This is a genomic window from Pseudodesulfovibrio halophilus DSM 5663 (genome assembly GCF_059568665.1).
Map to the genome: position 1 here is coordinate 120,344 of NZ_JCANTV010000014.1, position 56,119 is coordinate 176,462.

Below are 56,119 nucleotides of genomic sequence, written 5' to 3' on the forward strand. Positions count from 1 at the left end.
CACAAGGTGCGCATCATCCCCAACGGCATCCCGTGGCCCGAGTCGCCGCCGGACAAACAGGCCGCCCGCGCTTCGCTGGGACTGCATCCCAACGCGCGGGCCGTGCTCTTCGCGGCGCACGGCGGCATGCGCGCGGCCTACAAGTCCGGCGAGGCATGGCCGGTGTACTGGCGGGAAATCAAGCGGCGGCAGCCCGGCGCGGTCGGATTCGCCGTGGGCGGCGACACTGCCGGGGAGCAGGACGGCCTGACGCTGTGGCCCTATGTGGACCGGGAAAAGCTCGGAACCCTCATGGACGCATGCGACTGCTTCGTCTACCCCACGCTGGCGGACAACCACTCCCTGCTGATTCTGGAAGCCATGTCCCACGGCCAGCCTGTCGTGGCCTCCCCTGTCGGCGGTGTTCCCGAACAGATCGAGGACGGCACCACCGGATTCCTGGTCAACGCGACCCCCGAAGATTTCGGCGAGGCGGTCTCTGACCTTCTTGAACACGCATCGCAGGCACGCAAGGTCGGGCACACCGCCTTCCTGAAAGGTGGCAAGCGCTTCGATGCCAAACGCATGGCCGCACAGTACGCGCCACTCTATAACAGGCAAGAATGATTGCAGGAGTCGCCGCAGCGCGATACAATGCCGCAACAATTCAAGGAGACATGCCCATGAAATACATCATCTTCGAAGACTTTTCCGGTGCGCCCATCCCGGTGATCTTTCCGGGCCGCATCAACCACGCGGACATGCGCGAGCAGATGCCGTACACCCGCGTCCTTTCCGCAGGCTATGTCCAGACCCGCGACAAGGAGTTCGTCTGCCACGGCGGTTCCAAGGGGCTGAACGCACAGGCACGTCCCGAGGATGCCGAGATCATCACGCAGCGATTTGAAAACCCCGACGCCTAGGCGCCGGGGTCCGTTTTATCCGAGATAGGGATTGAAGTAGCCGAACTTGATCCATGGCAACGCCTTGCGCAGTCTCTTGCGGAAGTTGTTGAAGCCCATGCTCGGCCCGTTCACAAAGGGTTTGGCAAGGTTCATGTACAGCTCCGGGTCCATGTTCAGGTTCCTGAGCTGAATGAAGTCGAACCGGGTCTCTTCGCCCAGCTCCACGATGGAGTCGAACTCCTCTTCGGTGTCCGTGACGCCGGGGAAAAACAGCAGGTTCAGCGAGACGAACATGCCCACCTCGTGCGCACGCCGTATGGTCTCGCGCACATCTTCCCACGAATAACTCACGGGGCGGTAGTAGGCCTCGTACAAATCCTTGCGCGTGCTGTTCAGGCTCACGCGAAGCGAATTGACGCCTGCCAGCTTGAGCGCGGGCAGGGTCTGGGGACGGGACCCGTTGGTGTTGATGTTGACCGTGCCGGTTCCGCCCTCGTCGCGATAGGCCTTCACCGCCTCGGCGAGGAGCTCCGCCTCCATGAGCGGTTCGCCCTCGCACCCCTGTCCGAAGGAGAATATGGGCCGTCTCTCGCGGGATTCATGACGCTGCATGATCTGCACGATCTCCTCCGGCGTGGGCCGGAATTTGATGCGACACTGCGGTGAAGGAAACCCGGAGTCCTCCGGTTGCTCGGAGATGCATCCGACGCAGCGGGCGTTGCAGGTCTGGGCGGTGGGCAGGGGACATTCGAAACGACCCAGCGCAAGGTTTTTGGCGGCGGGACAGCCGTGGGTCAGGGCGCAACCCGCCAGATGACTCACCAGCCGGTTGGCCGGGAAATCCTTCATGAGCTGGTGCGCGCCCGCCTCGACGCGGTCCGGGGCGATCTTCGAGAAGACCTGCCGCTGGTCCTCGTCCACCTTCTTGGCGCAAATCCAGAAACGGCCGTCGGCATAGCCGATGGCCGCATAGGAAAGCAGAGGCAGAGCCGGGGCATCCTCGTCGCTCTCGTACGCGCTGACGCCGGTGACGGTATGCGCGGGGCAGGCGAAGGCCGCCACGGCCAGATCCTCCATCACTTCCACTGACCCGCTCTCGGCGTTGTAGCCCATGGCGTGTCGGCCCGGCAGCATGAAAAATTCGCTTTCCTCGGGAAGTGGAATGATCTCGTCGGGTCTGGGCAGGCCGAACTCGTCGCCGCGCCTGCACAGCAGCAGAAGGTCTGGGTGATCGTATATCTGTCCGTCCTTGTCGGCGAACAGCATCCGCGGTTGTGGTTTCTTCTTGCTAGCCATGCCCTAGTGTATAGGTTCAGCGGCGTATGAATGCAAGGATTTCAGCCGATCAATAATCCTCGCCGCCGAAAACCGCGCCAAATCCGCCTCCCATGCGATACAGCCCTGACGGAAACAGCACCGCCGTCCTTCTTCATCTACGGTTTCACGCAGCGCTTCAATCTCGCACAGTTCATCTACATTCAATAAAACAAGCATTTTATGCTTGCTTCGTCCGACCGGATGACGCTATTGCCCTTCGGCTATGGAAACCTTGATCATCTACCTCGCGATTCTGGCCGCCATCGGTATCTACGATTGGCGCCGCTCCGGCAACTGGGACGACTACGTGCTCGCGGGCAGAAGCAAATCCGCGCCCGTGGTGACACTCTCCATACTGGCTTCCGTGGTGGGCGCCAGCTCAACCATGGGGGTCGTGGGCATGGCCTACGGCACCGGATTCCCGGCCTTCTGGTGGCTCGGCGTCGGCGCCGTGGGGCTGGTCATGCAGGGCTTTCTGCTCTCCGACAAGGTGCGCGCCCTGGGCACCAGCACTCTTCCCGACCTCGCCGAACGGGTGGCCGGACCGTGGATGCGCAAAGTGGCCGCCGTGGTCGTGGCCGCCGGCTGGACCGGCATCGTGGCCGCGCAGTTCGTGGCCGCCGCAAAGGTCGCCGGGACCATCTCGGGCTTCGACACACTCTCCATGACGCTCGCCACTGCGGCCGTCATCACCGGATACGCGGTGCTCGGCGGGCAGCACTCCGTCATCCGCACCGACGTTCTCCAGTTCGGCATCCTCGCGGGGGGTCTCGGCTGGCTCCTCTACATCCTGTACGGCGGCACGCCGGTCCCGGCACACGCGCTGGCACCTGTTGCCGTGAACGACGCGTTCTCCTCCTACGACCTCATGGAGTTCATGCTGCTGGTGGGCGGCTCCTATTTCATCTGCCCCATCATCTTCAGCCGTCTGTTCACGGCAAGGAGCAACCGGGCCGCGCGAGAGGCCTCCCTGACCGCGGGCGTGCTGATCATCCCGGTGAGCCTCGCCATAACCGCCGTGGGCCTGTGGGCCTCCCACGCCATGCCGGGCATCGAGGACGACGTGCTCACCACGGTCGCCGCGACGCACCTCGGGCCCGTGGCCTCCACCATTTTTCTGCTCGCCCTGCTCTCGGCCATCGTGTCCTCGGCGGACACCTGCCTGCTGGCGGTGGGTTCCATCGTGTCGCTGGACCTCATGCGCTGCAAGAGCGTGAAAAACGTCCGCGGCATCGTGGTGATCACCGGCGTCGCGGCCACGGCCATTGCTCTCAAGCGTCAGGATATCATCGGGATTCTTCTGGAAGCCTATTCGGTCTTCACGGCCGGGCTGGTTCCCCCGCTGGCGGCAGGATTGCTCGGCCGCGAACGCTTCGCCCCGGCACACGGGCCGTTGCTGGCCGCCGCCGTGGTCGGTGGCGGGATGGCCCTTGCCGCGAGCGCCACGGACACTTCATGGCTGTCGCTGGCGGGTCTCGGCGCATCCACGGTACTGAGCGTGGCCGCCTGTTTCATGCCTGCCACACAGTCGGCGTTTTCAACCAAATAACGCAGAGAAATCCACCGACACCGATTCAGGATGCCCGTCCTCGCCCGAAGCGAGGGCGGGCATCTTCACGATGCGTTCGGCGAACCCGTACCGCCGCAGCCCGCGCCCCACTGTCTCGAGAGCGTGGCTGCTCATGACCGCATCCACTTCCGGCAATTCGTTGAAAACTATCCCCTGCAACGGGATTTCCCTTCGCGACAGCACCTCCAACGAGAGCAGCGCATGGTTGAGACCGCCAAGCCGCGCGCTCGCCACGAGGATGACGGGCCAGCCGGTACGCTCCAGAAGGTCGAGAAACGTCTCCTCGGGCGTCAGGGGCACGGCCAGACCGCCCGCCCCTTCCACGAGCAGCGTTTCATATCGCCCGGCCGCACGGTCCACGGCTTCCGCCAGCGCGCCGGGGTCGACGCGCTGCCCCTCAAGCGAGGCGGCAAGATCGGGAGCCGCAGGGTAGTCAAACCTCGCCGGACACGGCGGAAAATCTCGCGAACCGGTCATGGAGGCGTAGACCGGGAGATCGCCTTCTTCGTCCGCCAGCCCCGTCTGTACGAGCTTGAATGCGGACGCCTTTTGCCCCTGCTCCAGCAAATACTTGAGCATGAGCCCTGTGGCGACCGTTTTGCCGACCCCGGTGTCGATGCCACTGACGAAATAAATCACGGCGCGTCCTGCCGGATGCCTTCGTCGCGCTCCACGATGTCTCGGATGGCGGCGGTCAGCGTGGAGAGGTCCTCCGGCTCCATGACGTACGGCGGCATGACATAGACCAGCCTGCCGAACGGTCGGACCCAGACGCCGCGCTCGACGAACTGTTTCTGAATTTCCGCCATGACCACGGGGCGGTCGAGTTCCACCACGCCGATGGCACCCAGCACGCGCACATCCGTCACGTGATCAAGCTCGGCACACGGGGCGAACTCCCGGCGCATCTGCTCTTCCAGTGCCTTGACACGCGGCCGCCACGGATCATTCTCCAGCAGGTCCAGCGCGGCGTTCGCCACTGCGCAGGCCAGCGGATTGCCCATGAATGTCGGCCCGTGCATGAACAGGCCCGGATCGGCGGAGCAGATGGTCTCGGCCACATGGTCTGTGGCGATGGTGGCGCCGAGGGTCATGTAGCCACCGGTGATGGCCTTGCCCACGCACATGATGTCCGGCGCGACCCCGGCATGGTCCGCGCCCCAGAATTCGCCGCTACGCCCGAAACCGGTGGCGATCTCGTCGAAGATCAGCAGTACGCCCTGCTCGTCGCAAAGCTCGCGCAGACGGCGCAGATATGTAGGATGGTAGAAGCGCATTCCGCCGGCGCCCTGCACCACGGGTTCAAGAATCACGGCGCAGATCTCGTCGCGGTTGGCCCGCAGAGTTTCGGCCAGCTCGGCAATGTCGGTTTCATCCCATTCACCGTCATACGGGATTTGCGGCTCCGGCGCGAAGAACTGCTGGGGCAGCGATCCGGAAAACAGCGAGTGCATCCCGTTGACCGGGTCGCAGACCGACATGGCATGGAAGGTATCCCCGTGATAGCCGCGTCGGACCGTGAGAAACCGGCAGCGGTCGGACTCGCCGCGCGCGGACATGTACTGCATCGCCATCTTCATGGCCACTTCTACCGAGACCGACCCGGAATCGCAGAGAAAGACGCGGTTCAGCTCGCCCGGTGAAAGATCCGCCAGACGCGCGCACAGCCCGGCGGCCGGGGAGTGGGTTATGCCGCCGAACATGACGTGGGACATGGCCCCGAGCTGTTCGGTGGCGGCCCGGTTCAGTTCCGGGTGGTTGTACCCGTGCACGGCGCACCACCAGGAGGCCATGCCGTCGATGAGTTCCGTCCCGTCGGCGAGGCGCATCCGTACGCCCGAGGCGGACTCCGCTTCGTATACCGGGAGCGGGTCCGTTACCGATGCATAGGGGTGCCACGCGTGCCGCTTGTCCATCGCGAGAATGTCGTTGGTATTCATGCCCCCTGAGGTACGAGAGAAACGGCCCTATGGCAAGGCCGCCACGTGAGCCTCTGGCGGCCGGTACCCTGTGAGTTCCATGGAGAAATGCCCCACGACCACGCTGGACTTCACTCGCACCGGGATGCGCCGCTCGTCCGCCGAGAACCAGACCGTGAGGCTTGCGTCGTCGCTCTTCCTGAACACGCCGCTCAGGTCGGCGGTATCCAACTCCACCCGGAAACAGTCGATCTCGCCCAAAGGGGTGTCCAGCACGTCTTTCCCCGCCACGAAGGCCTTGCCCTGCACCAGCACCTTGCCGTCCGTAACCGGGCCGGAAAAACGCATGGTCTTGTAGAGGATGTGCTTGCGGAAGTTGAAGAGCATCGCCAGCGGGTCGAAATACGGACCGTCCAGCTTCAGCTCGTCCCGCAACTCGTCTTTGACGTAGCGGCGGGTCATCATGGCCCCCCAGTCGAAAACAACGAGGGAGTCCTTCTTGTACGAGCCCTCCCGCTGATTCTTGCGGTGCCGATACGAGCGCGTCATGGCCGGGTCCGTCCACGAGTCAATGACGTCGCGAACCTTGTAGAAGGAGTCTATGAACGGGGTCGTTCGCGCCTTGGCGTGGATGTTCAGGGTCGGCTTCCCGTCGATCTCGCGTCCGTGGCGGACTTCAAGCGTTGCGCTGCCCGCCTTTACCACGGTCCAGTAGATGTCATAGGTGAACCGCTCGCCGGGGCCGAACGGAATCTTCACCCCGGCAAGGCAGGGGGTTGATAATAATAGCAGCGCCGCGAGGGCCAGTGTCATCCTGAGCATTCTTCTTCACAGCCCGAGTTCCGGGCCGATGTCAAGAATTCCCTGCCCCCAGCTGTAGACAACCGGCGCGATTGCCGCTATGGGCGGAGAAACGGCTATGATTTTTTCCAGTTTTCTTCAAGGAGTGTACGACCTATGATGCTCAGAAAGCGCGCCTGGGACATGATGCGCGACGAATTCCCCTCTGTTCAGGAAGACGCCAGCATGGCCGAATGCGTTCGCGTGCTGCGTGACGCCATCCGCGAGAATCCCGACAACTTCGTGGTCGTGGTCAAGACCAAGGGCGACAAGCTCGCCGGTGCTGTCAGCATCTGGAAGGCGCTCCGCGCACTCAAGGAGTCCGTCCTGCGAGACGAGAACATTCGCAGCGTGGAAAACATCGACTGGGATCAGGCCGTCAGGCACGCCTGCCTCACCTGCACACAGATGCGCATCGAGGAATTCATCGAGCCCGACGTCCCCACCGTCAGGCCCAACGACGCCGCGCTGGTACTGCACGACGTCATGGCACGCGCCCGCAAGAGCTGGTGCATCGTCACCGAGGGCGGCAAGGTCATGGGCGTGGTCTTCCTCTCGGACCTGTACCGCGAAATGACCCGCGACATGCTTCGCGTCTGCTAGCATCCCCGATTTCATCATTTCAAAGGCCCGCCGCTGCGTCCCAGCGACGGGCCTTTTGCCTGAGAAACCCCGCTCTAGAAAGAGCGGGGTTCATTATTGCTTCTCTTGGCCCGGCAGAAATCAGGGCTTCATCTTCATGTCGTTCATCAGCAGCATCTGAAGCGCGCCGGCCATTGTCTCGTCATAACCGGGGTTATTGCGCAGCTCTGATGCCGCGGCCACGAACTCCTTGCCTTCCCCGTAGGGACGCTTGGTGACCATGGCACAAAAGGAGTCCACCAGTCCGCAGAGCCTGCCGTGAAAGCTGATGGCGTCGCCCTTTTTCTTTTGCGGATATCCCGTGCCGTTGACGCGCTCGTGATGCTCGGCAACGCAGGCCTCCACCTCGGGAAACTTGAGGTCCAGCTTGGTGAGCATCTGGAACCCGAGGTTGGGGTGCTGGTTGATCTTGGTCCGCTCGTCGCCGGTGAGCGGCTTTTCCTTGGAGAGGATGAAGCTCGGGACCTTGCTCATGCCGATGTCGTGCAGGAACAGTCCTGCGGCCAGCCTGTCAAAGTTCTTGCGTACGATGCGCCGGGCCTCGAAGTCCTGCACCTGAAGCTTTCCGTACAGAGCAAGACCGGCGAAACCGCAGTTCACGGCATGGTTGGGCTGCGAATGTTCGCGGTGCAGCCTGCGCACCAGCGCCCGGGAGCGGTGGATGTCCTGCGAGAGGTACTCCGTGAGCACCATGAGGTCGCGCCAGAACTTGTCGAACACGGCGGGGACCGGTTGCTCGAACAGTTCCTCGGTGCGCCGCGTGAGGGCCTGCACGAATATGTCCGCGATCTCGGTTTCCTTGAGGTTCTTGTCCACAAGCACGAGGTCCAGCTGGTAGCTGATGTGCTTGACGTAGACCGGGTGGTCGTCGCGTGAGACGAAGACGACCCCCTGGTTGGCGAGGTCGGGGAGCTCCTCCACCTGCTCGGCGGTGAGGCGTCCCCCTTTACGGTAATATGGACTGACGCGGGCCACGCTTTCGTCCAGGACGAAGATGTCGAGCGGCGGACGGTACTTGTGGAAGCTTCCGAGGATGTCCGGCGTGATCTGGTAGTACTCTTCGTTGAGTCCGTCGGTGATTTCGTGCTTGATGGCCATTTTACTTCTCGAACAGCTTGACGACGTTGGTCTGGGTGCGATTCTGCTTCTTGTCGGGCTGACCCGCGGTGATCACGAGAATGTCGTCACTCTCGAATCCCTTGAACTGGCGTACGAATTCTTCGGCGCGCTGCTGGTGACCGTCCTGACCTTCGGGCGGTGCGTAAGGGATCACGCCCCAGGAAAGGTTGGTGAAGTGGCGCACGATGGTGTCTCGGCTCAGGGCGTAGATGGACTGGCGCGGACGGCAGGCCGAGAGGATTCTCGACGTTGCGCCCGAAGTGGAGTGACTGACGATGGCCCGGGCCTTGGTCTTGGCGGCGAGCATGGCCGCGGCGAAGGCAAGGAAAGTTGCGGGATGCTCCTCGTCCCCGGGCTGCATGGCGTCCGTGGTCCGCTGCTCGAAGTAGAACTCCTCGATCTCGTAGGCGATCTTGCGCATGAACCGTACCGCCTCGCCCGGATACTGGCCGATGGCCGTCTCCTCGGAGAGCATGATGCAGTCGGCGCCGTCGAGGATGGCGTTCGCCACATCCGTGGTCTCGGCGCGGGTGGCCATGGGCGCGTTGACCATGGAAAGCAGCATCTGGGTGGCCACGATAACCGGCTTGCCACGCTTGTTGCAGGCCTTGATGATTCGCTTCTGGGTGGCGGGCAGCTCGGAAAGCTCCATCTCCAGACCGAGGTCGCCGCGCGCCACCATGACGCCGTCGGCCTCGTCGAGGATGCGCTCGAGGTCGTTGACCGCCGCGGTGCGCTCCAGCTTGGCGATGATGGGCACGCGCCTGCCGTACTGAAGCATCTCGGCCCTGAGCTGGCAGATGTCCTCGGGCTTCTGCACGTAGCTCATGGCCACGCAGTCCACACCGAGCTCCATGCCCACGGTCAGGTCGCGCTTGTCCTTCTCGGTGAGCGCGGCCAGCGGCGTGGTCTTGCCGGGGAAGGTGATGCCCTTGCGGGGCGGGGCGATGCCCGAGTTGATGGCCTTGAGCCGAACCAGATGCTCACCCTCGCGGCGCACGGCGTAGAAGCGCAGCATGCCGTCGGAGAGCGCCACCGGGTCGCCTTCCTGAATGACCGGCAGCAGCTCGGGCATGTCCAGACAGATGAACGGCTCGTCCACCCCTTCGGCCATGTCCGGAGTGCCCAGCAGCACTTCGGTGCCTTTGGAAATCTCCAGAGTTCCCTGCCCGGCGTCGCAGGTGCGGACCTTGGGGCCGGACAGGTCCTGAAGGATGGTCAGCGTGTAGCCGGTCTCCTCCTCCAGCCCCCGGATTATGTTCACGAGCTTGGCGAAAAACTCCTTGTCGCCGTGGGAAAAGTTCAGGCGGAAGATGCGCGCCCCGGATTGAACCAGCTCGCGCACGGCCTCTTCGGACTGGGTCCCGGGTCCGAGGGTGGCGATTATCTTGATGTGTCTGTCCATGGTGCCCCCTTGGGGTGTTTTTGCCGGATTTTCGGGCCTGCCCGGCCACCCGCTCCCGCAATTCTTCGGGATGAATGATGAAAGCCGGACGGATAATATTCGCCCACGCTGCGAAGTGTAGGGCGATGACAGCGAAAAATCAACTGGACGCCGTTTTTTTCCCACATAAATCATCCCGGGGTGTTGACATTCTCCCGAGTTTCACTCAAAGGTGGGAAAAAGTGGTACCAAGTGATGATACAGGGGAACAAGGTGGAGCAAAGCACTCCACACGAGGAAGTCGATGCGATTCAGAGGTCACGCACACAGAAGCCTGGATGAAAAGGGACGGCTCATCCTTCCGTCCGATTTCCGGGACAAGCTGCTGGGGGACACCCCCGGCGGTCGTCTTGTGCTGACCATCTGGGAGAAACACGTCATCGGCATAACCCCCGAGCAGTGGGAGAAGCTGGAGCAGGAACTTGAAAAGATCAAGGCTCCCAGCCGTCAGATGCAAAACGTCATCAGGATTTTCTTTTCCGGCTACGAGGAGGTGGCTGTGGCCAAGAACGGTCGCATAGCCATCCCCGCGCATCTTCGCAAGAGCGGAAAGCTGGACAAGGACGTGGTGGTGATGGGCGCGGGCAGGCGTTTCGAGATCTGGCCGGCCGAAAGTTTCGAGTCACTGCTCGACGAAGATTACGACGTGTCGGAAGAGTTCGCCGACAACAGCGTCGCCCTGCCCTTCTGATGGAGAGGCGGATGAGCGACCCCGGCGACAGACACGCAACGGTACTGCTTCAGGAAACCATCGAGTGGCTCAGACCCCGTCCTCAGGGCAGATACATGGACGGAACGCTCGGAATGGGCGGACACTCGAAAGCCATTCTGGAAGCCGCGGCGGGCAAGGCCGAGCTTCTTGGGCTGGACCGGGACGAGGAAGCCCTCGACCTGGCCGCCGACAGATTGGCGGAGTTCTCTGACAAGACGCATCTGTACCACCTGCCCTTCAGCCGTTTCGAGGACGCCCTCGATGACCTCGGCTGGGACAGGCTGGACGGAGCGGTTCTCGACCTCGGAGTGTCGAGTCTCCAGCTCGACGAAGCTGATAGAGGATTCAGCTTCATCCGCGAAGGACCGCTGGATATGCGCATGGACACGGCGAGCGGCATGCCGCCCGCCAAAGCGCTGGTCAACACCATGAGCCACGGCGATCTCGCCCGGATCATCCGGCAGTACGGCGAAGACCCCATGGCAGGCAAGATTGCCAGCGCGATACTGAAAGAGAGGGAGAAGGAACCGATCGAGACCACGCTCAGGCTGGCCTCCATCGTGGAACGGGCCTACCCGCCCAAGATGCGGGCGACATCCCGGACCCATCCTGCCACCCGGACCTTTCAGGGACTGCGAATAGCGGTCAACAGGGAATTGGAGGAACTCTCCACGTTTTTGGAAACCATAGCCGCGCGCCTCAATCCCGGTGCCAGAGTGGCGATCATTTCGTTCCACTCCCTGGAAGACCGGGCAGTGAAGCGGGCCTTCCGGGAAGCCGCACGATCGTGCGTCTGCCCGAAGCATCAGCCCCTTTGCACCTGCGAGGGCGTGGCAAAGTTCCGGGTGCTGACCAGAAAACCCGTCCTCCCCACAGAAGAGGAGATGGCGGTAAACACGCGAAGCAGGAGCGCCAAGCTCCGGGTCGCGGAGAGGTTGGGGCCCGACGGGAAAACCGCATGAAGACCAGTGACGGCAGCCGCTTCAGCCTGATTCTCGCCCTGCTTGCAGGGGCGCTGATCTTCGGGCTCGTTTCGGTTTGGCTGAACATAGGTCGCATGGACATGGCCTACGACATCCGGAACATGGAAAAGGAGCTGGATCGTCGAAGGACGGTCACGGCCAAGCTCGAAGTGGAACGAAACAACCTTCTCTCGCCCTACAGGTTGGGCGAGCTGGCGAAGGAACTCGGACTTGTTGTCCCGAAACCGGGACAGATACGGCGCGTCACCGAACAGTGACCGCGACGGGAATTTTTGTATGACTGGACGCAACGGCGCGAAAAAAGAATTCAGCAAGCCGAAGATCATCATCGTCATGGTGCTCTTCGGCCTTGTGCTGTCCGCGCTTTGGGTCCGGGCCGGCTGGGTGCAGCTGCACGAGGGCGAGGCCCTCGAGCGCATGGCGTCCCGCCAGAGCCTCGCCTCCGAACTGGAATTCGGACGACGGGGGCGCATCTTCGACAGAAACGGCACCCTGCTGGCATCCAGCGCCGAGGCGCGCAGCGTCTTCGCCAACCCCCGCAAGGTGCGCGACCCGGAAAAGACCGCCCATCAGCTGAGACGGCTGCTCGGCGTGTCCTTCCCCAGAATCCACAAGCGCCTCGCCTCGGACCGGCAGTTCGTCTGGATCAAGCGGCAGGTCACGGATCGTCAGGCCGCTACCGTGCGCAAGGCCCGAATTCCCGGTGTCCGCATGGCCTCGGAGTTTACCCGGCTCTATCCCAACGGTCCGCTTGCCGGACAGGTGCTCGGATTCACCGGCATCGACGGAAAAGGACTGGAAGGCATTGAGAGCGAGTTCGAGAAACGCCTCGCTCCGGGCAAGGCCCGCTTCGTGGTACAGCGCGACGCATCGGGCCGCAGGCTCTACCTGAACGATCAGGGCGAAGTGGTGGACATCGACGGCCTTGATGTGACCCTGACCATCGACGCCCGCGTGCAGCACGCCGCCGAGGAAGCCCTCTACCGCGCCATTGAGAAGCACGAGGCCAAGGCCGGAATCGTCATCGCGGCCGACGTGAAGAGCGGCGAGATTCTCGCCATGGCAAACTATCCGTTCTTCAACCCGAATATTTACTCCCGCACCCGCCCCGCCGACAGGCGCAACCGCGCGGTGCTGGACCTGTACGAGCCGGGCTCCACCCTCAAGCCCATCCTCTTCGCCGCGGCCATCGAAGAAGGCGTCATCGAGCCCAACACGCTCATCGACTGCGAAAACGGCCGCTGGCGCGTAGGGCGCAAGGTCATCCGCGACCACCACTACGCCCGCTGGCTCCCGGCCCGCAAGGTGCTGCGCTACTCCAGCAACATCGGCTGCGCCAAGATCGGCCAGATGCTCGGCGCGGACGCCTATTACTCATACCTCGTGAAGCTCGGTTTTCTCGAACGGCCCGAAACGAGGCTCCCAGCCATGCGCTCGGGCATGCTGCGTCCACCGGAGAAGTGGACGGAAGTGGATCAGGCGGCCATCTCGTTCGGACAGGGCATCAGCTCGACGGCCCTGCAGCTCATGGAAGCGTACATGTGCATCGCCGCAGGCGGCGAGACCCGCTCCCTGCGTCTGGTGCAGACTCCCGACAGCCCGGCGGCGCGCTCGGGCGAACGCGTTTTCAGCCGCCAGACCGCCGCCACCGTGCTCAAGCTCATGGAAGAAGTGGTGGAAAAGGACGGCACCGGCCGCCGCGCCCGCATCCCCGGCATCGCCATGGCCGGCAAGACCGGAACGGCGCAGAAGGCCGTCCGCGGCGGGTACGGGGACAAGTACATGTCCTCATTTGTGGGCATGGTCCCTGCCGAGGACCCCGAGCTGCTCATCCTCTGCATGGTTGACGAGCCCGAAGGCATCGACTACGGCGGCATCGTGGCCGCGCCGGTGGTCCGCTCCGTGCTTGTGGAGACGCTGGCGCTTCGCGGCCAGCTTCCCGACGCCCACGCCGTCCGACTCGCCCGGAAGAACGCCCCCGGAACCGAGGTGGTCGAGCCTGCCTCGGAGTCCGTGCGCGCCGTGCTTCCGGCTCCCGTAACGCTTGCGCCCGGCACGCGCATCCCCGATGTGAAGGGCATGCCCCTGCGGCGCGCTCTGGAAGTATTTCTGAAAAAAGGCATCGTCCCCACCGTTCGCGGGGACGGCATGACTGTCACCGGCCAGACGCCCGCCCCCGGCGAGCCGTGGCCCGAACCCGAAGAGGAGGCTCGGGATGATGTTTTTGTTCTCCAGCTCTCCTAAACTCGCCAAGGAGCGAACCGGCCTCATGAATTTCGCACAGCTGGCCAAGCTGGTCCGCAAGGGCCTGCCCGTGCATACCGACTCCCGCAACGTCAAGGAAGGGGACTGCTTCGTCGCCATGCCCGGCACCGCCGTGCGCGGCATAGACTTCATACCCATGGCCCTTTACAACGGCGCAAGCTGCATCGTGGCGGCAGAAGCCGACCGCGACGTGGTCGGCCCCGAAGTGGAAGACAAGGCCGCCGTCTGCTACGTCCCCGACACCGCAGAAGCCCTCGGCGAGCTCGCGGCGGAAGCGTTCGGCACCAACGATATCCAGATGAAGACCGTGGGCATCACCGGCACCAACGGCAAGACTACCACCAGCTACATCGTGGAACACCTGCTGTCCGCGTCCGGGCTGATCCCCGGCGTGCTCGGCACGGTCTCCTACCGCTGGCCCGGCTTCTCCGTTGACGCCAAGCTCACCACGCCCGACTGCTGGGCCATCCACGAGCTCATGGCCAACATGGGCCAGGCCGACGTTGACGCCGTGGTCATGGAGGTCTCCTCCCACGCGCTCGAACAGAAGCGCGTAGCCGGCATCGACTTCGACGTGGCCGTGTTCACCAACCTCACGCAGGACCATCTGGACTACCACGGCAGCATGGAACGCTACTTCGAGTCCAAGGCGAAACTCTTCACCGAGCTGCCCGCCGAAGGCAAGTGCTGCGTCATCAACCATGACGATCATTACGGACGTCGCCTGCTGGGCATATGCGAGAACGCCGTGGGCTACGGCCTCGGCGAGCCCGTGCAGGACACTCCAAGCCTGTGCGGCCGCATCAAGGAGAGCACGGTCAAGGGGCTGGTGCTCGAATGTTCATGGAAAGGCAAGAGCTGGGAAATCCGCTCTCCCCTCGTGGGCGAACACAACGCGCTGAACCTGTTGGCGGCGCAGGCCGTGGGCCTCTGCCTCGGTCTCGGCTGCAGGGACTTTCGCAAACTCGACGACTTCAAGGGCGTCCCGGGACGGCTCGAGCGCGTGGAGAACGAACAGGACCTCGACATTTTCATCGACTACGCCCACACGCCCGACGCGCTGATAAACGTGCAGAAGACGCTCAAGGCGCTGGATTTCAGCCGCCTTGTCACGGTCTTCGGCTGCGGCGGCGACCGCGACAGGACCAAGCGCCCGCTCATGGCGGAAGCCGTGGCCCGCTTCGCCGACGTTGCCGTACTCACCTCCGACAACCCACGCACCGAAGACCCCGAAGCCATCATGCGCGACGCCGAGCCCGGCCTTGAAGGCTGCCCGCACATCATCCGCGAGGCGGACCGCACCGAAGCCATCCGCAAGGCCATCCTCGAAATGCGTGACGGAGACGTGCTGCTCATCGCGGGCAAAGGGCACGAGAACTATCAGGAAATTGGCACCGAACGCATCGACTATCACGACAGCCACGCGGTTCTGGCCGCCATTGCGGAGGCGAAGCAGTGAGACTGACCCTTGCCGACATAGAACAGTGCCTCGGCATCGGCGCCGACGTGACCGACACTCCAGTGACCGGCGTGTGCACCGACTCCCGCACCGTGCAGAAGGGCGATCTGTTCGTCTGCATCGAGGGCGAACACTTCGACGGGCACGAATTCGCGGCCAAGGCCGCCGAAGCCGGAGCCTGCGCCGTGATCGCCTCCCGCATGCTGGAACTTCGCGACACCCCCGTCTTCATGGTCCGCGACACCGTGAACGCGCTGGGCAGAATCGCCTCGTGCTGGCGTGAAAAATGCGAGGCCAAGCTCGTAGCCGTCACCGGCTCCGCAGGCAAGACCACCATCAAGGAACTGCTCGCGCTGGCTTGCTCCAACCGCTACCGGGTCGCCAAGAACTACCGCAACCTCAACAACCAGATCGGCCTGCCGCTCTCCATGCTGCGCGCCTCCAGCGACGAGGACCTCTGGATCATGGAGCTGGGCATCAGCCAGCCCGGGGACATGGACGAGCTGGGCATCGTCGCCCGCCCCGACGTGGCCGTCATCTCCAACGTCGGCCCCGCGCACCTTGAGGGCCTCGGCGACATCTCCGGCGTGGCGGAGGCCAAGGCCGCGCTGCTCAAATACCTGCGCGACGGCGGCGAGGCCATCGTGAGCAACGACTACTTCGAGCTCTGGGAAGCCGCCACCAAGATCACCCCCTCGCCCACCAGCTTTTCCACTCTGGCAGGAAAGACCGGCTTCACATGCAGCTTCCTCGGCGCGGGACCGGAAGGCGACGGCCGCTTCCGGCTGACAACGCCGGACGAGGAGCACGAATTTCAGGCCCCGGTCTGCGGCGACCACATCGCGGAGAACCTCGCGGCGGTGGCCGCCGCATGTCACGCGCTGGACGTCCCGGCCGAAGACGTGGTCTGGGCGGCCCAGCACTTCAAAGCCGACGCGCAACGCTTCTGCACCCGTCAGGCAGGCTGTTTCACCATCATCGACGACACGTACAACGCCAACCCGCTTTCCATGCGCCGCTCCATCGAGACTGCCCGCTGCATCGCGGCGGACCGCCCCCTCGTGCTCGTGCTCGGCGACATGCGCGAGCTCGGCCCCGGCGCGAACGCGGCGCACGAGGAACTCGGACGGCTCATTGCCGAGACCTCCCCGGCCGCCGTGTTCTGGCGCGGCGAACACGGCCCGGATGTAAAGCGCGGCTTTGCCGGACTTTCCGACATTGACGACACCGAAGGACTCCTCGCGCAGTGGAGCACCCTCGGCCTGACGGACGCGGTGGTCCTCTTCAAGGGTTCCCGCTCCATGAACATGGAAGAATTTTCCCGCGCCCTCGCGGCCAAACTGGAAGGAGACGCGGCATGATTTTCAATCTTCTCTACCCGCTCAGCACGGAAATCGGCGTATTCAACGTCTTCCGCTACATCACCTTCCGTTCGGTCTGGGCGCTGCTCACCGCGCTGATCATTTCCATCGTGTTCGGTCCCATGATGATCCGCTGGCTGCAGCGCATCAAGTGCGGCCAGTCCATCCAGAGCGAGGTGGCGGCCCACAAGTGCAAGCAGGGCACCCCCACCATGGGCGGCGTCATGATCATCTTCAGCGTGCTCGTCAGCACCCTGTTCTGGGCAGACCTCACCAACCACTATGTGTGGCTGGCGCTGCTGGTCTTCACCGGCTTCGGCGCGGTCGGCTTCGCGGACGACTACATCAAGGTGGTCAAGAAGCGGAACCTCGGACTTTCGGCCAAGGCGAAATTCTTCGGCCAACTGCTCGTGGCGGGCGCGGCCATCGCCATACTCATTCACGAACCCACCTACTCCACCAAGCTGGCGGTGCCCTTCTTCAAGGACATCACCCCGGACCTCGGCTGGTTCTACCTGCCCTTCGCCGTGGTGGTCATGGTTGGCGCGAGCAACGCGGTGAACCTCACGGACGGCCTGGACGGCCTCGCCATAGGCCCCATGGTGGTAGCCATGGCCTGCTTCGCCATCTTCGTCTACATCTCGGGCCACGCGGCCTTTGCGGAATACCTCTCCGTTCCGCTGCTTCCGGGCATCGGCGAGGTGACGGTCTTCTGCGGCGCCATGGTGGGAGCCGGACTCGGCTTCCTCTGGTTCAACGCCTACCCCGCGCAGGTCTTCATGGGCGACGTGGGATCGCTCGCCCTCGGCGGCGCGCTGGGCTTCGTGGCGGTACTCGCCAAGCAGGAGCTGCTGCTTATCATCGTCGGCGGCGTCTTCGTCTTCGAGACCCTCTCGGTCATCCTGCAGGTGGGCTACTTCAAGATGACGGGCGGCAAGCGCATATTCCGCATGGCTCCCCTGCACCATCATTTCGAACTCAAGGGGATTCCGGAATCCAAGATCATCATCCGGTTCTGGATCTTCTCCATACTGATGGCGCTCACCGCGCTGTCCACACTCAAGCTGAGGTAGGCCATGACGAAGATCGACCTCACACAACTCGAAGGCATCCGGGCCGTGGTCGTGGGCGCACAGCGCTCCGGCCTGGCCGCCGCGCGCTTTCTGGCCGCGCACGGTGCGCGGGTCAGCCTGCTGGACCGCCGCGAGGACCTCGACCTTTCCGGTGAGAAGCTCGACGGCGTTGAAGTCGTCCTCGGACCGCACACTGCGGAAATGTTCGAAGGCGCGGACCTCGTGGTCCCATCCCCGGGTGCGGACGTCCGCAGGATCGAGGCCATGGCGGCGGTTCCGGCAGAGCGGATCATCGCGGAGATGGAGCTTGGCTTCGCCAACACCGACATCCCCGTGCTGGCGGTGACCGGCACCAACGGCAAGACCACCACCACGCTCCTGTGCAAGGCCATGCTCGAGGCGGGCGGCAGGAAAGCCTTCGCCGGCGGCAACCTCGGCACTCCCCTCACGGAATTTCTGCTCGAAGACGGCGAGGCGGACGTGCTGGTTCTGGAGATATCCAGTTTCCAGCTCATGCACTGCCGCGATTTCAGGCCCGCCGCCGCCATCATGCTCAACTTCTCGGGCAACCATCTGGACTGGCACGAGAGCATCGAGGAATACCTCGACGCCAAGCTGCGGCTGTTCGCCAACCAGACACCCGACGATGTCGCCGTGCTTGGTGACTCCCTGCGCGAGTTGCTGGCCGACCGCGAGTTCACCGAGGCCGAGACAGTCTGGTCACAGTGCACCGAACGCTTCCAGTCCCCGACTCTGCCGGGTGAACACAACTGCGCCAACGCGGAGGCCGCGTGGCAGGCGGTGAAACATTTCGGCGTGAGCATCGAACAGGCCACGAAGGCCGTCAGAGAATTTCCGGCCCAGCCCCACCGCATCGAGATCGTGGGCGAGAAAGGTGGCGTGACCTTTGTCAACGACACCAAGGCCACGACCTTCGAGGCTGTGGCCGCGGCAGTGAAGACATTCCGCAAACGCCCGGTGCGACTGCTCATGGGCGGCGTATACAAGGGCGGCGACATGGACGCCCTGACAAAAGCGCTGGAGGGCCGCGTGATTCGCGTGGGCCTTTTCGGCGGCTCGCGCGACGTATTCGAGAAGCCCCTGTCCCGCTACTTCGACGTAACCTGGGACAGAACGCTCGAGAAAGCCGTGAAACGCCAGTATTCCTCCGCATCCCGCGGGGACGTGATACTGCTCTCCCCCGGCACGTCGAGCTTTGATCAGTACACGAACTACACGGCGCGCGGCGAGGACTTCCGCCGCATCTTCGAGGAGCTGGAGGGCTAGATGAACCGCAAGCTGAACGCTCGAAAACCCGCCCCGAACAACGGGGACATGGACCGCTGGCTGCTGACCTCGGTCATGTTGCTCGTGGGCTTCGGGCTGATCATGGTGCTGTCTTCCAGCGGCATCATGGCCGAGCGTTTTCATGCGGACAAATATTTCTATTTCAAGAAACAGGCGATGTTCGCGGCGGGCGGTCTCCTCGCCATGTACGCCGCAAGCCGTATCCCCCGCAGGATGATCTACGGTCTGACCTACTTCTGGGTGTTCGCCGTTGCGGTGCTGCTGGTCCTTTGCGGGCTGACCCCGCTCGGCGTGAGCGCGGGCGGCGCGTCCCGCTGGCTTTCCATGGGGCCGATCAACATTCAGCCCATGGAATTCGCCAAGCCCGCGCTGGTGATCTACCTCGCCTATTTCTTCGCCAGAAAGCAGGACAAGGTGAAGCATTTCTCCATCGGCTTCCTGCCGCCCTTCGTGGTCACCGGTCTGTTCTGCCTGCTGCTCATGACGCAGCCGGACTTCGGTGGCGCGGTGTTCCTCGCGGCCATCCTGTTCTTCATGTGCATGGTTGGCGGCACCCGCCTGAGCTATCTGGTTATGGCCGGTGCCTTCGGCGCGTTCGCGGGCTGGCAGCTCATCGCCTCCTCCCCGTACCGGCTCAAGCGCTGGACCGCGTTCCTCGACCCGTTCGCCAGTGCCCAGAACGAGGGATACCAGCTCGTCCAGTCCCTTTACGCCTTCGGCTCCGGCGGCCTGACCGGTCAGGGGCTTGGCGCGGGAAAGCAGAAACTGTTCTTCCTGCCCGAAGCGCACAACGACTTCATCATGGCCGTGGCCGGCGAGGAGCTCGGTTTCATCGGCCTGAGCCTGTTCTTCATACTGGTGGGCTTCTTCCTGTTCCGCGCCTTCCGCGTGGCCCTGCGACAGGAAGACCTTCAGGACCGCTTCACGGCGTTCGGCATGACCCTGATTCTCGCGCTCGGCTTCGTGCTCAACCTTGCCGTGGTGCTCGGGACCGTGCCGCCCAAGGGCGTGGCCATGCCCTTCATCAGCTACGGCGGCTCCAGCATGCTCGCATCCCTGCTGTGCGCGGGAATGCTGCTCAATATTTCACGGGAGGCCTCGAAATGACGCTCTCCCGACTCGTGATCACCACCGGCGGCACCGGAGGCCACATCTTCCCCGCGCTTGCCGTGGCGCATGAAGCCAGACGACGCAACCCCTCCTGCTCCGTGCTGTTCCTCGGCGGCTCCGGTCCCGAACGCGAGTTGGCGGGAAAAGCCGACATCGAGTTCCGAGAGCTGCCCGCCAAAGGCGTCATGGGGCGCGGCCTAAAAGGCATCCTCGGCGGCATCGGCTGGCTCGGAAAGGGGTTAACCCGCGCCATGGGCGAGTTGCGCCGTTTCCGGCCCGAAGCGGTCATCGGTTTCGGCGGCTACGCCGGATTCTGTCCCGTGCTTGCGGCATGGCTCCTGCGCACCCCGACTGCGGTTCACGAGCAGAACAGCTACCCCGGCGTGACCAACAGGACGCTGGGCCGCTTCGTGAGACGGGTTTTTCTGTCCTTCGAGGACACCGCGGGCATGTTCCCCGCCGCCAAGACGCGGTTGGTGGGCAATCCGGTCCGCGAGACGATTTTCAAGGCGCGCGAAGACGACGCCGAACGCCCGGGACGGCACCTGCTGGTCCTCGGCGGCAGTCAGGGGGCGACCCCGCTGAACAACGCCGTTGTCGCGGCGCTTCCCGCCCTGCTGGAATCGGGGATTACCCTGACGCATCAGGCGGGACGACAGGATGAGGAACGCGTGCGCGCGGCCTATGCGGATGCAGGGGCCGACCCGCGGAGCGTAAAGGGATTCATTGAGGACATGCCCGACGCCTACCGCCGGGCCGACCTGGTTCTGGCACGGGCCGGAGCCTCCACCGTCTTCGAGCTGGCGGCCGCGGGCAAGCCCTCGGCGCTGGTCCCCTTTCCGCACGCGACGCACGATCACCAGACCGCCAACGCCCGCGCTCTCGAAGCGGCGGGAGGCAGCGTGGTGGTCCCCCAGCCCGATCTGGAACAGGGCTGGCTGAAACACAACATTGAATCGATGTTCGACTCCGAACGGCTGACCGAAATGGGCCGCAGGGCCGCCGGTTTCGCAAAGCCGGACGCGGCGTCGAACATCGTGGACGGACTCGAGGCGATCGCCTCGGGCCGCAGATAATCGGGAGACGACATGGCAGCAGCACAGGGACCCACGCTGAACTACCGGGGCGAGAGTTGCCCCGCCCTTCAGGCCAGAGTGAACACCATCCACATGGTGGGCATCGGCGGTTCGGGCATGAACGGCATCGCCGAAGTACTCATCAACATGGGCTTCACGGTCACGGGCTCGGACCTCTCGGCCGGACCGGCCGTGCGCAGACTCCAGCAGCTGGGCGCGCAGGTCTACATCGGCCACGGCGAGGACAACGTGCGCGACGTGGACGTGCTGGTGAAGTCCACCGCCATCCCGGACGACAACCCGGAGCTGGTCAAGGCCCGTGAGCTTGGCGTCCCCATCATCCCCCGCGCGGAAATGCTGGCCGAACTGATGCGCCTTCGCACCGGTATCGCCGTGGCCGGAACGCACGGCAAGACCACCACGACCTCCCTGTTGGCCACCATCTTCACCGAGGCGGGGCTCGACCCCACCGTCATCATCGGCGGCAGGCTGAACACTTACGGCGCCAACGCGCGCCTCGGCGACGGCGATCACCTCATAGCCGAGGCCGACGAGTCCGACGGCTCCTTCCTGTTTCTGCCCCCGGTCATCACCGTGGTCACCAACGTGGATGAGGACCACCTCGACTTCTACGACGGGATTGAGGCCATCGACGACTCCTTCACGGATTTCATGAACAAGATCCCGTTCTACGGCATGAACGTGGTCTGCGGTGACGACTCCGGAGTGCAGCGCCTGCTGCCGCACATCAAGCGCCCCTGCATGACCTACGGGCTGAACAAGGACAACCGCCTGCGCGGCGAGATCATCACTTCGCATCTGCGCAGCATGTTCCGCGTCTATCTCGACGGCGAACTCTGGGGCGAAGCCACCGTGGCACAGCCCGGCCGGCACAACGTGCTCAACGCGCTGGGCGCCATCGGCGTCGCCATCGAGGCGGGACTGGACAAAGACGATATCCTGCGCGGCCTCTCCAACTTCGGCGGCGTCGGGCGGCGCTTCGAGCGCAAGGGCGAACGCAAGGGCGTGCTCGTGGTGGACGATTACGGCCATCACCCCGCGGAAGTGGTCGCCAACCTCGAAACCGCCAAGGCCTGTTACCCGGACCGCCGGTTGATCGTGGCTTTCCAGCCGCACCGTTTCACCCGCACGCAGGCCCTGTTCGGCGACTTCTGCAAGGCTTTCGACGCAGCCGACATGCTGCTGCTGACGGAGATCTATCCTGCCTCCGAGTCGCCCATCCCCGGCGTGAACGGCCTGTCCCTCGCGCAGGGCATCAAGCAGGTCAGCGATGTGAAGGTTCGCTTTTTCCCGGACTTCGGGGCCATTGAGAAAGAACTGCCCCGAATCCTTCAGCCCGGCGACCTGCTCATGACACAGGGCGCAGGGTCCATCTGGACCGTGGGCGAGAACTGGCTCAACGAGCAGGAAGACGAGGAATAGCAATGGCACTGGGCATCCGGCGGCACATCTCTCTGAGCGACCTCACCACCCTGAGAATGGGCGGCGAGGCCGCATGCGAACTCACCGTGCGCGGCGAGACCGATTTCGACGAGCTCTCGGACTTCCTCATGCGGGAGACCGTGCGCCCCTTCGTCATCGGCAAGGGAAGCAACCTGCTCGCCGCCGGAGACGTCTCGGACCTGGCCCTCGTGCGCATCGAGTCTCCGGCCTCGCCGGAACAGGTCGGACGCGACGGCGAAGCGGTCATATTCCGCGCCGGAGCGGGACTGCGCCTGCCCGCCCTCCTCGGCTGGGCCTTCAAATCCGGCCTCACCGGCATGGAAGGCCTTTCGGGCATCCCCGGAACCGTCGGCGGGGCGGTTGCCATGAACGCCGGTTCGTACGGCATCGACATGGCGCAGGTGGTTCGCCGGGTACGCGTCTGGACGCCCACTGAAGGCGTTGAATGGATCGACTCGGCAGACTGCTCATGGGGCTACCGCAGCTTCTGTCCCGGCCGCATCTCCCGCTTCATGATCCATGAGGTGGAGTTCGGTCTCACGGAGTCCACGCCGGAAAAGGTCAAGGCCGCCATGAACGCCACCATGGACAAGAAGAAGGCCGGACAGCCCATTGCCGCCTGGACCGCCGGGTGCGTCTTCAAGAACCCCGAAGGCCACAGCGCGGGCAGGCTGCTCGATCAGGCCGGCTTCAAGGGCCGGGAGCACGGCGGATGCCGCTTCTCCCCAATGCACGCGAATTTTCTTGAGAACACGGGCGAAGGCACCGCTCGCGAAGCCGTCGAGCTCATCGAGGCGGCCCGCGAGGAAGTGGCGAAGCGATTCGAAGTGAAGCTGGAAACGGAGGTCATCATCATATGAGCACCATCACGCTCGGCAAGAATCGCCCCAGACTGGGCGGCAAAACAGTCAACAAACGCCGCAGGCAGCGTACACGTCAGCCCGCTTCGGGCATTGGCGCGTTCCGTCTGGTCCGCAACACGCTGTTCACGCTCATGGCGCTGGGCGGGCTGGCCGTTCTCGGCGCGGGGCTGCTCTACGGCTATCGCTGGGTGACTTCCAGCCCGTATTTCGGCCTTGGCGAAGTGGTCATAAGCGGCAACCAGCATCTGACTCGCGGCGACCTCATGGCGCTGGGCGACGTTGAGCTAGGCGAAAACTGCGTTGACCTGAACGTCTCGGAAGTGGAGCGGCTCATTTCCAACAGCCCGTGGATCGAATCGGCCACAGTACGGCGCGAGCTTCCGGGCAGACTCATCGTAAACGTGACCGAGCGCAAGCCCGCCTTCTGGACAGTGCAGGACGGCACACTGAGCTTTGCCGACGCCGAAGGCCGCGTCATCGCTCCGGCCGCGCCCGGCGAGTACGCCTCCATGCCGATGCTGCGCACAGGCAAGAACGTGCAGGGCGGCGAAGCGCTGCAGGGATTCGTGAATTTCGTCGGATCGGGCCGTGCCCCGTTCGACATGACGCAGGTGGCATGGGTGCGGGTGCTCCCGAGCCACCAGATCGAGGCCCGGCTGGACACTGTCGGGGTGAACGTGGTGCTGGACATGGACCACTGGGAGACCCAGCTGGCCCGCATCAACACCGCATGGCGCGACCTCGCGCGCCGCGGCGAGTTTTCGAGGGTCGCATCGGTGCAGGCCACCGGCGACAAAGTATGGGTGAGACTGCGCGGATAATCCCGCGCCGCAATGAATAGACAGGGAAGAAAGGAGACATTTCCATGGCCAGAAACGACCTGATCGTCGGCCTTGATGTCGGGACCACCAAAATCTGCGTCGTCGTGGGTGAGGGCACCCCGGATGGCGGCGTGGACATCATCGGCATCGGCACCGCCCCGTCCACGGGACTGCGCCGAGGCGTGGTGGTCAACATCGAAAAGACGGTGCAGTGCATCAAGAAGGCGCTCGAAGAGGCCGAGCTGATGGCGGGCTGCGACATCCGCTCGGTGTACGCGGGCATCGCGGGCAGCCATATTCAGGGCTTCAACAGCCACGGAGTCATCGCCGTCAAGGGCGGCGAAGTCACTCAGCGCGACGTTGACCGCGTCATCGAGGCCGCCAAGGCCATCGCCATCCCCATGGACCGGGAAGTGCTGCACACCCTGCCGCAGGAATTCATCGTGGACGACCAGCGCGGCATCGCCGATCCGCTGGGCATGGCGGGCGTGCGGCTCGAGGTGAAGGTGCACATCGTCACCGGCGCCGTGACTTCGGCCCAGAACATCATCCGAAGCTGCAACCGCTCGGGGCTGGACGTCTCCAACATCGTCCTTGAGTCGCTGGCGTCCAGCAAGGCCGTGCTCTCCCCCGAGGAGCGGGAGATCGGCGTGGCGCTGGTGGACATCGGCGGCGGCACCACCGATCTGGCCATCTTCAACAAGGACAGCATCAAGCATACCTCGGTGCTGGCCCTCGGCGGCCACAACCTCACCAACGACATCGCCTACGGCCTGCGCACCCCCATGGTGTCGGCCGAGAAGATCAAGCTCCACCACGGCTGCGCCATGAGCGATCTGGTCACCACCGACGAGATCATCGAGGTTCCCAGCGTGGGCGGACGCGAATCCCGCACCATGAGCAAGCGTGTTCTGGCCGAGATTTGCGAACCCCGCTGCGAGGAGATTCTCGCCCTCGTGGATCAGGAGCTGATCAAGTCCGGCTACAAGAACATGATCGCCGCGGGCGTTGTGCTCACCGGCGGCACCTGCCTCATCGACGGGATGCAGGAGCTGGCCGAACAGATTTTCGACCTTCCGGTCCGCATCGGCTATCCGAGCGGAATCGGCGGGCTCGTCGAGGAAGTGAACAGTCCCAAGTACGCCACTGCAGTCGGGCTTCTGATGCACGGCGCGGGTGAAGAGAGCGGACCGCGGCAGCGGGCGTTCAAGATCCGCGACGAGTCGGGCTTCGACCGCATTCTGGGCAGGATGCGCAAGTGGTTCACGGACATCGCGTAACGGGAAGAACAGGGAAACTCAGGGAAGGAGGACACAATGGAATACTTTGAAATCGAACACGACACCAACGCGAAAATCAAGGTCGTCGGCTGCGGCGGCGGTGGCGGAAACGCTGTCAACAACATGATCCAGTCCGCGCTCAAGGGCGTGAAATTCATCGTTGCCAACACCGACTCGCAGGACATCCACAAATCGCTGGCCGAACACAAGATCCAGATGGGCGAAAAGCTCACCAAGGGCCTCGGCGCCGGGGCGAATCCGGACATCGGGCGTGAAGCCGCACAGGAATCCGTGGACCAGATCCGCGCCTCTCTCGAAGGCGCAGACATGGTCTTCATCACCGCAGGCATGGGCGGCGGCACCGGCACCGGCTCCGCGCCCGTCGTCGCCGAGATCGCCCGTGAAATGGGCGCGCTCACCGTTGGCGTCGTGACCAAGCCTTTCTACTTCGAAGGACGCCGCCGCCTCGGTTCCGCCGAAAAGGGCATCAAGGCCCTGTCCGAAGTGGTGGACTCCATCATCACCATCCCCAACGACCGCCTGCTGCAGCTCGCCGCCAAGAAGGCCGCGTTCGCCGACATGCTCAAGCAGGCCGATGAAGTGCTCTACTATGCGGTCAAGGGCATCGCCGACCTCATCACCGTGCACGGCCTGATCAACCTCGACTTCGCGGACGTGAAGGCCGCCATGGCAAGCTCCGGCATGGCGCTCATGGGTACCGGCATCTCCTCCGGCGAAGGACGCGCCAAGGAAGCGGCCATGAAGGCCATCACCAGCCCGCTGCTGGAAGACGTGTCCATCGAGGGCGCCAAGGGCGTGCTCATCAACATCACCTGCGGCCCGGACATGCTCATCGACGAGGTCTCCGAAGCCGCCGACATCATTTACAAGGAAGCCCACGAAGACGCCGAAATCTTCTTCGGTACGGTTTTCGACCCCGACGCGGGCGACGAAATGCGCATCACCGTGATCGCCACCGGCATCCAACAGGTCATGGAAGAACCCGAGCCGCAGATGTCCAAGGCCGACCAGCAGAAGATGATGCTGCTCGGACCCCGGGGCATGTCCCGCGGACAGAGCCAGGAACAGACCGCACGCTCCGGCATGCGCGAAGGCCATCGCCGCGTCGTCGAAGAGAACCGCAACATCCCGGCCTACCTGCGCAAGGGCGCCGCTGCCGCCGAGGAACCCGCTCCGCAGCAGCAGGTCTCCCGCCGCGCCGTGGCCGGCCCGGGTGAAGAGGAGTTCATCTTCGAGGAAGACGATTTCGACGTCCCCGCATTCATCCGCAGAAACGCGGACTAACGGAGGCGTCCATGAGGAATTTGCCAGACCGCGCCTTGGCGGGCGGAGGGATTCGCCATAGCTGACGCAAAGCGACACCTGTTTTACGGCCGGGAGGAGCCTTTGGCTCCAGACCACGGCGGTCGGCTGCCCACGGCCATCGTGGTGCCCGGAGGCGAGGCGCTGGCAGTGTCGACCCTCGGCTGGCAGGCCGTCTACCGCCTCCTTGCGGAGGAACCGCTCATGGCGGTTGAGCGCGTGTTTCCGGACAAGACCGGACACGGCCCGGACGGCGGCGAGCCTGTATCGAGGGAGGCATCCCACCCACTATCCTCATTCCCTGTCCTTGCCTTCAGCGTGACTTATGAGGAGGACTATCTCCTCCTCGCGCGCACTCTGGAGGCCTCGGGCGTTCCGCCGCTTGCGGCGGAACGCCCGGACTTCCCTCTGGTTCTCGCGGGCGGGCCTCCCGCCTTCCTGAACCCGGCGCCCATCGCGCCGTTCGTGGATCTCTTCTGGGTGGGAGAGGCAAACGAAGACCACCTGCAACTGCTTCTGGACCTGCGTGATCACATCTTCGCGGGCGGGAGCAAGTCCGACTTTCTGGAGGCGGTCAAGGACCGTCCCGGCGTCTATGTTCCGGGCAGCTCGACGACACCCGTGCGCCGAGTGGTTTCAGCTCTCGGCAGCGCGCTCCCCGATCCTGCGTGGTCCTGCTTCGTCAGCCCCACCGCCACCTTCAAGGACACCCTGCTGCTGGAAGTGAACCGCGGCTGTCCCTACGGCTGCCGTTTCTGTGCCGCAGGCTACATCTACCGTCCCCCCCGTCACGCCGACATCGACGTCATGAAGGACGTGGTGGAACGCACCAACCCGCTCAAGGTGGGACTCGTGGGCACCGCGCTCACGGACTGGCCCGACCTGTTGCCGTTCCTGAAATGGCTCAAGGAACGCAAGACCAAATTTTCCCTGTCGTCCATGCGCGCGGACGGCATCACCGAGGAACTGCTGGTGTTCCTGCGCCAGTGTGGCATCCGCACCATAACCCTCGCCCTAGAGGGGGCCAGCGAACGGCTGCGGAACATGGCGAGCAAGAAGCTCGATCCCGACGACTTTCTCAAAGCCGTCCGGTTGTGCGCCCGTTACGGGGTGAACCACCTCAAGAGCTACATCATCGTAGGCTGGCCCGGCGAGACCGACGAAGACTACGACGAGCTTGCCGACTTCATGCAGCGGATCATCGACATCCGCGCCGAGGAGCCCGGCGGTCGCAAGAAATCCTACATGCGCATGACGCTGGGGGCGAGCTGCCTCGTCCCCAAACCGTGGACGCCCTTCCAGTGGGCTCCCATGGCCTCCGAAGAACAGCTGGACCGCCGCCTGAAACAGCTCAGGAAGATCGTCAAGCCCTACAAGGGGCTCACGCTCACCCACGACAGCCCTTTTCAGGCCCGGCTTCAGGGGCTGCTGGCCCGGGGTGACGAACGCGTCGCCGAGTTCATCATGCTCGCCGCAAAGCACGGCGGCTGGAAAAAAGCCCTCAAACGCTGGGACGGTGACCCGTCGGTGTATCTCGACCGCGTGCGCGCCGACGACGAGCCCTTTCCCTGGGAATGCGTGGACATAGGCGTCCGGCGCTCGTTCATGCTGCGGGAGTGGCATCAGGCGCAGAAAGCCGTGGTCACCCCCGGCTGTCCCGGCATTGCCTGCGGTGACTGCAAACGCTGCGGCATGCAGGACTTCACCTCCTAATAATTGTCCCTGCCGCCGCTTTTTGCTAAATCTGCGGCATGAAACGCAGAGAATTCTTTGCTGGCGCTGGGGCGCTTACCCTTGCGGCCTGCACTCCCTTGTCCGATAATGATCGGAAAAACATCCGCTGGCGCATGGCTACGGCATGGCCCAGAAACCTGCCAGTGATGCACGAGGGGGCACGCCTCTTTGCGGAGCGGGTTCACCAACTCAGTCAGGGGCAACTGGAGATAGAACTCCACGCCGCCGGTGAGCTCATGGGCGCGCTCGACGTCTTCGACGCCGCCTCGCAGAACGAGATACAGTGCTACCATGCCGCCTCCTACTACTGGGATGAAATCGAGCCGGCCACGGCGTGGTTTTCGTCGGTGCCCTTCGGCATGAACGCCGAGGGTTGCATGGCGTGGCTTCTCGGCGACGAGGGCCTCTCTCTCTGGCAGGACATCTATCGACGCTTCAGCATCGTCCCCTTCCCCATGGGAGCCACGGGCATGCAGATGGGCGGCTGGTTCAAAGCCCCCCTTGAAGAGCCTGCCGACCTTCTCGGGCTGCGAATCCGGATGCCAGGACTCGGCGGGCGAATCTACGAAAAGCTCGGCGCAAAGACTATCCTGCTTCCCCCTTCCGAGCTTGTTCCGGCCATGCAGGCGGACTTGCTGGACGCGACTGACTGGATAGGCCCGCACATCGATACGGAACTGGGCCTCGACAAGGTGGCCTCGCACTACTACTACCCCGGCTGGCACGAGCCTGCCGGAATCCTGGAACTGGGCATCAACAGCCACGCCTACGACGCACTGCCTCAGCACCTCAAGGCCATCGTCAGGAGTTGCGCCGCCGAAGTGTCCCAGCACATGGAAGCCAGTCTTGCGGTGCTCAACGGGCGAGCCATCCATAAGCTCCGGAATACGCCGGGAATCACGGTGGCCCCATTCCCGCCCAAGCTGCTCGAGCTGTTTCACAGGATAGCCGACGAGACAGTGGAGAATGAAGCGGGCAAAAGCGTGCGAGCAAGGCGGGTGAACGAAAGCTACAAGCGGTTCATGGCCCGCTGGCTGGAATGGGGAAGGATGGCGAATCTGGGCTACTTCGACCTGATGCGCTGACGTCGGCCGCGCTTGCCCGGCATGAATGATGTCCGCAGAAAGGAAGGACTCAGAAAGACGAGGGGATTGCGGACCACGGCATCAGGCAGGATATGATACCATCGGTAGCCGAGCGACCGGAAAAACGTCTCGGCCTTCTCACGAGCTCCCACATCCTCGGCGGCACGCAGGGCAGCGTCCCGCTGACAACGTGATCTGGCCACGGTCTCCAGAATGCGTTCGCTGACGCCGTAACGCACGAACATCCGCCGCAGCCTGCGGTACTCCCGGTTCCGGGAGATGCCGTCCGCACCAGCGAAAAAAGCCACCACCAGCCAGAACACCGCCCACAGGCAGACCGCTCCGCCGAGACGAAACTCACCCCCGGCCTCCAGCGTGAATCCGCAGACCGTGAGCACCACCGCAATGCACAGCGATACGAGCGCCGTGGCGTGCGGCCACGGAGCGGCGAGCAGATAGCGCAAGGAAGCGTCAAGTTCGGCACGTCGCATGATCGTTTTTCCCCGTCCTTTCGATCAGCCCCTAACCGCAGCCGGTGCGGGCGTCAAGAAAAGTCGAGCTCCGGGGGCTGAAAACTCTAGACGTCGGAGAGGGCCAGCGTCACGCCCAGCCCCACCAGAACGGTCCCGGCGGTTCTGTTGAGGGCGCGCTCCATCTTCGGTCCCGTGCGAAGGCGCTCCCCAACCGCACCGCTGAAGACAGCAACCGCGGCGAACACGGAAAAGGACACGAGCATGAACACGGCCCCGAGCAGGATCATCTGAAACACCACCGGGCCGCGGTTCGGGTCCGTGAACTGGGGCAGGAACGCCAGAAAGAACAGTGCCACCTTCGGGTTGAGCACGTTGGCCACGATGGACTGGCGGAAGATGGTCGCCGTGGGAATCTCGCGTCTGTCACCGCCCATCGCACCAGCAGTGGCCGCGCTGCGGAACATCTTCACCCCGAGGTAGACGAGGTAGGCGGCCCCCGCGAGCTTGATGGCGGTGAAGGCCGCGGCAGAGGCAGCCAGCACTGCGGAAACGCCGAACGCGGCAAAGAGCGTGTGAACGATCACGCCCAGATTGAATCCGGCAGCGGCGCACAGGCCCGCCTTTCTGCCCTGCGATATGCCGCGAGCCAGAACATAGAGGATGTCCGGCCCAGGGGTGAGCGCCAGAACGAACACGGCTCCGGCGAAAAGCGCGAGTTGGGATAGCTCCATCATGATGAAAGAATGACCGCCGCGAACCCATGCGGCTCGCGGCGGTCATTTCATGATCTAGATTCCTGACAGGATGATCTCGCCGAACTCGCGGCAGCCGACCTGCTCGGCACCGGGAATCTGGGAAGCCAGATCCACCGTGACCTTGCGTGCGGCCAGCGCCTTCTCCACGGAACCGCGAACCAGCTCGGCGGCTTCGCCGAAGCCGGCGTGATCCAGCAGCATGGCACCGGACAGGATGAGGCTGCCGGGGTTGGCCATGTCCTTGCCTGCGATGGTGGGAGCCGTGCCGTGCGTCGCTTCGAACATGGCGAGGGTGTCGCCCATGTTCACGCCCGGGGCCAGTCCCAGTCCGCCGACCTGCGCGGCCAGCGCATCAGAAATGTAATCGCCGTTGAGGTTGCTGGTGGCGACCACGGAATACTGTTCGGGGCGCATGAGGCACTCCTGGAACATGGCGTCCGCGATGCGGTCCTTGACCACGACCTTGCCTTCTTCGCCTTCCTTGACGCAGGTCCCGGCAAATTCCTGCTCGGCAACTTCATAGCCCCACGCCCGGAACGCGCCTTCGGTGGTCTTCATGATGTTGCCCTTGTGCACCAGCGTCACGGACTCGCGGCCTTCGCGAGCGGCAAACTCGATGGCCCGGCGCACGAGGCGCTTGCTGCCGTTCTCGGTCATGGGCTTGATGCCCACGCCAGCGCCCGGATCCACGTCCGCGCCCAGCTCGTCGCGCAGGAACGCGATGAGCTTTTTGGCTTCCGCGCTGCCGGAGGCGTACTCGATGCCCGCGTACACGTCTTCGGTGTTTTCCCGGAAAACGACCATATCCACGCGCTCGGGGTGCTTCACCGGGGACTCGATACCCGGGAAGTGCCGCACGGGACGAATGCAGGCGTAGAGGTCGAAAGCCTGCCGCATGGTCACGTTCAGGCTGCGGAACCCTTTGCCTACCGGGGTTCCCAGCGGGCCTTTCATGGCCAACTCGGCCTTTGCCAGCGCGTCCATGGTGGTCTGGGGAAGATATTCGCCGGTTTCGGCAAACGCCTTTTCGCCCGCGAGCAGTTCGACCCATTCGAGGGACTTGTTTCCGCCGTAGGCCTTGTCCATGGCCGCATCAAGTACAGGACGGGCCGAAGCCCACACCTCGGGGCCGATGCCGTCGCCTTCTATGAAATATACCGTGCGCTGCGTCAAAGCATCCTCCACGCGTCAGAATGTTTCTTCGATATTTAACAAAAACGAGAAGCGAAACATACTCAGGTCGTTTCCCGTTTGCAAGTCTTCTTAAAAATGTCGATTGATTTGGGATATGCGGTGAGATAGCGTAGAAAAATGATCGCCAGCATCGAAACAGTGAGAGCGCTCGTGGACGGCGCGGAGCGCATCGTGGTCCTTACCGGCGCGGGAATCTCCGCGGAATCCGGAGTGCCCACGTTCCGCGGCCCGGACGGAGTGTGGAACGGCCTGCGCGCCGAAGAACTCGCGCACCCCGAAGCCTTTGCGCGGGACCCGCAGAAGATATGGGACTTCTACAACTGGCGGCGGGACATGCTGCGCCAGTGCCGCCCCAACCCCGCCCACGAGGTACTGGCCGCCATGGAGGCCAACACGCCCTCGTTCAACCTCATCACCCAGAACGTGGATGGACTGCATCAGCTTTCCGGCAGCGACAGCGTGCTCGAATTGCACGGCAACATCTGGCGCGTGCGGTGCACCCAGTGCACTTTCAAAACGCACGACCACGACGTACTCCCCCCCCTCCCCAAATGTCCCGGCTGCAACGCGCTGCTGCGCCCGGACGTGGTCTGGTTCGGCGAACAGCTCGACCCCGGCACCCTGCACTCGTCCGTAGAAGCAGCCGCCAATGCGGACATCCTCATGGTGGTCGGCACTTCCGGCCTCGTCCAGCCCGCCGCATCCCTCGCGGACCTCGCGACGCGGCACGGGGCCGTCACGGTGGAGGTAAACCTCGAGCCGACACCCAACACAGGCTTCATGGACTTCGCCCTCCACGGCAAAGCAGGGGAAATCCTGCCCAGGCTCATGCTCCAACCTTTGCTTATAGGGTAGACACTATAACGAAAACCCGGTATCGGTTAGCCCATGAAATCGATGCCGCCACTGCTTCCGGTCCAACAAGCGCACCCCGGACGACTGACCCAGAGCTTCATCTCCGCCGTGGTCTTCATGGGCGTGTGGACCATCTCGTCCAACTGTCTGGGCCTTCATTGCCATCAGACCAAGCCCTACTTCACACAGGCTCTGCTCTGGTGGCCCAACTACTTTGCCCCGCTCCTGCTCGGCTTTCCCGACAACGGCTTCTGGACGGTCTTCATCACGGCGACCTTCATCGCCCTCATCACGACCCTCTTTTTATCGGTCATTCTATACGACCTCCGGCGCTGGCGCAACGCGGAGCAACTGCAGGAAGCCCCCCGGACGTTCACTCTGTACCTGTCGGAGAACGCGGGCGGCATCATGACCTCGCTGGGAATCCTCGGCACCTTTCTGGGGCTGGCCCTCGGCACGAGCGCGGTTGAGTTGTCCGAATCCCCTGAAAAAGTGCAGTTTCTGAGTCAGCATTTTCAGGAAATAAAAAAGCTCATGCTGACACTCTCCCTCGCCTTCTGGTCCAGCGTGGCCGGCATCAGCGGAGCCATCGGTGTCAAGATTTTCAAAGGGTTATTCAACAATTTTGCCGACCAGCCCACAGACATGATCAGCGTGATGGACACGCATTCGAGCGCGGTCTGCACCAAACTCGACTCCATCGACACCAGCATCAAGGGGCAGAAGATCATTCCGGCACAGGAAATCGCCGAGGCCATATCGCGCGAGTTGCGGAGCGAATTCGCGCACCACTTCTCCATGTTGGATCAGGCGACCGCTGATTGCGGAGCCGCGGCGAAAGAATGTGCCACGGCAATGCGGGCAAGCACCCAAACTTTCTGCGACACGATGCGGGAGCAGGCTTCGATCACGCAAAACACAATTCGCTCCGAGCTGAATATTATGCAGGATAAATTCGACAAGATCGCGGTCAACATGGACTCCGCCGTCAAAACCAGCCACGAGACGCTTGTCCTCTCGCGCAGTGATTACAAGCAGCTGCACGAGGAGGCGAAAAAGATCAACGCACAGCTCAAGGCCACGACAGAGAGCTACGACCAGCTGCGCAAGGAAGTCGAAGACACGGCCATGAAGTTGCAACGGATGGTCCGCAACTACCGCAAAGCCCACAACTATGATCGCGAGCTCAGGGACGCCTTCCGCAAGATGGGAAACATCCCCGCAGAGATGGACCGCCTGCACGGTGCGCTTGCGGTTCGCATGGAACGGCAGGAGAACACAATGAGACGGCACGGGTACGACCCGGGCGCGGATCTGGAGAAAATTCTCTCCGCCATTGACAAAAACGACATTGTGGGACTGGAGGCGCTGCTCCAGCGTCTGCTGCAGCACCTGAAAGAGGCGAAGGAGAGCAAATGAAGCCTGCGGAAGACCACTGGGTAGCCCTTTGCGACCTTTTCGGCGGGCTCACCGCTTTTTTCGTTTTCACCGCCGTGGGCGTCGCCACCGCGGCAGGGGTGGTCATTGCGGGCATGGACCTCGAATACGGCTCCAGAGAGCGAACGGAGGCCAACTCGACCATCACCATCACCTACGGCAGCGGGACGAACTTCGGTCACAATCGCTTCGCGCCTGCCGACAAACGGAAACTGCTGTCCATCTGCTCCATGATCCCCGAGCGCTACAGAGAACTCCGGGCCTCCATGGTCGCGTTCATAGGACACGCCTCCTGCCGGATGGACGATGACAGGGACAGGATCGCCAGACGCAAGCTCGACTCCTACGACAACAACAGCACGCTCTACTTCGAGGACTTTGCCACCAACGCGGAACTGTCGGCGCGCCGGGCCATGGCAATCTACAATTTTTGTCTCTGCGAAACCGAAGAACCTGTGCGCCAGTGGTTTCTGGACCACCAGGACCGCATCGTGGTGGAGGGCCGCTCCGAGCTGGAGGCCGGTCTCGACCTTTCCGACGGCGAGCCCTACTGCAAGGACCGGCAGCGCCCGTATGCCGATGAACGAAAATATCGCCGCGTGGACATCCAATTTCTGACCGGACCGGTCGCCAACAAACCTCCCAAAGCGGTTCACGGACACCTTCAAGGGGGGTCCGAGTAAACCAATCGGAAACATTCACCTGCATTCATTCCGCATTTCGAAACGCGCAACCGCCCCCACTTCCCGATCAATGCAATTTCACCCTTACCGCCCCCGAATATGGACAATAATCCTTCTTCGGGGTACGTTGACCACCATTTTTACGGGCTGACTTCTCGGAATGACTCCGCATCCAGCCGGAAGCGATGGAGTTTTCATATGGAAATTCTCAGTATGGGAAAGAGCTGCGACGCGACCTTCATAGAGGACGTGAAACGCGAATCGGGACAGGACCCGGCCACCTGCTACCAATGCGGCAACTGTACCGCGGGATGTCCGTATACCTTCGTATACGACATCCCGGTGAACCAGATCATGCGTCTTTTGCAGGCCGGGCAGAAGGAGCGCATTCTCAAATCGAAATCCCTCTGGCTGTGCGCCACCTGCGAGTCCTGCACCACCCGATGCCCTCAGGGTATCGACGTGGCGCTGATCATGGACGTGCTCAGGCACATGGCCCGGCGCGAGGGATACGCCGCGGAAAAGAACGTGAAGACCTTCTACGACGGATTTCTCGAATCCGTTAAGCGCCACGGCCGCGTCTTCGAAATGGGCGTCGCCGCAAACTACAACCTGAAGACCGGCCGGTTCTGGACCGGCGCCGACATCGCCCCCAAGGCGCTTTCCATCGGCAAGCTCGACTTCAGGCCCCACGAAATCAAGGGACGCGACGAGGTCAAACGCATCTTCCGCCGCTATCTGCAACGCGAGGAGGCGGGCGAATGAGCCTGATGAAGATTCCATATTATCCGGGCTGCTCACAGACCGGCTCGGCGCGCGAATACGACATGTGTACCCGCGAGTGCATGGCCGGGCTCGGCATAGAGCTGCTGGAGATCGATGACTGGAGCTGCTGCGGCTCCACCCCGGCCCATACCGTGGACCACTCGCTGGCGGCGGCCCTCTCGGCCAGAAACCTCGAACGGGTGGAGGCCATGGGCCACAAGCGGGTCACCACGCCCTGCCCGAGCTGTCTGACCAACCTCAAGACCGCCGAACACCGCCTCTCCCGCAAGGACTTTCGCGACAGGACCAACCAGCTCCTCGACCGCCCCTACGACGGCGGCGTCACCACCAAGTCCGTGCTCCAGATCATCTTCGAGGACTACGGCGTGGAAGCGCTCAAGGCGCGCGCGGTGAAGAAGCTCAAGGGCCTGAGCCTCGCGCCCTATTACGGGTGCATCATGAACCGGCCGCCCGAGATCATGCGTTTCGACCATCACGAAAACCCGGTGGCCATGGACAAGATCGTGGAGGCGCTCGGTGCCGAGGCGGCCCCGTTCCCGCTCAAGGTGGAATGCTGCGGCGCGGCGTACGGCGTTCCGCGCGCCGACGTCACGGCAAAGCTCACCGCGCGGCTGCTGGACGCGGCAGAGGACTGCGGCGCGGACGCCGTGGTCACGGCCTGCCCCCTTTGCCACATGAATCTCGACCTCAGGCAGTCGCAGGTCAACCGCAAGCAGCGTCGGGGCTTCAACATCCCGATCCTTTATATCACGCAGGTCATCGGGCTGGCGCTGGACATCGCGCCGGAGAAGCTCGGCATGAACCTGCACGCGGTAGACCCGCGCCCCCTGCTCAAAAAGCTTGAGGGAGGCGAATAAATGAGAATAGGCGTATTCGTCTGCCACTGCGGCAGCAACATCGCAGGGACCGTGGACGTGGTCAGCGTGGCCGAGGCCGCGCGACTGTTCCCGGACGTGGTCTTTTCCACGGACGAGGTCTATACCTGCTCCGAACCGGGCCAGAAAGCGATCCAGAACGCCATCCGCGAGCATCGCCTCGATGGCGTGGTGGTGGCTTCCTGCTCGCCCCGCATGCATGAGAACACCTTCCGCCGGGCCATCGAAAAGGCCGGGCTGAACCGATACATGCTGGAAATGGCCAACATCCGCGAACATGTATCGTGGATCGGCAAGGACAAGGAGAAGAACACCTTCAAGAGCACCGAGCTGGTGCTCATGGCGGTGGAGAAGCTCCGCAAGAACCGCCCGCTGGTGGCCAAGTCCTTCGACATCAACAAGACCGTCATGGTGCTCGGCGGCGGTGTGGCGGGCATTCAGGCCGCGCTGGACTGCGCCGACGGCGGACTCGACGTGATCCTCGTGGAGCGCGAATCCACCATCGGCGGCACCATGGCCAAGCTGGACAAGACCTTCCCCACCGTGGACTGCTCCACATGCATCCTCGGCCCCAAGATGGTGGACGTCTCCCAGCACCCCAATATCACGCTCATGACCTCATCGGAAATCGAAGAGGTCAGCGGGTACGTGGGCAACTTCGATGTTACGGTGCGCAAGCACGCCACCTACGTGAACAACGAGCTGTGCACCGGCTGCGGCCTGTGTGCCGAGAAGTGTCCCAGCAAGAAAGTGCCGGACCGCTTCAACGAGGCGGTGGGCAATACTACCGCCATCAACATCCCGTTCCCGCAGGCCATCCCCAAGAAGGCCTCCATAGACCCGGGACATTGCATCAAGTTCACCAAGGGCAAGTGCGGCGTGTGCGCCAAGGTCTGCCCCACCGGTGCCGTGAACTACGAGCAGCAGGACGAACTGACCGAGGTCAAAGTCGGCGCGGTCATCACCGCCACCGGCTTTTCCCTCTTCGACCATACCCGGCTGGAACAGTACGGCGGCGGACGCTATCCCGACGTCATCACCTCCCTGCAGTACGAGCGCATGCTCTCGGCCTCCGGCCCCACGGGCGGGCACGTCAAGCGCCCCTCCGACGGACGCGAGCCCAAGAACGTCGTGTTCATCCAGTGCGTCGGCTCACGCGACAAGTCCGTGGACCGACCCTACTGCTCGGGCTTCTGCTGCATGTACACCGCCAAGCAGGCCATCCTGACCAAGGACCACCTGCCCGACTCCCAGAGCTACGTGTTCTACATGGACATCCGCGCCCCGGGAAAACAGTACGACGAGTTCACCCGTCGGGCCATGGAGGAATACGGAGCGCGCTACGTCCGCGGCCGTGTTTCCATGATCTACCCGAGGGACGGATCCCTTGTGGTTCGCGGCGCGGACACGCTGGCCGGGACCCAGATGGAAGTGGACGCCGACCTCGTAGTGCTGGCCGTGGGAGCCGAGTCCGGCAAGGGCGCACCCCAGCTGGCCGAGAAGCTGCGCATCTCCTATGACCGATACGGCTTCTTCCTCGAAGGTCACCCCAAGCTCAGGCCGGTGGAGACCAACACGGCGGGCATCTTCCTCGCCGGAGCCTGTCAGGGCCCCAAGGATATTCCGTCCTCCGTGGGACAGGGCAGCGCGGCCGCGGCCAAGGTGCTGACCATGTTCTCCAAGGACAAACTGGAATCCGACCCGGCCGTGGCGCAGGTCAACCAGCGCCGCTGCGTGGGCTGCCTCAAGTGCGTGCGCACCTGCCCGTTCGGGGCCATCAAGGAAATCGAAGCACGCGACGGCTCGACCAAGGCTGAGGTCATCGACACCGTGTGCCAGGGTTGCGGCATCTGCTCCGTGACCTGCCCGCACGGTGCCATTCAGCTGAGCCATTTCACAGACAACCAGATACTCGCCGAGGTGGACGCATTATGCCTGTCATGGATGGACGAGAACTTCGCATAGTCGGCTTTCTCTGCAACTGGTGCTCGTACGGCGGCGCGGACACCGCGGGCGTGGCCCGTTTCGACCAGCCGACCGACCTTCGCGTGGTGCGCCTGCCCTGCACTGGCCGCATGGACCCGCTCTTCGTGGTCAAGGCCCTGCTCTCCGGCGCGGACGGCGTCCTCGTCTCCGGCTGCCACCCGCGCGACTGCCACTATTCCGAAGGCAACTTCTACGCCAGACGCCGCCTCGAAGTGCTCAAGCAGTTCCTGCCCGTCAGCGGCATCGACCCCGAACGCTTCGAGTATACGTGGGTATCGGCCTCCGAAGGCCAGAAATGGCAGGAAGTGGTCACCAAATTCACCGAGCGCATTCACCGTCTCGGCCCCTCGCCCGCCATCGCGGACGCCGCCGAGAAGCTGAAAGCCGCCAACCTCGGCTGATCCGGAGGAAGCATGTCCAAACTGGATACTCTCAAGGAACAGATACAAGCGGCGCTGCCCGACCTCGACTTCGTGGTCGCATGGGAACGGGGTTTCGACCCGGCCCACGCAACGCCCTATCATATCAAGGAAGAGGCTGATCTGGACCGCATGGTCCTCGACGCCACCTGTGCACACAACCTCGCGTCCTTCCTCACCGGCTTCAAGGGCAAGAAGGTGGGCGTGGTGGTCAAGGGTTGCGACTCGCGCACCGTGGTGCAGCTCATGCAGGAAAAACTCATCGACCGCGAAGCCGTCACCGTGTTCGGCGTGCCCTGCCGGGGCGTGCTGGACAAGGCCAAGCTCCGCCGCGCCGCGGACCTGTCACGGGTCGAAAGCCTCGAAACAGACGAAACCACCGTGCGCCTGAGCGTGAATGGCGAAGAGCAGGAGTTGCCGCGCGAAGAGCTGGTGGCCGACAAGTGCACCACCTGTCGCTACCCGAACCCGCTCGAATTCGACCACATGGCGGGCAAGCCGCTGGAGCCGGTGGGCAACGAGGCAACGCAGTACGCGCGCATCGAAGCCTTCGAGGAAAAACCGGTTCAGGAACGCTTCGAGTTCTGGGTGGGCGAGATGGACCGCTGCATCCGCTGCTACGCCTGCCGCAACGCCTGCCCGCTCTGCGTCTGCCGCGACCACTGCATCGGCGACTCGCGCGACCCGCACTGGCTGTCGCAGGAGACGGACATCCGCAACAAATGGATGTTCCAGCTCATCCACGCCTCGCATCTGGCCGGACGCTGTACCGAATGCGGCGAATGTGAACGCGCCTGCCCCATGGACATCCCGGTGCTCATGTTCAAGAAAAAATTCAGTTCCGCCGTCAAGGGGCTTTTCAACTACGAGTCCGGCGTGGACCCGGCGGCCATCCCGCCGCTGTTCACGTTCCAGGTGGACGAGGAAACCATCAACGAGAGGGGCTGGTAAATGGCAAAGACCGTATTCCTGCCCGAAGAGAATCTGGACGCATGGATCAAGGCCATGGCCGCAGAACGGCGCGTGATGGCTCCCGTACGTGACCACGAGGCCGTGATTTACGCGCAGGTCAACGACGCATCCGCTGTCGAGCTTGACGCGCAGGCCACCGAGTCGCCCAAGAAAGCGATCTTCCCGCAGACCGAGACCCTGCTCTCCTTCAAGCGCATGAAGTCCGCCGAATCACCCGACGCGCTGGACATCGACATCCGCGAATCCATCGAAGCCGAACCCACCGTGGTCTTCGGCGCCCGCCCCTGCGGCGTCCGCGGTTTCGCCATGTTCGACCGCGTCTACGACAACAAGCGCATCACCGACCCGTACTACAAGGCCCGCCGCGACAACACGCACTTCGTGACTATCGGCTGCGACAAGCCCATGAACGCCTGCTTCTGCCACTGGATGGGCTCCGGCCCCGCCGACGAAGACGGCACCGATGTGCTGCTCGTCCCGGTGGAAGGCGGATACGCCGCCCGCGCCGTCACCGACGAAGGCAAGAAGCTGCTCGATCTGGCCGAGACCACGACCCGAAAAGGCGTCAAAGCCGAAGCCGACGCAGTCGCCAAGCAGGCGCTGGAAGCCATGAGCGAGGCCCCGGACCTCTCGGACGTCCCCGCCAAGATCATGGACGCCTTCGACAATCTCGACTTCTGGTCCGAGATGACCGCAGCCTGCGTCTCCTGCGGGGCATGCACCTACCTCTGCCCCACCTGCTACTGCTTCAACATCACCGATGAAGCCGTCGGCCTTTCCGGCAAGCGCATCCGCACGTGGGACAACTGCATGAACCACAACTACACGCAGGAAGCCAGCGGACACAATCCGCGCCCCACCAAGGCGCACCGCATGCGCAACCGTGTGGGCCACAAATTCGGCTACTACCCGGACCTGCACGACGGCACCATACTGTGCTGCGGCTGCGGACGCTGCATCGCCCGCTGCCCCAACTCCGTGGACATCCGCCGCATCGTCATGCGGGTCAAGGAGCGATAGACCATGTGCGACTGCAAGAACCCGTATCTCCCTGAAAAGGCCACCATTCTGGAGGTGGTGCAGGAAACCGCTAACATCAAGACCTTCCGCGTCAGGCTCGACGACGAAGACAAGATGAAGGCCTTCACCTTCGAACCCGGTCAGGTCGGACAACTCTCCGTCTTCGGCACCGGGGAGTCCACCTTCGTCATCAACTCGCCCCCGACACGCATGGACTACCTGCAGTTCAGCGTCATGGAAGCAGGCGAAGTCACCCGCGCCCTGCACGGCCTCAAGGCCGGAGACAAGGTCGGCGTGCGCGCCCCGCTTGGCAACGCCTTCCCCGCACAGCAGATGAAAGGCAAGGACATCGTCTTCGTCGGAGGCGGCATCGGCATGGCCCCCCTGCGCACCCTGCTGCTCTACATGCTCGACAACCGCGACGACTACGGCAAGATCACCGTACTCTACGGCTCCCGCTCGCCCGCCGACTTCTGCTATCAGGAAGACCTCGACGAATGGATGGCCCGCGACGACATGGAACTCGTCCTCACCGCCGACACCGGCAGCGACGACTGGCAGCACCGCGTAGGACTCATCCCCCACGTCCTGCTGGACATGGAACCCGCCGCCAAAAACGCCGTCGCCGTCACCTGCGGCCCGCCGATCATGATCAAGTTCACGGTCCAGGCCCTCGAAAAGCTCGGCTTCGCACACGAAGACATCGTCACCACGCTCGAAAAACGCATGAAATGCGGCGTGGGCATCTGCGGACGCTGCAACATCGGCACAAAATACGTCTGCGCCGACGGACCGGTGTTCACCTACGCCGAACTCAAGGAACTGCCGAACGAACTGTAGTTCCTCACTGCTATTCAAAAAATAAAAAGGGGCTCTTGCGAGCCCCTTTTTTTGTGCGGGAGGAGAGGCCTCCGGCGGGCAGGGCGCTGCCCTGCAACCGGCAAAGGGGCGGACCCCCTTTGCAATCCCTGGGTTGCCCGGAAAGCAACACCGCCCAAGTAGTCCGAAAGCCTTTAGGAGAGCTCATGGTGTTGCTTTCCGGGCGCGGAACCATGGTGCTATTCTTTCTTGGCTAAAGGTTGAGGGTTAATTTGTGGGTGTGGTGCATAGCCTTTAGCCTAATGTTTACCCCAAATCCCCGTCAGCGGTGTTGCAGCTTGAACGCGAGTTGTGCGGTCGCATGGTCTCGGCAGCTGCAACTCCGCTGACAAAACAGGGTTTCCAAAGGGGGCCCGCCCCTTTGGTCCCCCTGAAAGGGTCTGCCCGAAGGGCCCGTCGGAGACATCTTTTATATTCCAAGCATTCTCCATAAAAGAAAAGCGCTCCCGGAGGCCCCTTTTTTGGTCCCAAGCGGCCTCCGCCGGGCAGGGCAGCTGCCCTGCACCCGGCAAAGGGGCGGACCCCCTTTGCAATCCCTGGGTTGCCCGGAAAGCAACACCGCCCAAGTAGTCCGAAAGCCTTTAGGAGAGCTCATGGTGTTGCTTTCCGGGCGGGTATCAATGGTGGTTTTTTTGCCTGACCGCGGAGGATAAATGCTGGATGGGGATTGCTGACAATGGGTTATGGTCTTTTGGCGTAGGCCGAAACAATATGCCCAAATCCCCGTCAGCGGTGTTGCAGCTTGAACGCGAGCTGTGCGATCGCATGGTCCCGGCAGCTGCAACTCCGCTGACAAAACAGGTTTTCCAAAGGAGGCCCGCCCCTTTGGTCCGCCTGAAGGGCCCGCCGGAGGCCTCTTTTAAATCCCAAGCATTTCCATGCCTTTGACGAGTCCGAAGCAGCCGGTGAGCATCATGTCTCCGCCGGGTGCGGGGAAGGTTGCGTCGAATCCTTGCAGCATGGCTCTTCTTGGGCCGAGTACGACGGTTTCGGGGAACTTGTCGGCCATGTTGCTGATGGCGAGAGTCAGGCAGCCGTGGCCCCATTCGTCGAAGACTTGCTGGAAGGTCAGTTTGCCTTCTCGAAAATCCTTCAGGTCCTGCCAGAGTTTTTCGGGTTTGAGGCAGCCGGTGTGTTGTTCGTAGACGCCGTGAATTCGGCCGCCGTGCAGCAGGAAGGCAATGGTGTGACTGTTGCCGATGTTGACGAGGGTCATCCCCTTGGTTCTCGCGCGTTCTTCGATTTCCGGGTCGAAGAGCGCACCGAGAACGGCTGCGGAACCAGAATCGGCGGTGACGGCGTTGTCGGCTGACTCGTGGAGGTCCTGAAGCCGGGTCATCATCTTGGGCGGGGTGTTGTAGATGAGCGCTGCGGGGTCGCCGTCATGGGTGGTCAGCAGGTCTTCCCAAATCTTGAAACGTCCCATCCGATTGGATTCCCCGGGGTGGTGGCCGTGATCCTGAGCACAGGCGGCAATGCGGTCAGGGCGGGGCAGTTCGGCGGCATCAAGGAAGCGATCCCACCAGAGGCGATCGAAGTCGAGCAACTCGAGCGGTTGATATCCCTTCGGGCACTCTTCGGTGAGGGTGACGCCCATGGCTTCGACTTTGGCGGGATCGTCGTTGAGGGTCAGGGCTGCCTGTCGGGTGGCGGCCATGGGCATTCCGGCCTTGAGGTGCTTGCGGACGGCTCCTCCGATACCGCCGCCCATGATGCGACCGTGCAGCCAGACAGGCTGACCTTGCGCAGTGTATTGCGTGAGGTATTGAGCAATACGGACCGAGGGAGTGGGCAGGATGAACTTGGGGCAGTTTTCAATTTCCCGCTCGGGGAGGTGCAGCAGGACGTCCTGTGTACCGGAGCCGATGTCGAGGCAGAGTGTGGCAGTCATGTGCGCTCCTTGTTCTTGAATGTGCTTGGGAGGTTACATCTCGCGACGCGCCTGTTCAAGTTGTTGACTCTTTTTTCGATCAGGCACATCATCGCACCATGCTTTATATATTATATGCGGTCATTGGAATTCTGGTGACACTGCCTCTGTTGCGGATGGTGCTTTTTACGGCTTCCAACCGCAGGGCCGGACAGTGGGACGAGGTTCGCGAGCTCTGCACCCGAGGGCTGTCGCTGTCCCTGCTTCGGGCGTACCTTACCGGAATTCTCAGCGAAGCCACGGCGCCTGCGCTGTTCCCGCTCGGATTGGGGCGCGAGGAAGTACCCAACGGGCGAGGTACGCCGGTCCTGCTGGTTCACGGACTGTATCATAACAGATCGGCATGGCGCTTCTTTCGCAGATCGCTTGCCGATGAGGGATTTACGAGTGTTCGCGCCATCACCTACGGCAGCTGGCGCGGCGGTTTTGATGACGCCATGACCACGGTTCGACGTGAACTGCGGCGGACGCTGGATGCGAATCCGGGTAGAAAGGTGCTGTTGGTGGGGCACAGTCTCGGCGGAGTGCTGTTGCGGGTGGTCGCCTCGGAGGAAGAGTTCCGGGAGCGCGTTGGAGCGTTGGTGACGCTCGGCTCCCCATTCGGCGGGAGCGACCTCGCGCATGTGGGCGTGGGCGCGCTGGCGCGGTCCCTCAAGCCGGACGGGGTGGCCTGTCGCGCCCAGCGTACGATCAAGGACGCGGATGTCCCCAAGCTGGCCGTCTATTCACCGGTTGACGACTTCGTCTTTCCTCTGAAGCATCTGAACCCGGGGGCGGGATGGCAGCTGCACGACTGCGAACCCATGTCGCACGTCTGGCTGCTCTACTCTCCTCAGGTCGCCGGCACCGTTTCGGCCTTCCTCAAACGCTACCGCTGATCCTCGCGCATATTGCGTTCGCAGTCCCCGAGATAGGCAAGCACCGCCTCAAGGGTTTCGTGCAACGGGCCCGGCACATCGGGAAGCCCGGCGAGCACCGCCAGCAGCTCCTGCTCGTCCACGCCCCGCTCCTTGGCGAGCTTCATCAAGTCCCGGCGCAGCTCCTCATTCATTTTCGATCACCGGAAAACCGGGAAACGGGCCGTCGCCCGAGACCGAACCACGGGGTGAACGACTGCCCGCGAGTTTGAGCCTGCTGGCCTTGCCGACCACCTCGGACAGGCGTTCGGCCGAGATATCCCAGCGTCCGGGCTCGTAACTGATCCCCCTGAGGTCGAGTACCTGCGCGGTGCCGTCAGGCGCAGTGGAGAGAATCGAAAATATCCGCTTTTCTCCGGCCTGTTCGTCCATGGTCCTGAATACGGTCATGGAATACTGATAGCCGGTCTGGTCGTTGTCCCAGTGAACCGGGGTGCGGTCCGGAGCATGACCGAGGGCGCTGGCAATGCGCAGGGCGTCCGAGCGGGTCAGCCAGCTCCCGGCGAAGCGGGGAGCGTCACTCACGGCGGAGGCGTCCATGGAATGTCGGCAGCCGCCGACCAGGGTCAGGGCGACCAGCAGGACGAGCATCGGCCCAAGGGCGTAGTGTTTCATCATTCCTCGCTTGAGGGGGGCGGCGAACCGCCCCCGGTTTCCAGACGGTTAAAAGTCGTAGCCGAAGGACTCGACAACGCCCTTGGTGCGTGCCTTGGACGCGGCCATGCGCTCTTCCAGTTCCTTGACGTATGCATCAAGATCGAGCGGCTTGCTCGCCACGCCGGTATCCATGGCGGCCTTGGCCACGGCCGGGGCGAGCCATGTCAGCACGCGGGGGTCGAGCGGCTTGGGGATGATGTAGTCGATGCCGTATTCCAGCTTGTCCACGGCGTATGCCTTGCAGATCTCGTCGGAGACCGGCTCCTTGGCGAGGTCGGCAAGCGCCTGCGCGGCGGCGATCTTCATTTCCTCGTTGATAATGCTGGCGCGGCAGTCGAGCGCGCCTCGGAAGATGAAGGGGAAGCCGAGTACGTTGTTCACCTGGTTGGGGAAGTCGGAACGGCCGGTGCCCATGATGATGTCCGGGCGGACGTCCTTGACCACCGGGTACGGGATTTCCGGGTCCGGGTTGGCGCAGGCGAAGATGATGGCGTTTTCGGACATGGTCTTGACCATCTCGGCGTTGATGGCGTCCTTGACCGAGAGGCCGAGGAACATGTCGGCGCCGTTCATGACGTCGGCGAGCGTGCCGTAGTCCTTGTCCTGCGCGTAGTGGCGCTTGAAGTCGTTCAGGTCGTCGCGTCCTTCGTGAATGAGGCCGCGCGAATCGAACATGAAAATGTTCTCGCGCTTCACGCCCATGGCCACATACAGGTCGGAGCAGGCGATGGCAGCGGCACCCGCGCCGGAGACAACGATCTTGATGTCCTCGATCTTCTTGCCGGAGATTTCAAGGGCGTTGATGATGCCTGCGGCCGAGATGATGGCGGTGCCGTGCTGGTCGTCGTGGAAGACCGGAATGTTCATCTCTTCCTTGAGGCGACGTTCGATTTCAAAGCACTCCGGAGCCTTGATATCTTCAAGGTTGATGCCGCCGAAGGTCGGGCCGAGCACGCGGCAGAAGTTGACCACGTCGTCGGGCGTGGCGGCGTCGACATTGAGATCGTACACGTCGATGTCCGCGAAAATCTTGAAGAGAACGCCCTTGCCTTCCATCACCGGCTTGGCCGCTTCGGGGCCGATGTTGCCGAGGCCGAGCACGGCGGTTCCGTTGGAGACGACTGCCACCAGGTTGCCCCTGTTGGTGTAGCGGTATGAGTCTTCCTTGTCCGCGTGGATGGCGCGGCAGGCCTCGGCCACGCCGGGCGAGTAGGCCATGGAAAGGTGCTTCTGGGTGTCGCAGGGCTTGATGGAGAAGACTTCGAGCTTACCGCGGCGCTTGTCCTCGTGGTATTTGAGCGCCTCTTCCTTGGTGAACAGTGCCATATGTGCAGCCTCCGGGGTTGTAGTACGAGAATTCGTCATTAGTAGAAGGTGCGCAACAGCGAGTCAAGATGGCGTATATCCGGCATTCACGCCCATTCGGCCATCCGCTGCACGGATTGACTCTTTCGCCGCTGTGTGACAATCAGCCATTCATCCGGAGGACTTCATGCTCGACAACGTCACGGTCGTACTGGTGCGGCCCAAGTATCCAGAAAACATAGGCTCCGTCGCCCGGGCCTGCCTGAACATGGGCTGTCCGAACCTCACCCTCGTTGCCCCGCGATACTTCGACATTGAACGTGCCATGCCGCTGGCGACCGTGCATTCCAAACATATCCTCGAGGGCGCCCGCATCACGGAAACCCTTGAGGAAGCCCTGGACGACTGCTCCGCCGCCTACGGCACCACGGCACGCACCGGCGGATGGCGCAAGGGTGTCATGGCCCCCGCCACCATGGCCGGAGTCGTGGGCGAGAAAGTCCGCATGAACGGTCAGGTTGCGATCGTCTTCGGCCCGGAGGACACGGGCATGACCAACGATGAGACGCAGCTCTGCACCGGGCTGGTGACCATCCCCACCAATCGTCAGGGGACGTCGCTCAACTTGGCCCAGGCCGTGCTGATTCTGTTGTACGAGTGCTTCAAGGAGGCGCTCTCCGAACCGTTCAGGCCCGCAGGCCCGCCGGAAGAACGGCTGTGTACCGTGAAGGAACAGGAGGCGCTGTTCTCCAATCTGCGAGAGACGCTGCTGGCCGTCGACTATCTGCGTGACACCAACACCGACTACTGGATGATGCCCGTGCGCCGCTTCATGGCTCGCATGAACCTCAAGCGCAACGAGTTCAACCTGCTCATGGGCATCTGCCGTCAGGTCAAGTGGATTGCAGGCCGGGCGTTTCCGGACCGCAAAACCGACTAGCCCCGGCTCCGGCGCGCAGGAATTGTCAGGGAAGAAGCAGCAGCGTGCCCTGAGGCACCGAGCTGAAACCGGCCTGTTCTCCGACTCGGATACCGGCCGGTTCCGTCAGGGAGTCGCGCCCAACGGAATAAAGACGCGTGTAGCCCGAGAAGGCGGCGAGCAGCCGCACCGACTCCTTCTCCGGATCGCATCCGGCTTTGGCGAGCATACGTGGGTGCAGCGAAAGCAGCACCACGGGCCGTTTCGCCGAGAGGAAATCCCGCATGGCCGGAATGGCGGCGTACTCACCGCCTTCAATGTCCATCTTCAGAAAATCCGTGTCCGCCAGCTCGTGCGAGAAAGCGTCCGCCACATCCACGGCCTCGGCCCGAAATGTGTTCTCCGCTTCGGGCTCCAGCGAACTGGTCTCGCTCTTACCGGCCTCGCCCGGAGGCGTCAGCGCTATGTGTCCCGCGTGATCGGTAAGCGCGCTGTTGTACAGAGTGCACCGCGAGGCCAGCTCGGGGTTGAGCGAAAGGTTTTTCCGCAGCTCATCAAAGGCGGCCGGGTCTGGCTCGAACGCCGTGCAGCGCCCCGCAATGCCGGCCGCATAGAGAAGCGTCGGCCCTATCCACGCGCCTGCGTCCACATAGGAACCGCCGGGCGGCAGGTAGTCTTCCAATACCTGAAACGTCGCTGGCTCCCAGCGGTTCTGCTCCACCAGTGCCCAGAACTTTTCGTAGCGGGAGGGGCGTCTCGCACGGAAGTTTCGGCCATTGACGCGGAAAGATTCGATCATACGAATCTGCTACACGCAAAAGCGAGAAAAGTCAGCCTGTTTGCGCCGCCTTGTCCTGACTTACCCACACGCCGCTCAACACGAGGGCCGAGGCAGCGTATTGCACGAGGGTCAGCTGTTCGCCGAGGATGGCCCATCCCAACAGCAAGGTTATGACCGGAATCAGGTTCACGAACGTGGACGCCTGACTGGCCGGGACCTGACTCATGCCGACGTTGTAAAGCCCGTAAGCCGCCAGCGTGACGAATACTCCGAGATAGACGATGCAGCCGATCCCGACTGGATCAAAGGCGGTCGGCAGCTCCGTGGTCGGCAGAAAGAGCAACGGGAAGAAGAACGCCGTGCCGATGAAGGCCTGTATCATGGTCAGGAACCACGGACCGTAGCGTGGGCTGAGGCGCTTGAGGGTAATCATGTAGCCGGTGGCGCAGACCATTGCCAGAAACTCCAGAAAGTTCCCCAGCGCCGGGTTCGGCGCAGTCTCGGTCGTTTCCGCGGCGGCCGAAAGCAGGATCGCCCCGCTGATGGCCAGCCCGAAACCGACCATGGTGCGCCTGGAGATGGTCTCTTTGAGCAGCACTGCGGCAGGGAACGCCACCAGAAGCGGCACCAGAGCGCAGATCATTCCGGCCTGAGACGCGTCTGTGTACGTCAGCGCCATGGACTCGAACACGAAGTAGAAGCCCGGTTCGCAGATCCCCATGAACAGCAGCGGCTTCCAGTCCCCTTTGCGGTACTCGACATTCCTGAAGCTCCGGATGACCGTGAGAAAACACAGGCTGGCAACCAGCATCCGGCCGAAGACAATGACCATGGGGTCGTATGCCTGAAAGCCGATCTTGAGTACGACAAAGGAGCTCGCCCAGAGGCAGGCGCCGCCGAACAGGGCCAGATATGCGCTGAGAGGTGCTGTTCTCACTATGAATCTCCGGATGCAGAACACGCTGCCTGCCACCCTTTGCGGTCACGGGGAAAAGTCTGACGCGCAAAAAAGCGCCCGGATTCGCAGTGACGAATCCGGGCGATGCGCTCGGGAAGAATCAGTTAGCGGCAGACGGCAAGCAGGTTGATCGGCTTGTATCCGTTCTCGGGGTTCTCCGCGTAGCGGCAGCCCAGACGAGAGTCGTCGCGCTTGTTGATGATGTCCTTGTCGGAACCGGCGTAGTGCGGACATTCATTGTTGTTGCAAACCACAATGACACCCCATCCGCTTTCCGGCGGCGCCAGCCAGGCTTCCATGGGGATATTGCAGTGGGGACAGACGCGATCTTCAAGCTCGGTTACGATACCGGCATATTCATGTTTCACTTTGATTCGCTCCTTTCGGCCGAAAGGCCGTGGTGTGTTCTCTTCACGCTTATAGAAATAAGGTCGAACGGCTCCGCGTCAAGGTTTGACGACGAAGCTCAGCTCTCCTGTTCGCGCAACATGCGAAACAGCGCTCTGGATGCCTTGGGCGTCTTGCCCTTGGCCCTCTCGCTCCGTGCGTTGCGCACCAGCTGGCGGAAGTGCTGCCCGTCGATATCCGGATACCGCTCGTACACTTCGTCCACGGCGGAATCGTCACCGTCCACCAGCCTGTCGCGAAGATGCTCCACGGCATGAAACGCGCGAGTGCCAATACGGTGCGCCTCGTCGAGCCCCGCAATGAACTCGCGGATATCACCGAGGTCGATATCACGCATCATCTTGCCGATGAGTTGCATCTGGCGCCGCCTGGCCTCGTTCTTGGTCAACGACTTGTAAAACAACAGCTCGTCGCGCAAGTCTTCCGGCATGTCGGCCTTGCGAAGCGTCTCCTCGCCCAATTCGGCCAAACGCTGCCCCAGCTTCTGCCTTTCGGTGGCGTCGCGCTTGAGCTGCGACCGACTCGGCGGTCTGTAATCATCCTGATCGTGCATACACGTCTCCTGAGCCAAGTGCGATACACCACGAATCAAATTGCTTCAAGCGAGATCACACGCCGAATCTCAATACTCTCCGGAAGGATACAAGACTAAAGCATGGCCGCCAGCTTTCGCAGGTGCCGGCGCTCCTCCTCCACGCACTCCCGGACATGCTCTTTCTCGCTGTCCGGAACCATCCGCTCCATCTCCGTAAAAAACAATATCGTGTCACGCTCGAATTTCATCGCGAACCGCAACGCATCCTCGTCAGTCTCAAGTTTCTCCTGAAGCGAGTCGCCCCAGCTGCCGCCAAGCAGAATATGCGTGTCGATCAGATCATGCAGATACCTCGCATACTCCTCGGAATCACTCCACGCCGGCAATTCGATCTCACCCAGCTCGCCAAGCATCCCGGAAAAGATCGCCCGGTGCCTGCGCTCCTCCTCACGCAAAAACTCGAACGCTTCACGCGTCCCCACACTCTGCGCACGGCCAGCCAACTTCTCGTACATGGCCTCGCCCTTCGTCTCGATATCCACCGCAGCCTGTACAATCTCATTCGCCCTGAAAAAACTCGCCATACCTGTACTCCTTATCTCTTTGCGAAACATGGTTCGCGACATACTGCATGCTCTTCCAATAGAATCAGAAAACTACATCAGAAAAGATACCGGCTCAACCGTGTTGCAGGGCCTCCGCTGGGCCTTTCAGGCGGACCAAAGGAGCGAGTCCCCTATGGAAACCCTAATCTGTCAGCGGGGCTGCAGCTGCTATATTCATGCGAGCGAGCACCCGGGGATTGCAAAGGGGGCCGGCCCCTTTGCCGGGTGCTGGGCAGCGCCCCGCCCGCCGGAGGCATCCTCCCCTGACGAAAAAGCCCCCGCCGGGTGGCGGGGGCTTCAGGGTTATTCTTCTTTTTTGGCTTTCTTCTTGGGCTTGGGCGGTTCGCCGTGCATGACGATCATCTGCCGTTCCACGGCGGGTGAGCGGTGCACGTCGTAGAAGTGCAGGCACTTGGTGGGACAGGTGTCGGCGCAGATTCCGCAGTAGACGCACAGGAACGGGTCGCACTGCCAGAGGCCGGTTTTCTTGTCCACGGTGATGCACTGCGCGGGGCATTTTCTGGAGCAGGTGCCGCAGAAGATGCAGTTGTCGATGTCGTTGTAGAGTTCGCCCCTGAATCCTTCAAAGGGTTCGCGCTTTTCGAAGGGATAGTTGCGCGTGGCCTTTTTGGTCATCAGGTTGCGGAGGACGAGGGGTGTCATGTTCATCATGATGCTGTTCCTCCTAGCGTTCCGTGCAGCTTATGCACGGGTCGATGGACAGGATGATGACCGGCACGTCGGCCAGTTCGCATTCGGGCAGCATCGCGATGAGCGGCGGCACGTTGGCGAAGGTCGGGGTGCGGATGCGCAGCCTGTCCAGATTCTTGGTCCCGTTGGCCTTGATGTAATAGGAGCATTCGCCGCGCGGCTGTTCCACGCGGACGTAGGTCTCTCCATCGGGCTTGCCTTTGACCTTGGCGGCCAGTTCGCCTTCGGGAAGTTTCACGATGGCCTGACGCACGAGGTCGATGGACTGGTACACTTCGTGGAAGCGCACGTAGGAGCGGGACCAGCTGTCACCGTCGGGGCCGACGACCGGCTTGAAGTCGAGGTCGGCGTAGGCGCCGTAGCCGGTCATGCGGGTGTCCTGCGCGATGTTGGAGCCGCGCATGGTGGGACCGACAGCGCCGAGCTCGTAGGCCTGCTCCGTGGTCATGACGCCGATGCCCTTGGTGCGGGCGCAGACGGTGTAGTCGTTGAGGATGACTTCTTCCATCCTCTTGACTTCCTTTTCGACGATTTCGAGTTCGGACAGGATCCAGCGGAGCTGCTCTTCGCTCAGGTCGGTGCGTACGCCGCCGATGACGTTGACGGACACGATGACCCGGTTGCCTGCGGTGGCTTCGTTGATGTCCATGATGCGTTCGCGGACTTTCCAGAACTGCATGAACAGGGATTCGAAGCCGAAGGCGTCGGCAAAGAGGCCGAGCCAGAGCAGGTGCGAGTGAATGCGGTGCAGTTCGGACCAGATGATGCGCAGGAAGCGCGCACGATCCGGCACTTCAACGTCCATGATGTCTTCGATGCCCTGCGAGTAGCAGACAGCGTGGATCATGGAGCAGATGCCGCAGACGCGCTCGCAGACCTGAATCATCTGGTGATAGTCGCGGATTTCGCAGAGCCGTTCGAGGCCGCGGTGCACGTATCCGAGCGCCGGCAGGGCCTCCTTGACGATTTCGTCCTCCACGGCGAGCTTGACGTGGATGGGCTCCGGAAGGACCGGATGCTGGGGTCCGAAGGGGATGATGGTTCTTGCCATTATTCGGCACCTCCTTCCTTCGGGTCGATCTTGACGTTGTTAACCATGGGAACGGTGACGGCGGATATCTCTTCGTCGAGCAGAAGCGAGCGATTGAAGTCCAGCGCGAGTCCGTCGAAGGTGATGTCGTACTGGTCGCGCATTTCGTTCTCGCCGATGATGGCGGCGAAGAAAACGCCGCTGATGCTCGGCACGCTCTGTTTCAGATCCACGCCGGACATGCGCAGGTGTACCAGGCTCAGGTCTCTGTCGAAGTGGTAGATGATCTCCGCTTCGGCTTCGCCGGTCTGGCGGCAGGTCATGCTCACCAGGCGGTACCCCTCGTTCTTCATGCGCATGGTCTCGCTGACCACGTTCTCGATGGTGACGGGGAATTCTTTTCCTTGCACGTATATTACTCCCTGCGAGGCCCTAGTCGGCGGCCTCGACCTTTTCGGCGAACTTGTTCAGGGCCTCGACCACGCCGTCGATGATGGCTTCGGGCTTGGACGGGCAACCGGGCACGTAGACGTCCACGGGGATGACCTTGTCCACGCCGCCGACCACGTTGTAGGCGTCCCTGAAGACGCCGCCGGACAGCCCGCACGCGCCGATGGCGATGACGGCCTTGGGCTCGGGCATCTGGTCGTAGATGTTCTTGAGCACTTTCTTGTTGCGGTGGTTCACCGTGCCGGTGACCAGCAGCACGTCGGCATGCTTCGGGTTGCCCACGTTGACGATGCCGAAGCGCTCCACATCGTAAAGGGGCGTCAGGCAGGCCAGCGTCTCAATGTCGCAGCCGTTGCATGAGCCGCAGTCGAAGTGGACGAGCCACGGCGACTTTATTCTCGATTTCTTGATGAACTTTTTCAGCATGAAGCTACCCCGCGTTCAGCCAGATGAGGTTCACGACGGCCATCAGCAGGCCGATGCTCCAGACGTACTTGAGCATCCAGCGCCAGGTCATGCGGGCCGTGGCGTTGTCGAGCACGATCTCGACAAAGTAGGTGGCCAGCAGCAGAGCGGCGCACCAGACGATGCTTGTGGACCAGAACATGGCGATAATGCCGAGAACCAGAATGGTTTCGTACCAATGAGCCACTTCCACGAGTCCGAGGAACGGGCCCGCGTATTCCGTGGTGACGCCCTTGACCAGCTCCTGATGCCCGTGGTGGGAGGTGGAGAAGTCGAAAGGCGATTTACGCAGTTTGATGGTCAGGGCGTAGGTCAGCACGATGAACAGCAGCGGCATCTTGGCGATGAGCGGCTCGGGGTGATCGAGGATCACGCCGACGTTGAAGCTGCCCGTCACGAGGTACATGCCCGCGAAGACCAGAATGAGCAGCGGCTCGTAGGTCAGGATCTGCACCAGCTCGCGCTGTGCGCCCACCTGACTGTACGGAGACTTGGCCGCCAGCGCGCCCATTACCATGAACACGGCCCCAGCCGCCTGCACGAAGAAGATCAGCAGCAGGTCGGCCTGGGCAAAAAACAGGGCCACGGAGAGCGCGGCGCCCAGCAGGTAGGTCCACGCGCAGAAGATCTGCCAGCGGTTGACCACCATGGACTCTTTGCCGAAGAGCTTGGCCACGTCATAGAAGGCCTGCATGACCGGAGGCCCTTTGCGGGACTGCATCCATGCGGTCACGCGGCGGTCGACACCGGCCAGCAGACCACCGAGAACCGGGGCAAGCACCAGTCCGATGAGAGCAAGAACTATTGCTTCCATTAGAGAGCACCTCCCATCATCAGCACGATCAGGGCGCAGGCGGCCGCATTGACCCAGAAGGTCAGCCGCTCTTCACCAAAGAGCTCGCCCAGATAATAGTTTCCGGCGGCATAGGGCACCGCCACGTTCATGGGACCGTTGAAGTCGGTTTCGCCGATGTTGGCGCCGCCCATGTAGGGACGGGACTCCTTGATGCCGCCGCCCTTGACGGTGCGGCGAATGATGTACAGCAGGCCAAGCCCCGCAACGATAAACAGCGGGTAGACCATGAAGCCGCCCATGGCCGAGTTCAACATGCCGTAATGCACGGAGAACGGAGCCTGGGTAAACATGGGCGCGACCCATGCGCTGTAGATGGGCGGAGCCAGGAAGCTGAAGCCCACGGCCATGAGGCACAGGAGCATCAGCGGCGCGCTTATCAGCAGCGGCTGCTTTTCCGGGGCCGCGTCGGAGGGACGGGAGCCCATGAGGATTCCGGCCCAGCGTGCCCAGTAGACCACGCTCACCGCGCTTCCGAGCGCCAGCAGGATGATCAGCACCATGTTGCCGGAGGCGGCTTCAAGAGCCATCCACTTGGACATGAGCACGCCGAAGGGCGGCAGAAGCATGCTGACAATACCTATAATGGTAATGAGCGCCGTGCGCGGATGCGTTGCGTAAAGACCGCGCATGTCTTCGATGTCCTTGCTGCCGATGGCCTGCTCGATGGTGCCGACGCACAGGAAGAGCAGCGCCTTGGAGACGGCGTGGAAGATGATGAGCATGATGGCGGCGGTCATTGCCAGCGGCGTGTTGATGCCCGCGCAGGCGATGATCAGGCCGAGGTTCGAGATGGTGGAGTACGCCAGAATCTTCTTGCCGTTGCTCTGCCCCACCGCCATGGCGGCGCAGGCCACGAACGTGAAGGCGCCGCAGAGCGCTATGCCGTAGCCGAGGAAGGTTCCCTCGTAGATGGGCGCAAAGCGCAGCACGATGTAGACGCCCGCCTTGACCATCGTGGAAGAGTGCAGCAGTGCCGAGACCGGAGTCGGGGCGACCATTGCGCCCAGCAGCCAGCTCTGGAACGGAATCTGCGCGGCCTTGACGAATCCGCCGATACAGACCAACCCGACGGCCAGCAGCATGGGACCGGAAGAGTCGGCGGTGGCGATGATGTTCTGGATGTCCAGAGAACCGGTCTGCACATAAAGCCAGACGATTCCGCTGAGCAGCATAAGCCCCCCGGCGCTGCCCATCCACAGAGCGCGCAGCGCGTTGCGCGGCGACTCCAATTTTTCATCATGCCCGATAAGGATAAAGGAACAGAACGTGGTCATCTCGAAGAAGAGATAGAGCCACAGCATGTTGTTGGTCAGCACCAGTCCGTTCATCACGCCGATGAGAAGCACCAGGAACAGGAAGAATCTCGGCTGCTTGGACTTTGCGAGATTCTGATGTGCCTCATGCCTTTTCATATACGGAAGTCCGTAAAGGCAAATGATGGAACCGACCACGGAAATGACCAGCACCATAATGAGAGAAAGGTTGTCAGCGGCAATAGGTACCGTGACGGCATCGTGGTCCAGAATCAGGAACTCAAAAACGGCCAGCAGAACCAGCTGCGTTCCGGTGAACGCCTGCACCAGCACGTTTTTGAATTTGAAACCGA

Annotated in this window: 57 protein-coding genes (2 of these 57 cut by a window edge); 33 read left to right on the forward strand and 24 right to left on the reverse strand. The window is 62.7% G+C overall.

Annotated features, from left to right (window positions below):
* Together BR24_RS14015 and BR24_RS14020 are read left to right on the forward strand one after the other, a co-directional pair.
* Positions 1-606, forward strand: the 3' portion of a protein-coding gene (locus tag BR24_RS14015; protein WP_496542104.1) for a glycosyltransferase. Its footprint begins 492 nt before the window's first position; only the last 606 of its 1,098 coding nucleotides appear in the window; its start codon lies beyond the left edge, outside the window; it ends in the stop codon at positions 604-606.
* Between the two features lie 56 nt (positions 607-662).
* Complete coding sequence (locus BR24_RS14020; protein WP_496542105.1) at positions 663-902, forward strand: hypothetical protein; 240 nt, start codon at positions 663-665, stop codon at positions 900-902.
* A gap of 15 nt (positions 903-917) precedes the next feature.
* On the opposite strand, the gene BR24_RS14025 is transcribed toward BR24_RS14020, so the two are convergent.
* Positions 918-2,180 carry a radical SAM family protein gene (locus tag BR24_RS14025; protein ID WP_496542106.1) on the reverse strand — a complete coding sequence of 421 codons (1,263 nt, stop codon included), beginning with the start codon at positions 2,178-2,180 and terminating at the stop codon, positions 918-920.
* A gap of 244 nt (positions 2,181-2,424) precedes the next feature.
* Here BR24_RS14025 and BR24_RS14030 point away from each other — a divergent pair, with 244 nt between their 5' ends.
* A complete protein-coding gene (locus BR24_RS14030; RefSeq protein ID WP_496542107.1) occupies positions 2,425-3,750 on the forward strand; it encodes a sodium:solute symporter family protein in 1,326 nt (441 codons plus the stop codon).
* Here the strand turns inward: BR24_RS14030 and bioD are convergent.
* The 3 genes from bioD to BR24_RS14045 are packed head-to-tail and all read right to left on the reverse strand — an operon-like array spanning position 3,739 to position 6,512.
* On the reverse strand, positions 3,739-4,410 hold the full coding sequence (gene bioD / locus BR24_RS14035) for a dethiobiotin synthase (RefSeq protein WP_496542108.1): 672 nt from the start codon (positions 4,408-4,410) through the stop codon (positions 3,739-3,741). The genes BR24_RS14030 and bioD overlap by 12 nt on opposite strands.
* Complete coding sequence (gene bioA / locus BR24_RS14040) at positions 4,407-5,711, reverse strand: adenosylmethionine--8-amino-7-oxononanoate transaminase (protein WP_496542109.1); 1,305 nt, start codon at positions 5,709-5,711, stop codon at positions 4,407-4,409. Before bioA ends, bioD begins: the two co-directional genes overlap by 4 nt.
* Before the next feature lie 27 nt (positions 5,712-5,738).
* Positions 5,739-6,512: a DUF3108 domain-containing protein gene (locus BR24_RS14045; protein ID WP_496542110.1), complete on the reverse strand. Its 774-nt coding sequence runs from the start codon at positions 6,510-6,512 to the stop codon at positions 5,739-5,741.
* A 135-nt stretch (positions 6,513-6,647) separates the two neighbouring features.
* Between BR24_RS14045 and BR24_RS14050 the strand changes: the two genes are divergently transcribed.
* On the forward strand, positions 6,648-7,133 hold the full coding sequence (locus BR24_RS14050; protein WP_496542111.1) for a CBS domain-containing protein: 486 nt from the start codon (positions 6,648-6,650) through the stop codon (positions 7,131-7,133).
* Between the two features lie 120 nt (positions 7,134-7,253).
* On the opposite strand, the gene BR24_RS14055 is transcribed toward BR24_RS14050, so the two are convergent.
* Complete coding sequence (locus BR24_RS14055; RefSeq protein WP_496542112.1) at positions 7,254-8,270, reverse strand: HD-GYP domain-containing protein; 1,017 nt, start codon at positions 8,268-8,270, stop codon at positions 7,254-7,256.
* Position 8,271: 1 nt separating this feature from the next.
* Entirely contained in the window at positions 8,272-9,696 is a 1,425-nt protein-coding gene (gene pyk, locus BR24_RS14060) for a pyruvate kinase (protein ID WP_496542113.1), read from the reverse strand.
* A 283-nt stretch (positions 9,697-9,979) separates the two neighbouring features.
* Between pyk and BR24_RS14065 the strand changes: the two genes are divergently transcribed.
* The 17 genes from BR24_RS14065 to BR24_RS14145 all read left to right on the forward strand — a co-directional run bounded on the left by BR24_RS14065 (position 9,980) and on the right by BR24_RS14145 (position 29,652).
* Entirely contained in the window at positions 9,980-10,426 is a 447-nt protein-coding gene (locus tag BR24_RS14065; protein ID WP_496542114.1) for a division/cell wall cluster transcriptional repressor MraZ, read from the forward strand.
* Between the two features lie 11 nt (positions 10,427-10,437).
* Positions 10,438-11,409: a 16S rRNA (cytosine(1402)-N(4))-methyltransferase RsmH gene (gene rsmH / locus BR24_RS14070; protein ID WP_496542115.1), complete on the forward strand. Its 972-nt coding sequence runs from the start codon at positions 10,438-10,440 to the stop codon at positions 11,407-11,409.
* Complete coding sequence (locus BR24_RS14075; RefSeq protein ID WP_496542116.1) at positions 11,406-11,687, forward strand: hypothetical protein; 282 nt, start codon at positions 11,406-11,408, stop codon at positions 11,685-11,687. The genes rsmH and BR24_RS14075 overlap by 4 nt, the downstream gene beginning before the upstream one ends.
* A gap of 19 nt (positions 11,688-11,706) precedes the next feature.
* On the forward strand, positions 11,707-13,674 hold the full coding sequence (locus BR24_RS14080) for a penicillin-binding transpeptidase domain-containing protein (RefSeq protein ID WP_496542117.1): 1,968 nt from the start codon (positions 11,707-11,709) through the stop codon (positions 13,672-13,674).
* Positions 13,649-15,154, forward strand: coding sequence for a UDP-N-acetylmuramoyl-L-alanyl-D-glutamate--2,6-diaminopimelate ligase (locus BR24_RS14085; RefSeq protein WP_496542191.1), 1,506 nt, complete (start codon positions 13,649-13,651; stop codon positions 15,152-15,154). Before BR24_RS14080 ends, BR24_RS14085 begins: the two co-directional genes overlap by 26 nt.
* Positions 15,151-16,515, forward strand: coding sequence for a UDP-N-acetylmuramoyl-tripeptide--D-alanyl-D-alanine ligase (locus BR24_RS14090; protein ID WP_496542118.1), 1,365 nt, complete (start codon positions 15,151-15,153; stop codon positions 16,513-16,515). The genes BR24_RS14085 and BR24_RS14090 overlap by 4 nt, the downstream gene beginning before the upstream one ends.
* Positions 16,512-17,588, forward strand: a complete 1,077-nt coding sequence (gene mraY, locus BR24_RS14095) for a phospho-N-acetylmuramoyl-pentapeptide-transferase (protein WP_496542119.1) — start codon at positions 16,512-16,514, stop codon at positions 17,586-17,588. Before BR24_RS14090 ends, mraY begins: the two co-directional genes overlap by 4 nt.
* A gap of 3 nt (positions 17,589-17,591) precedes the next feature.
* Entirely contained in the window at positions 17,592-18,875 is a 1,284-nt protein-coding gene (gene murD / locus BR24_RS14100) for a UDP-N-acetylmuramoyl-L-alanine--D-glutamate ligase (RefSeq protein WP_496542120.1), read from the forward strand.
* Positions 18,876-20,003, forward strand: a complete 1,128-nt coding sequence (ftsW, locus tag BR24_RS14105) for a putative lipid II flippase FtsW (protein WP_496542121.1) — start codon at positions 18,876-18,878, stop codon at positions 20,001-20,003.
* The gene (murG, locus tag BR24_RS14110; protein WP_496542122.1) at positions 20,000-21,082 is read left to right on the forward strand and encodes an undecaprenyldiphospho-muramoylpentapeptide beta-N-acetylglucosaminyltransferase; all 1,083 of its coding nucleotides are present in this window, start codon (positions 20,000-20,002) and stop codon (positions 21,080-21,082) included. Before ftsW ends, murG begins: the two co-directional genes overlap by 4 nt.
* A 12-nt stretch (positions 21,083-21,094) precedes the next feature.
* The gene (murC, locus tag BR24_RS14115; protein WP_496542123.1) at positions 21,095-22,525 is read left to right on the forward strand and encodes a UDP-N-acetylmuramate--L-alanine ligase; all 1,431 of its coding nucleotides are present in this window, start codon (positions 21,095-21,097) and stop codon (positions 22,523-22,525) included.
* 2 nt (positions 22,526-22,527) lie between these two features.
* Positions 22,528-23,406 (forward strand): UDP-N-acetylmuramate dehydrogenase, encoded by an 879-nt coding sequence (gene murB, locus BR24_RS14120; RefSeq protein ID WP_496542124.1) that lies wholly within the window; start codon positions 22,528-22,530, stop codon positions 23,404-23,406.
* Positions 23,403-24,230, forward strand: a complete 828-nt coding sequence (locus BR24_RS14125) for a cell division protein FtsQ/DivIB (protein ID WP_496542125.1) — start codon at positions 23,403-23,405, stop codon at positions 24,228-24,230. Before murB ends, BR24_RS14125 begins: the two co-directional genes overlap by 4 nt.
* A gap of 44 nt (positions 24,231-24,274) precedes the next feature.
* Positions 24,275-25,510 carry a cell division protein FtsA gene (gene ftsA, locus BR24_RS14130; protein ID WP_496542126.1) on the forward strand — a complete coding sequence of 412 codons (1,236 nt, stop codon included), beginning with the start codon at positions 24,275-24,277 and terminating at the stop codon, positions 25,508-25,510.
* Between the two features lie 36 nt (positions 25,511-25,546).
* Positions 25,547-26,815: a cell division protein FtsZ gene (ftsZ, locus tag BR24_RS14135; protein WP_496542127.1), complete on the forward strand. Its 1,269-nt coding sequence runs from the start codon at positions 25,547-25,549 to the stop codon at positions 26,813-26,815.
* 102 nt (positions 26,816-26,917) lie between these two features.
* Entirely contained in the window at positions 26,918-28,546 is a 1,629-nt protein-coding gene (locus tag BR24_RS14140) for a radical SAM protein (RefSeq protein WP_496542128.1), read from the forward strand.
* A 38-nt stretch (positions 28,547-28,584) separates the two neighbouring features.
* Positions 28,585-29,652 carry a TRAP transporter substrate-binding protein gene (locus BR24_RS14145; protein ID WP_496542129.1) on the forward strand — a complete coding sequence of 356 codons (1,068 nt, stop codon included), beginning with the start codon at positions 28,585-28,587 and terminating at the stop codon, positions 29,650-29,652.
* Here the strand turns inward: BR24_RS14145 and BR24_RS14150 are convergent.
* The 3 genes from BR24_RS14150 to icd all read right to left on the reverse strand — a co-directional run bounded on the left by BR24_RS14150 (position 29,631) and on the right by icd (position 32,053).
* The gene (locus BR24_RS14150) at positions 29,631-30,143 is read right to left on the reverse strand and encodes a hypothetical protein (protein ID WP_496542130.1); all 513 of its coding nucleotides are present in this window, start codon (positions 30,141-30,143) and stop codon (positions 29,631-29,633) included. The two genes, BR24_RS14145 and BR24_RS14150, sit on opposite strands and share 22 nt — an antisense overlap.
* A gap of 86 nt (positions 30,144-30,229) precedes the next feature.
* A complete protein-coding gene (locus tag BR24_RS14155) occupies positions 30,230-30,859 on the reverse strand; it encodes a LysE family translocator (protein ID WP_496542131.1) in 630 nt (209 codons plus the stop codon).
* Between the two features lie 54 nt (positions 30,860-30,913).
* A complete protein-coding gene (gene icd / locus BR24_RS14160; protein ID WP_496542132.1) occupies positions 30,914-32,053 on the reverse strand; it encodes an NADP-dependent isocitrate dehydrogenase in 1,140 nt (379 codons plus the stop codon).
* 138 nt (positions 32,054-32,191) lie between these two features.
* Between icd and BR24_RS14165 the strand changes: the two genes are divergently transcribed.
* From BR24_RS14165 to BR24_RS14210, 10 genes are all read left to right on the forward strand, one after another.
* Positions 32,192-32,929 (forward strand): SIR2 family NAD-dependent protein deacylase, encoded by a 738-nt coding sequence (locus BR24_RS14165; RefSeq protein ID WP_496542133.1) that lies wholly within the window; start codon positions 32,192-32,194, stop codon positions 32,927-32,929.
* 33 nt (positions 32,930-32,962) lie between these two features.
* Complete coding sequence (locus BR24_RS14170; protein WP_496542134.1) at positions 32,963-34,348, forward strand: hypothetical protein; 1,386 nt, start codon at positions 32,963-32,965, stop codon at positions 34,346-34,348.
* Complete coding sequence (locus BR24_RS14175; protein ID WP_496542135.1) at positions 34,345-35,049, forward strand: hypothetical protein; 705 nt, start codon at positions 34,345-34,347, stop codon at positions 35,047-35,049. The genes BR24_RS14170 and BR24_RS14175 overlap by 4 nt, the downstream gene beginning before the upstream one ends.
* A 198-nt stretch (positions 35,050-35,247) precedes the next feature.
* Positions 35,248-35,814 carry a 4Fe-4S dicluster domain-containing protein gene (locus BR24_RS14180; protein WP_018125750.1) on the forward strand — a complete coding sequence of 189 codons (567 nt, stop codon included), beginning with the start codon at positions 35,248-35,250 and terminating at the stop codon, positions 35,812-35,814.
* Positions 35,811-36,692, forward strand: coding sequence for a CoB--CoM heterodisulfide reductase iron-sulfur subunit B family protein (locus BR24_RS14185; protein ID WP_496542136.1), 882 nt, complete (start codon positions 35,811-35,813; stop codon positions 36,690-36,692). The genes BR24_RS14180 and BR24_RS14185 overlap by 4 nt, the downstream gene beginning before the upstream one ends.
* The gene (locus BR24_RS14190; protein ID WP_496542137.1) at positions 36,693-38,675 is read left to right on the forward strand and encodes a 4Fe-4S binding protein; all 1,983 of its coding nucleotides are present in this window, start codon (positions 36,693-36,695) and stop codon (positions 38,673-38,675) included. It abuts the gene before it with no gap.
* On the forward strand, positions 38,642-39,097 hold the full coding sequence (locus tag BR24_RS14195) for a hydrogenase iron-sulfur subunit (protein WP_496542138.1): 456 nt from the start codon (positions 38,642-38,644) through the stop codon (positions 39,095-39,097). Before BR24_RS14190 ends, BR24_RS14195 begins: the two co-directional genes overlap by 34 nt.
* 12 nt (positions 39,098-39,109) lie before the next feature.
* On the forward strand, positions 39,110-40,066 hold the full coding sequence (locus BR24_RS14200; RefSeq protein ID WP_496542139.1) for a 4Fe-4S dicluster domain-containing protein: 957 nt from the start codon (positions 39,110-39,112) through the stop codon (positions 40,064-40,066).
* Positions 40,067-41,107 carry a 4Fe-4S dicluster domain-containing protein gene (locus BR24_RS14205; RefSeq protein WP_496542140.1) on the forward strand — a complete coding sequence of 347 codons (1,041 nt, stop codon included), beginning with the start codon at positions 40,067-40,069 and terminating at the stop codon, positions 41,105-41,107.
* Positions 41,108-41,110: 3 nt separating this feature from the next.
* Positions 41,111-41,947 carry an FAD/NAD(P)-binding protein gene (locus tag BR24_RS14210; RefSeq protein WP_496542141.1) on the forward strand — a complete coding sequence of 279 codons (837 nt, stop codon included), beginning with the start codon at positions 41,111-41,113 and terminating at the stop codon, positions 41,945-41,947.
* An 898-nt stretch (positions 41,948-42,845) separates the two neighbouring features.
* Here the strand turns inward: BR24_RS14210 and BR24_RS14215 are convergent.
* The gene (locus BR24_RS14215; RefSeq protein ID WP_496542142.1) at positions 42,846-43,877 is read right to left on the reverse strand and encodes a DUF1786 domain-containing protein; all 1,032 of its coding nucleotides are present in this window, start codon (positions 43,875-43,877) and stop codon (positions 42,846-42,848) included.
* A 98-nt stretch (positions 43,878-43,975) separates the two neighbouring features.
* Here BR24_RS14215 and BR24_RS14220 point away from each other — a divergent pair, with 98 nt between their 5' ends.
* Positions 43,976-44,794, forward strand: coding sequence for an esterase/lipase family protein (locus BR24_RS14220; protein ID WP_496542143.1), 819 nt, complete (start codon positions 43,976-43,978; stop codon positions 44,792-44,794).
* On the opposite strand, the gene BR24_RS14225 is transcribed toward BR24_RS14220, so the two are convergent.
* The 3 genes from BR24_RS14225 to BR24_RS14235 are packed head-to-tail and all read right to left on the reverse strand — an operon-like array spanning position 44,785 to position 46,816.
* Complete coding sequence (locus BR24_RS14225) at positions 44,785-44,967, reverse strand: hypothetical protein (protein WP_496542144.1); 183 nt, start codon at positions 44,965-44,967, stop codon at positions 44,785-44,787. The two genes, BR24_RS14220 and BR24_RS14225, sit on opposite strands and share 10 nt — an antisense overlap.
* Complete coding sequence (locus BR24_RS14230) at positions 44,960-45,448, reverse strand: hypothetical protein (protein WP_496542145.1); 489 nt, start codon at positions 45,446-45,448, stop codon at positions 44,960-44,962. The genes BR24_RS14225 and BR24_RS14230 overlap by 8 nt, the downstream gene beginning before the upstream one ends.
* 48 nt (positions 45,449-45,496) lie before the next feature.
* Positions 45,497-46,816 carry a malic enzyme-like NAD(P)-binding protein gene (locus tag BR24_RS14235; RefSeq protein WP_496542146.1) on the reverse strand — a complete coding sequence of 440 codons (1,320 nt, stop codon included), beginning with the start codon at positions 46,814-46,816 and terminating at the stop codon, positions 45,497-45,499.
* Between the two features lie 166 nt (positions 46,817-46,982).
* On the opposite strand from BR24_RS14235, the gene BR24_RS14240 reads away from it, so the two are divergent.
* Positions 46,983-47,735 carry an RNA methyltransferase gene (locus tag BR24_RS14240; protein ID WP_496542147.1) on the forward strand — a complete coding sequence of 251 codons (753 nt, stop codon included), beginning with the start codon at positions 46,983-46,985 and terminating at the stop codon, positions 47,733-47,735.
* 25 nt (positions 47,736-47,760) lie between these two features.
* Here BR24_RS14240 and BR24_RS14245 read toward each other — a convergent pair whose 3' ends face one another.
* From BR24_RS14245 to BR24_RS14295, 11 genes are all read right to left on the reverse strand, one after another.
* Positions 47,761-48,513, reverse strand: coding sequence for an FkbM family methyltransferase (locus BR24_RS14245; RefSeq protein ID WP_496542148.1), 753 nt, complete (start codon positions 48,511-48,513; stop codon positions 47,761-47,763).
* A 31-nt stretch (positions 48,514-48,544) separates the two neighbouring features.
* On the reverse strand, positions 48,545-49,432 hold the full coding sequence (locus BR24_RS14250; protein ID WP_496542149.1) for a DMT family transporter: 888 nt from the start codon (positions 49,430-49,432) through the stop codon (positions 48,545-48,547).
* Positions 49,433-49,557: 125 nt separating this feature from the next.
* Complete coding sequence (locus BR24_RS14255; RefSeq protein ID WP_496542150.1) at positions 49,558-49,821, reverse strand: hypothetical protein; 264 nt, start codon at positions 49,819-49,821, stop codon at positions 49,558-49,560.
* 98 nt (positions 49,822-49,919) lie between these two features.
* Positions 49,920-50,414, reverse strand: coding sequence for a ribosome biogenesis factor YjgA (gene yjgA / locus BR24_RS14260; protein WP_496542151.1), 495 nt, complete (start codon positions 50,412-50,414; stop codon positions 49,920-49,922).
* A gap of 95 nt (positions 50,415-50,509) precedes the next feature.
* Complete coding sequence (locus BR24_RS14265; RefSeq protein ID WP_496542152.1) at positions 50,510-50,980, reverse strand: ferritin-like domain-containing protein; 471 nt, start codon at positions 50,978-50,980, stop codon at positions 50,510-50,512.
* Between the two features lie 324 nt (positions 50,981-51,304).
* Complete coding sequence (locus BR24_RS14270; RefSeq protein ID WP_496542153.1) at positions 51,305-51,673, reverse strand: 4Fe-4S binding protein; 369 nt, start codon at positions 51,671-51,673, stop codon at positions 51,305-51,307.
* 13 nt (positions 51,674-51,686) lie between these two features.
* Positions 51,687-52,763 (reverse strand): hydrogenase large subunit, encoded by a 1,077-nt coding sequence (locus tag BR24_RS14275; protein WP_496542154.1) that lies wholly within the window; start codon positions 52,761-52,763, stop codon positions 51,687-51,689.
* Complete coding sequence (locus BR24_RS14280; RefSeq protein ID WP_496542155.1) at positions 52,763-53,152, reverse strand: NADH-quinone oxidoreductase subunit C; 390 nt, start codon at positions 53,150-53,152, stop codon at positions 52,763-52,765. The genes BR24_RS14275 and BR24_RS14280 overlap by 1 nt, the downstream gene beginning before the upstream one ends.
* A gap of 22 nt (positions 53,153-53,174) precedes the next feature.
* Positions 53,175-53,618, reverse strand: coding sequence for an NADH-quinone oxidoreductase subunit B family protein (locus BR24_RS14285; protein ID WP_018125729.1), 444 nt, complete (start codon positions 53,616-53,618; stop codon positions 53,175-53,177).
* 4 nt (positions 53,619-53,622) lie between these two features.
* Positions 53,623-54,471, reverse strand: a complete 849-nt coding sequence (locus BR24_RS14290; RefSeq protein ID WP_496542156.1) for a respiratory chain complex I subunit 1 family protein — start codon at positions 54,469-54,471, stop codon at positions 53,623-53,625.
* Positions 54,471-56,119, reverse strand: the 3' portion of a protein-coding gene (locus BR24_RS14295; RefSeq protein ID WP_496542157.1) for an NADH-quinone oxidoreductase subunit 5 family protein. The gene runs 244 nt beyond the window's last position; only the last 1,649 of its 1,893 coding nucleotides appear in the window; its start codon lies beyond the right edge, outside the window — the gene reads right to left on this strand; the stop codon is at positions 54,471-54,473. The genes BR24_RS14290 and BR24_RS14295 overlap by 1 nt, the downstream gene beginning before the upstream one ends.

Bases quoted from the DNA above. Each gene is read 5' to 3' on its own strand.
- yjgA (WP_496542151.1), bottom strand. From the start codon at position 50,414: ATGCACGATCAGGATGATTACAGACCGCCGAGTCGGTCGCAGCTCAAG.
- BR24_RS14045 (WP_496542110.1), bottom strand. From the start codon at position 6,512: ATGCTCAGGATGACACTGGCCCTCGCGGCGCTGCTATTATTATCAACC.
- BR24_RS14275 (WP_496542154.1), bottom strand. From the start codon at position 52,763: ATGGCAAGAACCATCATCCCCTTCGGACCCCAGCATCCGGTCCTTCCG.
- BR24_RS14030 (WP_496542107.1), top strand. From the start codon at position 2,425: ATGGAAACCTTGATCATCTACCTCGCGATTCTGGCCGCCATCGGTATC.
- murG (WP_496542122.1), top strand. From the start codon at position 20,000: ATGACGCTCTCCCGACTCGTGATCACCACCGGCGGCACCGGAGGCCAC.
- BR24_RS14240 (WP_496542147.1), top strand. From the start codon at position 46,983: ATGCTCGACAACGTCACGGTCGTACTGGTGCGGCCCAAGTATCCAGAA.
- BR24_RS14085 (WP_496542191.1), top strand. From the start codon at position 13,649: ATGTTTTTGTTCTCCAGCTCTCCTAAACTCGCCAAGGAGCGAACCGGC.
- BR24_RS14055 (WP_496542112.1), bottom strand. From the start codon at position 8,270: ATGGCCATCAAGCACGAAATCACCGACGGACTCAACGAAGAGTACTAC.
- BR24_RS14200 (WP_496542139.1), top strand. From the start codon at position 39,110: ATGTCCAAACTGGATACTCTCAAGGAACAGATACAAGCGGCGCTGCCC.
- mraY (WP_496542119.1), top strand. From the start codon at position 16,512: ATGATTTTCAATCTTCTCTACCCGCTCAGCACGGAAATCGGCGTATTC.
- BR24_RS14125 (WP_496542125.1), top strand. From the start codon at position 23,403: ATGAGCACCATCACGCTCGGCAAGAATCGCCCCAGACTGGGCGGCAAA.
- BR24_RS14065 (WP_496542114.1), top strand. From the start codon at position 9,980: ATGCGATTCAGAGGTCACGCACACAGAAGCCTGGATGAAAAGGGACGG.
- murC (WP_496542123.1), top strand. From the start codon at position 21,095: ATGGCAGCAGCACAGGGACCCACGCTGAACTACCGGGGCGAGAGTTGC.
- BR24_RS14175 (WP_496542135.1), top strand. From the start codon at position 34,345: ATGAAGCCTGCGGAAGACCACTGGGTAGCCCTTTGCGACCTTTTCGGC.
- murD (WP_496542120.1), top strand. From the start codon at position 17,592: ATGACGAAGATCGACCTCACACAACTCGAAGGCATCCGGGCCGTGGTC.
- BR24_RS14290 (WP_496542156.1), bottom strand. From the start codon at position 54,471: ATGGAAGCAATAGTTCTTGCTCTCATCGGACTGGTGCTTGCCCCGGTT.
- BR24_RS14220 (WP_496542143.1), top strand. From the start codon at position 43,976: ATGCTTTATATATTATATGCGGTCATTGGAATTCTGGTGACACTGCCT.
- BR24_RS14165 (WP_496542133.1), top strand. From the start codon at position 32,192: ATGATCGCCAGCATCGAAACAGTGAGAGCGCTCGTGGACGGCGCGGAG.
- ftsW (WP_496542121.1), top strand. From the start codon at position 18,876: ATGAACCGCAAGCTGAACGCTCGAAAACCCGCCCCGAACAACGGGGAC.
- BR24_RS14215 (WP_496542142.1), bottom strand. From the start codon at position 43,877: ATGACTGCCACACTCTGCCTCGACATCGGCTCCGGTACACAGGACGTC.
- BR24_RS14150 (WP_496542130.1), bottom strand. From the start codon at position 30,143: ATGCGACGTGCCGAACTTGACGCTTCCTTGCGCTATCTGCTCGCCGCT.
- ftsA (WP_496542126.1), top strand. From the start codon at position 24,275: ATGGCCAGAAACGACCTGATCGTCGGCCTTGATGTCGGGACCACCAAA.
- BR24_RS14270 (WP_496542153.1), bottom strand. From the start codon at position 51,673: ATGATGAACATGACACCCCTCGTCCTCCGCAACCTGATGACCAAAAAG.
- BR24_RS14145 (WP_496542129.1), top strand. From the start codon at position 28,585: ATGAAACGCAGAGAATTCTTTGCTGGCGCTGGGGCGCTTACCCTTGCG.
- BR24_RS14155 (WP_496542131.1), bottom strand. From the start codon at position 30,859: ATGATGGAGCTATCCCAACTCGCGCTTTTCGCCGGAGCCGTGTTCGTT.
- BR24_RS14050 (WP_496542111.1), top strand. From the start codon at position 6,648: ATGATGCTCAGAAAGCGCGCCTGGGACATGATGCGCGACGAATTCCCC.
- BR24_RS14245 (WP_496542148.1), bottom strand. From the start codon at position 48,513: ATGATCGAATCTTTCCGCGTCAATGGCCGAAACTTCCGTGCGAGACGC.
- pyk (WP_496542113.1), bottom strand. From the start codon at position 9,696: ATGGACAGACACATCAAGATAATCGCCACCCTCGGACCCGGGACCCAG.
- rsmH (WP_496542115.1), top strand. From the start codon at position 10,438: ATGAGCGACCCCGGCGACAGACACGCAACGGTACTGCTTCAGGAAACC.
- BR24_RS14185 (WP_496542136.1), top strand. From the start codon at position 35,811: ATGAGCCTGATGAAGATTCCATATTATCCGGGCTGCTCACAGACCGGC.
- ftsZ (WP_496542127.1), top strand. From the start codon at position 25,547: ATGGAATACTTTGAAATCGAACACGACACCAACGCGAAAATCAAGGTC.
- BR24_RS14210 (WP_496542141.1), top strand. From the start codon at position 41,111: ATGTGCGACTGCAAGAACCCGTATCTCCCTGAAAAGGCCACCATTCTG.
- BR24_RS14025 (WP_496542106.1), bottom strand. From the start codon at position 2,180: ATGGCTAGCAAGAAGAAACCACAACCGCGGATGCTGTTCGCCGACAAG.
- BR24_RS14020 (WP_496542105.1), top strand. From the start codon at position 663: ATGAAATACATCATCTTCGAAGACTTTTCCGGTGCGCCCATCCCGGTG.
- BR24_RS14080 (WP_496542117.1), top strand. From the start codon at position 11,707: ATGACTGGACGCAACGGCGCGAAAAAAGAATTCAGCAAGCCGAAGATC.
- murB (WP_496542124.1), top strand. From the start codon at position 22,528: ATGGCACTGGGCATCCGGCGGCACATCTCTCTGAGCGACCTCACCACC.
- BR24_RS14265 (WP_496542152.1), bottom strand. From the start codon at position 50,980: ATGGCGAGTTTTTTCAGGGCGAATGAGATTGTACAGGCTGCGGTGGAT.
- BR24_RS14225 (WP_496542144.1), bottom strand. From the start codon at position 44,967: ATGAATGAGGAGCTGCGCCGGGACTTGATGAAGCTCGCCAAGGAGCGG.
- BR24_RS14285 (WP_018125729.1), bottom strand. From the start codon at position 53,618: ATGCTGAAAAAGTTCATCAAGAAATCGAGAATAAAGTCGCCGTGGCTC.
- BR24_RS14170 (WP_496542134.1), top strand. From the start codon at position 32,963: ATGAAATCGATGCCGCCACTGCTTCCGGTCCAACAAGCGCACCCCGGA.
- bioA (WP_496542109.1), bottom strand. From the start codon at position 5,711: ATGAATACCAACGACATTCTCGCGATGGACAAGCGGCACGCGTGGCAC.
- BR24_RS14195 (WP_496542138.1), top strand. From the start codon at position 38,642: ATGCCTGTCATGGATGGACGAGAACTTCGCATAGTCGGCTTTCTCTGC.
- BR24_RS14180 (WP_018125750.1), top strand. From the start codon at position 35,248: ATGGAAATTCTCAGTATGGGAAAGAGCTGCGACGCGACCTTCATAGAG.
- BR24_RS14205 (WP_496542140.1), top strand. From the start codon at position 40,067: ATGGCAAAGACCGTATTCCTGCCCGAAGAGAATCTGGACGCATGGATC.
- BR24_RS14075 (WP_496542116.1), top strand. From the start codon at position 11,406: ATGAAGACCAGTGACGGCAGCCGCTTCAGCCTGATTCTCGCCCTGCTT.
- BR24_RS14190 (WP_496542137.1), top strand. From the start codon at position 36,693: ATGAGAATAGGCGTATTCGTCTGCCACTGCGGCAGCAACATCGCAGGG.
- BR24_RS14230 (WP_496542145.1), bottom strand. From the start codon at position 45,448: ATGAAACACTACGCCCTTGGGCCGATGCTCGTCCTGCTGGTCGCCCTG.
- BR24_RS14235 (WP_496542146.1), bottom strand. From the start codon at position 46,816: ATGGCACTGTTCACCAAGGAAGAGGCGCTCAAATACCACGAGGACAAG.